This is a genomic window from Isoptericola sp. BMS4, from assembly GCF_011634835.1.
In the GTDB taxonomy this organism is placed as follows: domain Bacteria; phylum Actinomycetota; class Actinomycetes; order Actinomycetales; family Cellulomonadaceae; genus Isoptericola.
Genome location: NZ_SIRP01000001.1, coordinates 1,579,643 through 1,636,251, shown reverse-complemented (window position 1 = coordinate 1,636,251; position 56,609 = coordinate 1,579,643). Strand labels below are relative to the sequence as shown.

The 56,609-nt window shown below is 73.2% G+C and carries 52 protein-coding genes (1 of these 52 cut by a window edge); 18 read left to right on the top strand and 34 right to left on the bottom strand.

Translation table 11 applies throughout. The annotated features are described in order from the left end of the window. A protein-coding gene (gene aceB / locus EYB28_RS07250) for a malate synthase A (protein ID WP_166846089.1) crosses the window boundary here: on the top strand, positions 1–1,340 show its 3' portion. It extends 370 nt beyond the left edge of the window; 1,340 of the gene's 1,710 nt are visible here — the last part of the coding sequence; the start codon falls outside the window, past its left edge; the stop codon is at positions 1,338–1,340. 33 nt (positions 1,341–1,373) lie between these two features. On the opposite strand, the gene EYB28_RS07245 is transcribed toward aceB, so the two are convergent. Together EYB28_RS07245 and EYB28_RS07240 are read right to left on the bottom strand one after the other, a co-directional pair. Further along, complete coding sequence (locus EYB28_RS07245; RefSeq protein ID WP_166846085.1) at positions 1,374–2,462, bottom strand: aromatic acid exporter family protein; 1,089 nt, start codon at positions 2,460–2,462, stop codon at positions 1,374–1,376. Positions 2,463–2,556: 94 nt separating this feature from the next. Further along, positions 2,557–5,841: a type I restriction endonuclease subunit R gene (locus tag EYB28_RS07240; RefSeq protein WP_166846082.1), complete on the bottom strand. Its 3,285-nt coding sequence runs from the start codon at positions 5,839–5,841 to the stop codon at positions 2,557–2,559. Positions 5,842–6,065: 224 nt separating this feature from the next. Between EYB28_RS07240 and EYB28_RS07235 the strand changes: the two genes are divergently transcribed. After that, positions 6,066–8,444, top strand: a complete 2,379-nt coding sequence (locus tag EYB28_RS07235; protein WP_166846079.1) for an AAA family ATPase — start codon at positions 6,066–6,068, stop codon at positions 8,442–8,444. A 19-nt stretch (positions 8,445–8,463) separates the two neighbouring features. On the opposite strand, the gene EYB28_RS07230 is transcribed toward EYB28_RS07235, so the two are convergent. The 8 genes from EYB28_RS07230 to EYB28_RS07195 form a co-directional block, all read right to left on the bottom strand. Further along, positions 8,464–9,654 (bottom strand): Fic family protein, encoded by a 1,191-nt coding sequence (locus EYB28_RS07230; RefSeq protein WP_166846076.1) that lies wholly within the window; start codon positions 9,652–9,654, stop codon positions 8,464–8,466. A gap of 288 nt (positions 9,655–9,942) precedes the next feature. Beyond that, complete coding sequence (locus tag EYB28_RS07225; protein WP_166846074.1) at positions 9,943–10,449, bottom strand: hypothetical protein; 507 nt, start codon at positions 10,447–10,449, stop codon at positions 9,943–9,945. Positions 10,450–10,774: 325 nt separating this feature from the next. Next, the gene (locus tag EYB28_RS07220; RefSeq protein ID WP_166846072.1) at positions 10,775–11,374 is read right to left on the bottom strand and encodes a DUF4276 family protein; all 600 of its coding nucleotides are present in this window, start codon (positions 11,372–11,374) and stop codon (positions 10,775–10,777) included. Beyond that, positions 11,371–12,561: an AAA family ATPase gene (locus EYB28_RS07215; RefSeq protein ID WP_166846070.1), complete on the bottom strand. Its 1,191-nt coding sequence runs from the start codon at positions 12,559–12,561 to the stop codon at positions 11,371–11,373. Before EYB28_RS07215 ends, EYB28_RS07220 begins: the two co-directional genes overlap by 4 nt. A 67-nt stretch (positions 12,562–12,628) precedes the next feature. Beyond that, on the bottom strand, positions 12,629–13,648 hold the full coding sequence (locus tag EYB28_RS07210) for an Abi family protein (RefSeq protein WP_166846067.1): 1,020 nt from the start codon (positions 13,646–13,648) through the stop codon (positions 12,629–12,631). Positions 13,649–13,820: 172 nt separating this feature from the next. Then, the gene (locus tag EYB28_RS07205) at positions 13,821–14,978 is read right to left on the bottom strand and encodes a restriction endonuclease subunit S (RefSeq protein ID WP_166846065.1); all 1,158 of its coding nucleotides are present in this window, start codon (positions 14,976–14,978) and stop codon (positions 13,821–13,823) included. Continuing rightward, positions 14,971–16,596: a type I restriction-modification system subunit M gene (locus EYB28_RS07200; RefSeq protein WP_370459450.1), complete on the bottom strand. Its 1,626-nt coding sequence runs from the start codon at positions 16,594–16,596 to the stop codon at positions 14,971–14,973. Before EYB28_RS07200 ends, EYB28_RS07205 begins: the two co-directional genes overlap by 8 nt. Positions 16,597–16,610: 14 nt before the next feature. Further along, complete coding sequence (locus EYB28_RS07195) at positions 16,611–18,677, bottom strand: hypothetical protein (RefSeq protein WP_166846063.1); 2,067 nt, start codon at positions 18,675–18,677, stop codon at positions 16,611–16,613. A gap of 141 nt (positions 18,678–18,818) precedes the next feature. Between EYB28_RS07195 and EYB28_RS07190 the strand changes: the two genes are divergently transcribed. The 4 genes from EYB28_RS07190 to EYB28_RS07175 all read left to right on the top strand — a co-directional run bounded on the left by EYB28_RS07190 (position 18,819) and on the right by EYB28_RS07175 (position 22,845). Continuing rightward, entirely contained in the window at positions 18,819–20,249 is a 1,431-nt protein-coding gene (locus EYB28_RS07190) for a Fis family transcriptional regulator (protein WP_166846061.1), read from the top strand. Beyond that, on the top strand, positions 20,249–20,884 hold the full coding sequence (locus tag EYB28_RS07185; protein WP_166846059.1) for a hypothetical protein: 636 nt from the start codon (positions 20,249–20,251) through the stop codon (positions 20,882–20,884). The genes EYB28_RS07190 and EYB28_RS07185 overlap by 1 nt, the downstream gene beginning before the upstream one ends. Positions 20,885–20,937: 53 nt before the next feature. Beyond that, entirely contained in the window at positions 20,938–21,807 is an 870-nt protein-coding gene (locus EYB28_RS07180) for a DUF4190 domain-containing protein (protein ID WP_166846057.1), read from the top strand. Positions 21,808–22,368: 561 nt separating this feature from the next. Beyond that, positions 22,369–22,845, top strand: coding sequence for an HNH endonuclease (locus EYB28_RS07175; protein ID WP_166846055.1), 477 nt, complete (start codon positions 22,369–22,371; stop codon positions 22,843–22,845). A 36-nt stretch (positions 22,846–22,881) separates the two neighbouring features. Here the strand turns inward: EYB28_RS07175 and EYB28_RS07170 are convergent, their stop codons facing one another. Continuing rightward, positions 22,882–23,892, bottom strand: a complete 1,011-nt coding sequence (locus EYB28_RS07170) for a hypothetical protein (RefSeq protein ID WP_205710863.1) — start codon at positions 23,890–23,892, stop codon at positions 22,882–22,884. 115 nt (positions 23,893–24,007) lie between these two features. On the opposite strand from EYB28_RS07170, the gene EYB28_RS07165 reads away from it, so the two are divergent. Next, complete coding sequence (locus EYB28_RS07165) at positions 24,008–24,370, top strand: DoxX family protein (protein ID WP_166846054.1); 363 nt, start codon at positions 24,008–24,010, stop codon at positions 24,368–24,370. Positions 24,371–24,391: 21 nt separating this feature from the next. Here EYB28_RS07165 and EYB28_RS07160 read toward each other — a convergent pair whose 3' ends face one another. Together EYB28_RS07160 and EYB28_RS07155 are read right to left on the bottom strand one after the other, a co-directional pair. Beyond that, the gene (locus tag EYB28_RS07160) at positions 24,392–24,793 is read right to left on the bottom strand and encodes a DUF779 domain-containing protein (protein WP_166846052.1); all 402 of its coding nucleotides are present in this window, start codon (positions 24,791–24,793) and stop codon (positions 24,392–24,394) included. A 4-nt stretch (positions 24,794–24,797) separates the two neighbouring features. Then, positions 24,798–26,321, bottom strand: a complete 1,524-nt coding sequence (locus EYB28_RS07155; RefSeq protein ID WP_166846050.1) for an aldehyde dehydrogenase family protein — start codon at positions 26,319–26,321, stop codon at positions 24,798–24,800. 178 nt (positions 26,322–26,499) lie between these two features. Between EYB28_RS07155 and EYB28_RS07150 the strand changes: the two genes are divergently transcribed. After that, the gene (locus tag EYB28_RS07150; protein WP_166846048.1) at positions 26,500–26,889 is read left to right on the top strand and encodes a hypothetical protein; all 390 of its coding nucleotides are present in this window, start codon (positions 26,500–26,502) and stop codon (positions 26,887–26,889) included. Between the two features lie 12 nt (positions 26,890–26,901). On the opposite strand, the gene EYB28_RS07145 is transcribed toward EYB28_RS07150, so the two are convergent. Continuing rightward, on the bottom strand, positions 26,902–28,194 hold the full coding sequence (locus EYB28_RS07145; RefSeq protein WP_240930422.1) for a helix-turn-helix domain-containing protein: 1,293 nt from the start codon (positions 28,192–28,194) through the stop codon (positions 26,902–26,904). Positions 28,195–28,235: 41 nt separating this feature from the next. Continuing rightward, complete coding sequence (locus EYB28_RS07140) at positions 28,236–29,084, bottom strand: helix-turn-helix transcriptional regulator (RefSeq protein ID WP_166846046.1); 849 nt, start codon at positions 29,082–29,084, stop codon at positions 28,236–28,238. Between the two features lie 138 nt (positions 29,085–29,222). Here EYB28_RS07140 and EYB28_RS07135 point away from each other — a divergent pair, with 138 nt between their 5' ends. Further along, positions 29,223–30,161: an SDR family oxidoreductase gene (locus tag EYB28_RS07135; RefSeq protein ID WP_166846044.1), complete on the top strand. Its 939-nt coding sequence runs from the start codon at positions 29,223–29,225 to the stop codon at positions 30,159–30,161. A gap of 33 nt (positions 30,162–30,194) precedes the next feature. On the opposite strand, the gene EYB28_RS07130 is transcribed toward EYB28_RS07135, so the two are convergent. The 3 genes from EYB28_RS07130 to EYB28_RS07120 form a co-directional block, all read right to left on the bottom strand. Further along, the gene (locus EYB28_RS07130) at positions 30,195–30,491 is read right to left on the bottom strand and encodes a DUF3175 domain-containing protein (protein ID WP_166846042.1); all 297 of its coding nucleotides are present in this window, start codon (positions 30,489–30,491) and stop codon (positions 30,195–30,197) included. A 75-nt stretch (positions 30,492–30,566) separates the two neighbouring features. After that, positions 30,567–31,553, bottom strand: a complete 987-nt coding sequence (locus EYB28_RS07125; protein WP_166846040.1) for a bile acid:sodium symporter family protein — start codon at positions 31,551–31,553, stop codon at positions 30,567–30,569. An 84-nt stretch (positions 31,554–31,637) separates the two neighbouring features. Continuing rightward, entirely contained in the window at positions 31,638–32,498 is an 861-nt protein-coding gene (locus EYB28_RS07120) for an SDR family oxidoreductase (protein WP_166846038.1), read from the bottom strand. 125 nt (positions 32,499–32,623) lie between these two features. On the opposite strand from EYB28_RS07120, the gene EYB28_RS07115 reads away from it, so the two are divergent. Further along, the gene (locus EYB28_RS07115) at positions 32,624–33,055 is read left to right on the top strand and encodes a helix-turn-helix domain-containing protein (protein WP_240930421.1); all 432 of its coding nucleotides are present in this window, start codon (positions 32,624–32,626) and stop codon (positions 33,053–33,055) included. Further along, complete coding sequence (locus EYB28_RS07110) at positions 33,052–33,696, top strand: NTP transferase domain-containing protein (protein ID WP_240930420.1); 645 nt, start codon at positions 33,052–33,054, stop codon at positions 33,694–33,696. Before EYB28_RS07115 ends, EYB28_RS07110 begins: the two co-directional genes overlap by 4 nt. 122 nt (positions 33,697–33,818) lie before the next feature. On the opposite strand, the gene EYB28_RS07105 is transcribed toward EYB28_RS07110, so the two are convergent. From EYB28_RS07105 to EYB28_RS07085, 5 genes are all read right to left on the bottom strand, one after another. Next, a complete protein-coding gene (locus tag EYB28_RS07105; RefSeq protein ID WP_166846036.1) occupies positions 33,819–36,737 on the bottom strand; it encodes a molybdopterin cofactor-binding domain-containing protein in 2,919 nt (972 codons plus the stop codon). Beyond that, the gene (locus EYB28_RS07100) at positions 36,734–37,591 is read right to left on the bottom strand and encodes a xanthine dehydrogenase family protein subunit M (protein WP_166846034.1); all 858 of its coding nucleotides are present in this window, start codon (positions 37,589–37,591) and stop codon (positions 36,734–36,736) included. Before EYB28_RS07100 ends, EYB28_RS07105 begins: the two co-directional genes overlap by 4 nt. After that, positions 37,582–38,802, bottom strand: coding sequence for an XdhC family protein (locus EYB28_RS07095; RefSeq protein WP_166846032.1), 1,221 nt, complete (start codon positions 38,800–38,802; stop codon positions 37,582–37,584). Before EYB28_RS07095 ends, EYB28_RS07100 begins: the two co-directional genes overlap by 10 nt. 62 nt (positions 38,803–38,864) lie before the next feature. After that, on the bottom strand, positions 38,865–40,355 hold the full coding sequence (locus tag EYB28_RS07090; protein ID WP_370459449.1) for an NCS2 family permease: 1,491 nt from the start codon (positions 40,353–40,355) through the stop codon (positions 38,865–38,867). Between the two features lie 32 nt (positions 40,356–40,387). Continuing rightward, positions 40,388–40,921: a nucleoside deaminase gene (locus EYB28_RS07085; RefSeq protein ID WP_166846030.1), complete on the bottom strand. Its 534-nt coding sequence runs from the start codon at positions 40,919–40,921 to the stop codon at positions 40,388–40,390. Between the two features lie 415 nt (positions 40,922–41,336). Between EYB28_RS07085 and EYB28_RS07080 the strand changes: the two genes are divergently transcribed. Continuing rightward, positions 41,337–42,275 (top strand): sulfurtransferase, encoded by a 939-nt coding sequence (locus EYB28_RS07080; RefSeq protein WP_166846028.1) that lies wholly within the window; start codon positions 41,337–41,339, stop codon positions 42,273–42,275. Between the two features lie 112 nt (positions 42,276–42,387). Beyond that, positions 42,388–42,831: a SufE family protein gene (locus EYB28_RS07075; protein WP_166846026.1), complete on the top strand. Its 444-nt coding sequence runs from the start codon at positions 42,388–42,390 to the stop codon at positions 42,829–42,831. 27 nt (positions 42,832–42,858) lie between these two features. Here EYB28_RS07075 and EYB28_RS07070 read toward each other — a convergent pair whose 3' ends face one another. Continuing rightward, positions 42,859–43,170 (bottom strand): zf-TFIIB domain-containing protein, encoded by a 312-nt coding sequence (locus EYB28_RS07070; RefSeq protein WP_166846024.1) that lies wholly within the window; start codon positions 43,168–43,170, stop codon positions 42,859–42,861. Positions 43,171–43,251: 81 nt separating this feature from the next. On the opposite strand from EYB28_RS07070, the gene EYB28_RS07065 reads away from it, so the two are divergent. Next, on the top strand, positions 43,252–43,638 hold the full coding sequence (locus tag EYB28_RS07065; RefSeq protein WP_166846022.1) for a universal stress protein: 387 nt from the start codon (positions 43,252–43,254) through the stop codon (positions 43,636–43,638). 90 nt (positions 43,639–43,728) lie between these two features. On the opposite strand, the gene EYB28_RS07060 is transcribed toward EYB28_RS07065, so the two are convergent. The 4 genes from EYB28_RS07060 to EYB28_RS07045 form a co-directional block, all read right to left on the bottom strand. Further along, positions 43,729–44,508, bottom strand: a complete 780-nt coding sequence (locus EYB28_RS07060) for an ABC transporter permease (protein ID WP_304599237.1) — start codon at positions 44,506–44,508, stop codon at positions 43,729–43,731. A gap of 1 nt (position 44,509) precedes the next feature. Beyond that, positions 44,510–45,316 (bottom strand): ABC transporter ATP-binding protein, encoded by an 807-nt coding sequence (locus EYB28_RS07055; protein WP_370459448.1) that lies wholly within the window; start codon positions 45,314–45,316, stop codon positions 44,510–44,512. A 9-nt stretch (positions 45,317–45,325) separates the two neighbouring features. Continuing rightward, positions 45,326–46,168 carry a DUF4097 family beta strand repeat-containing protein gene (locus tag EYB28_RS07050; protein ID WP_166846020.1) on the bottom strand — a complete coding sequence of 281 codons (843 nt, stop codon included), beginning with the start codon at positions 46,166–46,168 and terminating at the stop codon, positions 45,326–45,328. A gap of 71 nt (positions 46,169–46,239) precedes the next feature. Beyond that, a complete protein-coding gene (locus EYB28_RS07045; protein ID WP_166846018.1) occupies positions 46,240–46,809 on the bottom strand; it encodes a toxin-antitoxin system HicB family antitoxin in 570 nt (189 codons plus the stop codon). Between the two features lie 135 nt (positions 46,810–46,944). On the opposite strand from EYB28_RS07045, the gene EYB28_RS07040 reads away from it, so the two are divergent. Continuing rightward, positions 46,945–48,348: a sodium:alanine symporter family protein gene (locus tag EYB28_RS07040; RefSeq protein WP_166846016.1), complete on the top strand. Its 1,404-nt coding sequence runs from the start codon at positions 46,945–46,947 to the stop codon at positions 48,346–48,348. A 78-nt stretch (positions 48,349–48,426) separates the two neighbouring features. On the opposite strand, the gene EYB28_RS07035 is transcribed toward EYB28_RS07040, so the two are convergent. Further along, positions 48,427–49,326, bottom strand: coding sequence for an NAD(P)-dependent oxidoreductase (locus EYB28_RS07035; RefSeq protein ID WP_166846014.1), 900 nt, complete (start codon positions 49,324–49,326; stop codon positions 48,427–48,429). A gap of 110 nt (positions 49,327–49,436) precedes the next feature. Continuing rightward, entirely contained in the window at positions 49,437–50,012 is a 576-nt protein-coding gene (locus tag EYB28_RS07030; protein ID WP_166846012.1) for an ABATE domain-containing protein, read from the bottom strand. Between the two features lie 159 nt (positions 50,013–50,171). Here EYB28_RS07030 and EYB28_RS07025 point away from each other — a divergent pair, with 159 nt between their 5' ends. Then, positions 50,172–51,356 carry an epoxide hydrolase family protein gene (locus tag EYB28_RS07025; RefSeq protein ID WP_166846010.1) on the top strand — a complete coding sequence of 395 codons (1,185 nt, stop codon included), beginning with the start codon at positions 50,172–50,174 and terminating at the stop codon, positions 51,354–51,356. A gap of 15 nt (positions 51,357–51,371) precedes the next feature. Here the strand turns inward: EYB28_RS07025 and EYB28_RS07020 are convergent, their stop codons facing one another. From EYB28_RS07020 to EYB28_RS07010, 3 genes are read right to left on the bottom strand one after another with little or no spacing between them, the layout of a single operon-like run. Further along, on the bottom strand, positions 51,372–52,157 hold the full coding sequence (locus EYB28_RS07020) for an amino acid ABC transporter ATP-binding protein (protein WP_166846008.1): 786 nt from the start codon (positions 52,155–52,157) through the stop codon (positions 51,372–51,374). Then, positions 52,154–53,032 carry an amino acid ABC transporter permease gene (locus tag EYB28_RS07015; RefSeq protein WP_166846006.1) on the bottom strand — a complete coding sequence of 293 codons (879 nt, stop codon included), beginning with the start codon at positions 53,030–53,032 and terminating at the stop codon, positions 52,154–52,156. The genes EYB28_RS07020 and EYB28_RS07015 overlap by 4 nt, the downstream gene beginning before the upstream one ends. A gap of 22 nt (positions 53,033–53,054) precedes the next feature. After that, a complete protein-coding gene (locus EYB28_RS07010; RefSeq protein ID WP_166846004.1) occupies positions 53,055–53,915 on the bottom strand; it encodes an ABC transporter substrate-binding protein in 861 nt (286 codons plus the stop codon). A 165-nt stretch (positions 53,916–54,080) separates the two neighbouring features. Between EYB28_RS07010 and EYB28_RS07005 the strand changes: the two genes are divergently transcribed. Then, on the top strand, positions 54,081–54,467 hold the full coding sequence (locus EYB28_RS07005; RefSeq protein ID WP_166846002.1) for a YciI family protein: 387 nt from the start codon (positions 54,081–54,083) through the stop codon (positions 54,465–54,467). Between the two features lie 43 nt (positions 54,468–54,510). Further along, positions 54,511–55,767, top strand: a complete 1,257-nt coding sequence (locus tag EYB28_RS07000; RefSeq protein ID WP_240930419.1) for an RNA polymerase sigma factor — start codon at positions 54,511–54,513, stop codon at positions 55,765–55,767. Between the two features lie 5 nt (positions 55,768–55,772). Here EYB28_RS07000 and EYB28_RS06995 read toward each other — a convergent pair whose 3' ends face one another. After that, positions 55,773–56,285 (bottom strand): dsRBD fold-containing protein, encoded by a 513-nt coding sequence (locus tag EYB28_RS06995; protein WP_166846001.1) that lies wholly within the window; start codon positions 56,283–56,285, stop codon positions 55,773–55,775. Positions 56,286–56,609 lie beyond the last annotated feature (324 nt).

Here is a 56,609-nt window from a genome sequence, read left to right as displayed (position 1 = left end):
ACCCGAAGATGACGATCAACGCGCTCAACTCCGGTGCCCGCTGCTGGCTTGCGGACGCCGAGGACGCGCAGTCCCCGACGTGGCGCAACGTCGTGGACGGCCAGCTCGCCCTCCACGACGCGATCCGCGGCACCCTGACGTTCACCAACGAGGCCGGCAAGCGGTACGCGCTGCGCTCGAGCACGCTCACCGACCTGCCGACGATCGTCTTCCGGCCGCGCGGGTGGCACCTGTTCGAGTCGCACCTGGCCTACACCGGACCGGACGGCGCCACGCAGCCCACGTCGGGCACCCTCGTCGACTTCGGGCTGTACCTGTTCCACAACGCGGCCGAGCTCATCGCCCGCGGGCGGGGGCCGTACTTCTACCTGCCGAAGCTGGAGGGGCACCGCGAGGCCAGGCTGTGGAACGAGGTGTTCGAGGTCGCGCAGGACGCGCTCGGCATCCCGCGCGGCACCGTCCGGGCGACCGTGCTCATCGAGACGCTGCCGGCCGCGTTCGAGATGGAGGAGATCCTCTACGAGCTGCGCGACCACTGCGCCGGGCTCAACGCGGGCCGCTGGGACTACCTGTTCAGCGTCATCAAGTGCTTCCGCACCCGCGGCGACTCGTACGTGCTGCCCGACCGCGGACAGGTGACGATGACGGCGCCGTTCATGCGCGCGTACACCGAGCTGCTGGTCGCCACCTGCCACCGGCGCGGGGCGCACGCCATCGGCGGGATGAGCGCCTTCATCCCCGACCGCCGCTCCCCCGAGGTCACCGAGCGCGCGATCGAACAGGTCTGGGCCGACAAGACCCGCGAGGCCGGCGACGGCTTCGACGGCACCTGGGTGGCGCACCCCGACCTCATCGAGGTGGCGCGCGGGGCCTTCGACGAGGTGCTCGGCGACGCCGAGAACCAGGTGGGCCGGCAGCGCGACGACGTCGCCGTCGGGCAGGCGGAGCTGCTCGACGTCGCCTCCGCCCGCCGCGCCGGCGCCACCGTCACCGAGGCCGGGCTGCGCACCAACGTCTCGGTGGGCGTGCGCTACCTCGAGTCGTGGCTGCGCGGCCAGGGCGCCGCCGCGATCGACCACCTCATGGAGGACGCCGCGACGGCGGAGATCTCCCGGTCGCAGGTGTGGCAGTGGATCGCCGCGGGCACGACGACGGACGACGGCGCGCCGATCACCCGGGCCCGGTGCGAGGCCGTGCTGCGCGACGTCGTCCGCGGCCTCGACCGGTTCCCCGGCGACCGCTTCGCCGACGCCGCGGCGATCTTCCGCGAGGTGGCGCTGGGCGACGAGTTCCCGCCGTTCCTCACGACGAGCGCGTACGCCCGTCACCTCTCGGCGTGACGTCGGGCCGGGGCCCCACGCCGGTCCGTGCCGTCAGGTGCGGACCGGCCGGGCCGTGGCCACGTCGTCCACCACGTCGACGATCATCTGCAGGTTCGCGATGAGCGCGCCGTAGAGGGGCCACAGCTTGCCCGAGAGGTCTTCCGTCGACAGGTCGTCCGCGAGGTCCCGCAGGTCGTCCCGGAGGGCGGCGAGCTCCGGTTCCGGCTGGGCCACGCGGCGCCCCGCCTCCGCGAGGAGATCGGTGTACCGGTCGCGGAACGCCTCGTCCCACGTCTGGGCGTCGCGGTCGGACTCCCGTACCAGGCGGGCGATGCTGCGCGTGGACGACACTCCCTCCTCGAGTCGGACGAGGACCTGCGGGTAGCTCTCGAGCTCTTTCCCGGGATGCCGTCGGCGACGAGGGTTCCACGACCCGCTCTCGCGCGCCGTGCGCACGAGGGACCAGGCGTGGTCGACGTCGGCCGAAATCTCGCGGGTGCGCTCGACCCAGTCCTGCTCCTGCTGCGCCTCGGACGGTGACCGCAGCTGGGTGGCGATGTCCCCGAGCAGCGCCCCGAGCCGACGGTCGACCGCGTCGATCTGCTGCTGCGCGCTCCGGTCGTTGAGCGGGGGCCAGACCGACACGTTGACGACGAGGGCGACGAGCACGCCGATCGCGGTGGCGAGGAGCCGGTCCGGCAACAGCTCGATCGTCTGGTCCGTCGAGGCGTCGTACCCGACGGTGGTGACGAACAGCGTGGTCGTCGCGATGGTGACGCCCTCGTCGCGGTACACCGGCGCACGAGCGAGCACCAGCGCCACCACCAGCGCCAGCCCGAACGACAGGACGGTCGTGCCGAACGCCTGCACGACCACCAGGGAGACCAGGATGCCCGTGCCCACCGCGAGCACCGTCTGGGTCCCCCGCCAGAACGTGCGGTACACCGTGGCATGCACCGTGAGGAGAGCCACCCAGGGAGCGAGGAAGGCCTGCTCGAGGCCGAGCACCATCTCCGCGAGCCCCCAGGCGGCCATCGCGGCGACGGCCGCCTTGGCGGTCTGCAGCAGGTCGACCTGGTTCGACGGCGACCTCAACCATGCGCCGGTCCTGGCGCGGACTGTGTCGTGATCGGTGACCATCCTCCCAGTCAACGCGATGTCGCACCGCACGGGCACGCCGAGTCGCTCCGACCGTGCCCGACCGGTGCCTGGCGCGCCACGACGCCATCCCCCGTCAGGCCGCCCTCCGCGGGGCGAGCAGCTCCATCTGCTCCATGACCAGCCGGATGGCCTCGGGCTGCTTGTCCGGCGGGTACTTGTGCTTGATCAGCAGCCGCTTGATCGACGACCGCATCTTGGCCCGGACGTCGTCGCGGACGCTCCAGTCGACGAGGGCGTCGTTGCGCATGATCCGTACGAGGTCACGGGCGATCTCGGCGAGCTTGTCGTCGCCCTGGATCAGTACGGCCGAGTCGTTCGTGGAGACCGCGTCGAAGAATGCGAGCTCGTCGTGAGCGAGCGGCGGGTGGAAGTGCTCGCCGCGCGTGTGCTCTGCCGCGACGTCACGGGCCATCTCCACGAGCTCGGTGATGACCTCGGCCGACGTCAGGTTCGAGTTCGTGTAGCGGTTCATCAGCTCGGCGAGCCGCTGGGAGAACATCGTCCGACGCACAAGGTTCCCCGCCGTCGCCGCCCGGGACTCCGCCATGATGAGGTCGCGCAGCGCCTCGATGGCGACCTGGGGGTTCTCCGACGCCTTTGCCCGGGCAAGAAACTCGTCGTCGAGCTCGTCGAGCCGTGGCCGCGTCAATCCTGCCGCGGCGTAGATGTCGACGACGTCGTGGGCGTCCACCGCGGTGGCCGTCAGCTGGTTGAGCAGGCGCTGCACGTCCTCGGGGATCGGCTCACCCGACGCCTGTCGCTCGGCGGCGTCGAGCTTGCCCATCCATGTGCGCACCTCCTCGTAGAAGCGCACGTCGTCGGCGAGCCCGGCGAGCGACTCCTGCCTCCCCGCGAGCGCCCACGACCGACGGAGCGCGGGGGCGAGGCGGCGGAACCGGTCGTCGATCCGCTCGCTCTCGCCGGCGTCCCGGTTGCCGGGTGTGCGCGGGTTGCGCAGCCAGCCGACGGTGTGCATCACGGTGTCGATGGCCGCCCGCCTCTCGCCGCGCGCCTTCTTGGCGGCGTAGATGTCGCGCCACCCGCTCGGGTCGACGACAGCGGCCACCCGCGCCACGTGCTCGCGCACCACGTCGGCCGCTTCGTCCAGCGGCTGACCGACCGGCTTCTCCTCCTGGTCGCGCACGGTGTACTCGGCGAGCGCGGCGGCGAGGTTCTCCGCCACCGGCGCGTATGCGACGAGCACGCCGGAGTCCTTGCCGCGGAACGTGCGGTTCACGCGGGCGAGCGTCTGCATCAGGAGCGCACCACGCATCGGGCGGTCGAGGTACAGCGTGTGCAGCGACGGCGAGTCGTAGCCGGTCAGCAGCATGTCCTTGACGATGACGATCTCGAGCTCGTCGCCCGGGTCGCGGAGGCGCTTCTTGATCGCGGCGTTCTGGCTGTCGCGTCGTACGTGCCTGGCGATCGGGTCGGTGTCGGTCGCGTCCCCGGAGTAGACGACCTTGATCCGCCCCTTGGCGGTGTCGTCGGAGTGCCAGGCGGGACGCAGGTCCACGATCTGCTCGTACAGCCGCGCGCAGATCTCCCGCGTCGAGCACACGACGAGCGCCTTGCCCGGTGCGCCCTCCTGGGCGTCCGACGTCGGGCGCACGCTCTCCGCGACGGCGTCGCGGCGCGCCTCCCAGTGCGTGAGCAGGTCCTCGGCGAGCGTGCGCAGGCGGGCCGGCGCCCCGTAGACGGCGTTGACGACGGCGACGGACTTCTCGATGCGGTCGCGCTCCGTGTCGTCGAGGCCGACGGTCGCCTCGTCGGCCGCCGCGTCGATGGCGGCGGCGTCGACTTCCTCAGGGAACCCGACCTTCACCAGCCGCGACTCGAAGTACACGGGCACGGTGGCGCCGTCGGCCACAGCCCGGGTGAGGTCGTAGACGTCGATGACGTCGCCGAACACCTCCTGTGTGTCCCGCTCCCCCGTGATCGGGGTACCGGTGAAGGCGATGAGCGTCGCGTTCGGCAGGGCGTTCTTCAGGTGCCAGGCGTAGCCGTCGAGGTCGCCGTAGTGGCTGCGGTGCGCCTCGTCCACGACGAGCACGATGTTGCTGCGCTCGGACAGCACGGGGTGGCGGCGACCGGCATCCTTCTCCGCCTTGGTGAGGCCGAACTTCTGCAGTGTGGTGAAGTAGATCCCGCCGGTGGTCCGGCTCGCGAGCTCGTCACGCAGCTCGGCGCGGCGGGTGACCTGGCGCGGCTGCTCGGGCAGCAGCTGGGACCGCAGGAACGTCTCGTAGAGCTGGTCGTCGAGGTCGGTGCGGTCGGTGATGACGACGATCGTCGGGTTGAGCAGCTCGGGGCGCCGGGCGACGGCGGCCGCGTAGAGCTCCATCTCCATCGACTTGCCGGAACCCTGTGTGTGCCAGACGACGCCCGCCCGGCCGTCGCCCTCGACCGCACGGACGGTCTCCGCCACGGCCTTCGTCACCGCGAAGTACTGGTGTGGCTTGGCGACGCGCTTGGCCAGGCCGTCCGCGCCGTCGTCGAACGCCACGAAGCCGCGCAGCAGCTGGCCGAAACGCTCCAGGTTGAACAGTCCGTCCAGGGTGACCTGCAGGGGCGTCCGAGGCTCCGCGGCGCCGGGCAATCCGTCGTCGCGCACCAGGTGGAGGTCGGTCTCGACGTGGCCGTCCGGCCCGACGACGCGGCCGTCGTCGTCGACATTCCATGGCGCGTAGTGGTTCAGCGGCGTGAACGGCGTGCCGTACTTGGCGACGAGGCCGTCACTGACCACGGTCACGACGCAGAATCGGAACGCCATCGGCAGCTCGCGCAGGTACGTGCCGAGCTGCGCATGGGCGTCGGCGACGCCGACCCGCTCGTTGCCGGCGTTCTTCAGCTCCACGACCACGACAGGCATGCCGTTGAGGTAGAGCACCAGGTCGAAGCGGCGCTCGACATCGCCGTCGACCACGGTGACCTGGTTCGCGACGAGCCAGTCGTTCTCGTACTCGTGTCGCGACACGAGGCGGAGCGTCGGGTGGTGCTCACGGCCCTCGGCGGTGTACGTGATGCGGTAGCCGCCGGTCAGGACGTCGTGGATCCGCTTGTTCTCGGTGATCGCGTCCTGCGACGTCGGCCGCAGGATCTCCCCCAGCGCCTGGTCGACGAACTCGCGCGGCACGTCCGGGTTGAGCCGCCGCAGCGCCGACCGCATCCGCGACGGGATCGCCAGCTCCGACCAGCTCTCGCGCTGCGCCTGCTCACCGAGAGCCGCGTAGGCCGGATGCCCCCTGTCGTTCGTCGCGCCCGGCGCGATCTCCTTGCCGTGGACCGGCAGCCACCCCAGCTCGCCCAGGTGGTCGAGAGCCAGGTGCTCCCAGTCGGCCTCGCTCGGGTGGTGCATCGTGTCTCCTTGACGACGGTCGACGTGGTCTGCGGCCATGGTGGCGGACTCGGACGTCCGGTGCGCAACGATGCTCTGATAAGCCGGCTATCAATTCTTCAGAACCCCGCCCGCATTGCTGCTCCCGCTCGTTTCGGCCGCAATCTCACCCGCTCTCGTCGCTTCTCGAAGACTCCGCTGCCACTACTCTCCCAGGACCGGCCCCGCATTCCACGAGGAGCGCAGTGATCCCCGACCTGGTGCTCACCGACGAGTTCAAGCACGCCCTGGGCATCCTGGACGCCGGGGGCGGTCTCTTCCTCACCGGCCGGGCAGGCACAGGTAAGTCCACGCTGATCCGGCGCTTCATGGCGACCACCGATCGTCGGCTCGTCGTCGCGGCCCCGACCGGGATTGCGGCGCTCAACGTCGACGGGTACACGATCCACCGCCTCTTCGGCTTCACGACGACGACCGGCCTCGATGACGTCCGGCACGGGAGCTACAAGCCCGGCCGGTTCGCCCGGACGCTGGCGACTCTCGAGACCCTGATCATCGACGAGGCCTCCATGGTCCGCGCCGACCAGCTCGACATGGTCGCCGCCGCGCTCGAACGCTTCGGCCCCGCTCCCGGGACGCCGTTCGGCGGGGTCCAGGTGGTGCTCGTGGGCGACCTCTACCAGCTCCCGCCCGTCGTGCCCGACGGCGAGGCGGCGTTTCTCGCCGCCCGGTACGACTCGCCGTACTTCTTCTCCGCGGATGCTTTCGACCCCGGTCGCTTCCCGACGGTCTCGCTGACGACGGTGTTCCGGCAGCTGGGCGACGACCGCCTGACGTCCACGCTCAACGCGATCCGCGAGGGTGTGCTGCTCGAGCACACCCGCGCCGAGCTGAACGAGCGCGCCGACGCGGGCTTCGTTCCGCCGGAGGACGAGTTCTGGCTGACCGTGGCACCGACCAACCGGATCGTCACCTCCCGCAACCGGCAGCGCCTGGAGCAGCTACCGGGCGAGGAGCATGCCTCGCTCGCCCGCGAGTCAGGTGACCTGTCGCTCTTCGACCCGCCGGTCGAACGCCGGGTGACGTACAAGGTCGGTGCGCAGGTCATGCTGCTGACCAACGACCCCGCGGACCGCTGGGCCAACGGGAGTCTCGGCCGTATCACCGCCGTCGCGCCGGGCTCCGCCGACGTCGTCAGCGTCGAGCTGCGGGACGGCACCACGGTCGACGTCGGGCCGCACACATGGGAGGCGACGAGGCCGGTCGTCGAGGGCGGGTCGTTGCGCCATGAGGTCGTCGGCACGTACACCCAGCTGCCGTTCAAGCTCGCCTGGGCGACCACCATTCACAAGAGCCAGGGGCAGACGCTCGACCGGCTGGTCGTGGACCTGTCCGGTGGGACGTTCGACTACGGACAGGTGTACGTGGCGCTCAGCCGTTGCACGTCCCTGGAGGGCCTGGTCCTGACCCGGCCGCTGCTCGCGAAGGACCTCAAGACCGACCGCCGTGTCGCGCGGTTCCTGCACGCCGCGACGGCACAGCAGCGCGAGTGGCGCTACTGCGCCGTCAGCGTGCTGACTGTCGGCGACGAGGGACGGATGTCCCGGCCGCGGCCGGTCGAGATCGGGGTGGCGTTCGACGACGGCACGTCGCTGAGCACACTGGTCAACCCGCAGCGGGACCTCGGCAGCGCCCGGACGGACTTCGGGATCTCCGTGCACGACGTGGTGCTCGCCCCGACGCTGGACGAGGCATGGTCGGTGATCGCCCCGCTGGTCGCCGGATGCACACCCGTCGGCGTGGGCACGGACGAGGCGCTGGGACTCGTCGACTTCGAGCTCAAGCGGCTGGGGCGCGTCGAGCCGCTGCCGCTGGGCGTCGAGCTGGAGTCGGCGGACCTGAGGCCCGCCGAGCGGGACGCGATGTCGACCGGCACGGCGGCCGCCCGGGCGCGGGCTTCGCTGCGCGCCCACGAACGCCTGGCGATGCACGACACGAGCGCGACGGCCTTCGCCATGTGCGACGACGCGCCGTCGACGAGCTACCTGCTGACCCGTGAGCCGGCGACGGAGGTTCCCCGGCCGGCCGACTCGCCGCAGCTGTCGGCGCTCCTGGACGTCAGCCGCACCCTCAGCGCCGTCGTCCTGGGCACGGTCGCGACAGAAGCCCAGGAGACGGTCACCGGGGAGGGCTCCGTCGCCCTGCGGGGCGCCGTCGTCGACCGCCTTGGCGCGGCCGCCGAGCGCTCGGCCGGGCTCCCTCCCGGGATCATCGAGCGGCTGCGCAGGCTCGAGACGGTGCTGGGAACGGCGTTCGTAGACGACGTCGTCGCCGGCGCGGACGGGGCAGGCTCAGCTCGCGAGCACTTCACGCCCGGCGCACGCGTCTGCTTCACGGGCCAGGCGCACGCCCCGGACGGTACCGTGTGGTCCCGCACGGAGATGAATGACCTTGCACAGCGACTCGGCCTGGAGCCTGTCGCGTCGGTCACCAAGAAGCGCTGCGACGTCCTCATCGTCGCGGAACCAGGCACGATGTCGGGCAAGGCGCGCAAGGCCGCCGAGCTCGGCAAGCCCGTGCTGGCGGCGGAGGAGTTCTTCGCGTGGGCGGCCTCGGACGGATAGGTCACGGCCTCGGGCAGCGTCAGACGACCCGGTGATGCGCACGGTCCGCGAATCGCTCCATCGCCTCGATGACCTCGACCGCCTGCCAGACGCGGTCGCGGGCGCCGTGACCGATCTGGTCGAGCACGCCGTCCTCGACCAGCCGGTCGATCGCTGCTTGAGCGTTCGCCGTCGTGACACCGAGGAGCTCTGCCGCGAGACGTGAGTCGATCACCGGCCTCTCCAGGAGGACATCGAGGAGTCGCCAGGCCGCGGCGCCACGCCGCGCGCGGACACTCCCGATCCACCGCTCACGAGCCTCGGAGACGTCGGTCATGAGCTGACGAGCGTTCTGCAGAGCCGGGAAGACTGCCTCGCACACCTCGGCGACGATCGGGACGGGATCACCGGAACGGTACGCGGTCAAAGCAGCGAAGTACCGTCCGGTGTCCCCGAGCAGGCCGGCGGAGATCGGCACGATGACGTGGCGGGTCAGGCCCACGTGGCGGAGCTGAGCATGCATCAGGGCGCGACCGGTGCGACCGTTGCCGTCCGGGAACGGATGGATGTTCTCGAACTGCGCGTGTGCCACGGCCGCCTGGGCGAGCGCCGGCACGTCGTCCCGCACGATGAACTCGGCAAGGTCGTCCATGGCTTTCGGCACCAGCTCGCTCCGTGGCGCGACGTAGTCGGCCCCGTGGGGGCTCCACGCCGAACCTCCGATCCACACCGCCGAGTCTCGCCACGCCCCGGCGGTGCGCGGCATGTGGTCACGCATCAGCACGCGATGCATGGCCAGGATCGCGGCGGCGTCGAGCCTGTCGGCGACCTCGAGCGCCCGCGTCATGGCCCCGACGTTGGCCACGATCTCGTCCGCGTTGGCTCGCCCCCGGCGACCGAGCTCCGCCAGCGCGATGGCCTTGGGGGACGACGTCAGGTTCTCGATCTGCGAGGAGCTCGCCGCTTCCGTCCGGAGCAGGAGCGAGGCGAACGACATCAACGAACCGAGCGACTCCCCGTCGAGTCGAGCGATCTCGGCACTCGCCTCGGCGACCAGCGCCGCCGTCACCCCGTCGAGGCGCAGCTCCGCATGAGCGATGCGCGCGGGAAGTGCCGCCTCGTACGCCCCCCGACGGCGGCTGCGACCGGCACGCGGGCCGTACTCGGCGTCCGACGACTCCCAAGCGAGCGTCTCGGCGCCGAAGACGGGCCAGGTGCGATCCGATGCCACGGCACCACGTTAACACTGGATAGCAAAACATCCGATACTAACAACCGATCGTTGGTGTCGGATCCAATCCACCGCCGTCCGGACCAGGCAAAAGGCGAGCGCCCGTGAAACCAGCGGGGAACTGATACCGGTACAGCACACCGATAGTGTCACGAGGTATGAGCGCGCCGCCGAAGTCTTTCCCGAGGTGATGGAGCAGGTCGAGGTGTCCACCGTTGGCCCGACGATGGGCCCGGACGCAGCGCGCCCGCGATGGCCCACGCGCAGGTCCGAGTCCCAGCACCGTCGTCACCGTCGGAGATATGCCCTCCGACGCGGCGAGCGGGCGCTGGCATCGCCCTCGTCCTCGTCGAGGTCAGCGTAGCCGTCGCTCGCCTCAGTCCGGGACTCCATCCCCGTAATCTCCGCGATCAGGCCCTCTACCTCCTCGATGAGCGCCTCGTGCTCATCGACACTGGTGGTGGAGCAGGCATCGCTGCGTACACCCTCGTCGCTTGTGGCGGCGTCCTTTCGCTTGGACTGAATCCGATGCCAGATCTTGCTTGCCCCGTAGCCGGCCGCAGCAACCAGAGCGATCACTCCCACGGCCGCAAGCCCCCTGACCACATCCGGCTCGCCGGAGTCGCTATCAGTCGATGACTCGTCACCTTCGCGGATGACCGCCTGAGTCACGAGCAGGTTCGTCTCGTCGTCACGCAGCAGTGGGCTAGAACCTCCTGCGGAGAAGTGAGTACCTCGCGGGCGGCCAACGAGTAGCCGCTCCCAGACGAGGTCGGTGGTGTCATCCGCAGTCATGGCCTGATCTTAGAAGCGAGGCAGCAGATCCACATCACTGTGCGGAACGTCGTCGCCGCGACTCCTCCAGCCCGTCCAGGAGTCGACGCGCCGCGGACTCGGTCACGTGCCACGTGTGGATCTCGCCGGGCCGTATCCCGTCGAGCTCGCCGAGCGCCTCGAGGTGCGCGACGGACTCGGCCTCAACGACCGCGGCCGGCACTTCGTGCCGGGACGCCCATTCGGCGACCCACGCGTGGAGCGGACGGGTAGGGATACTCGTGGTTCCTCCAACCGCATTGGATCTCAGAGCCGACGACACTTCGATCGGCACGACTCCACCCGACTACGTCCCCTCACCGCGGACGAGGGACCCGAGGGACTCCACGAACCGGGCGAACGACGGCGAACGTTCGGCGGCGCGGTCGAGGTCGAGCAGCATGTTGAAAGCGACCTGGTGCCGCACGGAGCCGTACGACTCGTACATCAGTTCCTCAAGACGCAGCTTCGGATTGCGGGGGCGTTCCGGATCGCCGTCGTAGGCTGCGCTGTCGCGTACCGCCCCATGGCTTCGCAGAGACTCGATGCCCGCGAGGAACCACGCTTCGTACTCCCGCACGGCCACGGTCGCCACGACCGGCCGGGAAGCGCCGGCAGCATCGACAGACTCCTGCAACACGCGGCAGAGATCGTCGGCATCGTCGTCGTCACTGTCGGCGAGGACGACGACACCGCCGGGCCCGTCAAACCGTGCCGCCTGAAACCGGACTGCCTTCTGCAGCTCCTCGGGGCGGTGAACCATGGTGGCCCTGGGGACACGATGGGGCTTGGGAGCGTCGACGTACGTCGCGCACTTCTCCTGAGCGATCCTCTGGATCATGCGCGGCAGGCCCTGCACCTCGCCATGCCCCTCCACGACCGAAGCGATACGGATCAGCCCGTTCACCCGAACAGCTCCGGCTGCGTGTAGTCCGCCGCAGGCTGGAGCTGGTCGACCTTCAGCAGTTCGCCGGCCGTGTAGATGCCTTCCCGGAGAGCGTCAGCGGTCGCCTCCTCGACGGGCGCGATCGTGGTCACGCCGTTCGAGGCCCGCACCGCGAGGAGGTTCTCGGGTCGCAGCTCGACCGAGTCGAGGAGCTCGGGACTGTGGCTCGTCGCGATGACCTGTCGTTCTCGGCTGGCGGAAAGCAGCGCTTCGAGCAGCACGCCGGCGGCTGCCGGGTGCAGCGCTGTCTCGGGCTCCTCGATGCCGATCGGGCTGTAGCCGGTGTTCCCGGGAGCGAACAGCGCGACCAGGATGCCGAGCGTGCGGAGTGTGCCGTCGCTGATCGACGTCGCAGGGAAGGTCCACGCGTCCTTGCGGCCCTCGACACGCTGGCGGAACTCGACGCTCTCGTAGGCACCGTAGCTCGCGCGGTCCGCGGAGACCGTGTCCGGGACGACGAGCCGCAGGTACTCCTCGACCTTGGACTTGATCTCCGGCGCGCTCCGCTTGAGGTGCTCGAGCACGGACGCAATGTTGGACCCGTCGCGGCGCAGCAGGTCGCCGGCGTCGGGTCGTTGAGGCTCACGGATGACGCCGGGGTTGAGGTTGTACACGTTGACGTCGCTCAGGCCCGCAAAGACGGGCCGGAAGTCCGGAATGGCCGAGGCGTGGACGAGGTAGAGGCGATCGTCCGCGGCCGGCGGGAGCGTGGTCTCGAAGGAGGCGTCGACGACGGCGCCGTCGCGCACCTCGTAGAACACGTCCTCGTGGGCGAGGGCACCGCGATACCGCACCACGCACTTCTCGTGAGTGACCCGGTAGTCTCCGCCCTTCACCGCGCCGACCTTGAACATGTACGAGCCCTCGACGTCCTCGACGGCGAACTCGAGCTCGATCGTGAAGTGGGTGGGATGGCCCGCCGAGCGCCGGCGCACCTCCGCCACGCCGCCGCGCTCGCGCAGCGCGTTGTCGAGGTTCTCGCTCAGCGCCTGGCTCACGAACCGCAGGCTGTCGACGAAGTTCGACTTGCCGGAACCGTTCGGGCCGACGAGCAGCGTCAGGTCGTCGAGCCGTACGTCGGCCTTCTTGATGCTGCGGAAGTGCTGCAGGCGGACACGCGTGATGTCGAACCGTCGCGGCGCACTCATGCCCTCGAGACTACGGGCGCGTTGCTCGGTGAGCAGCATGGATACTCCGATCGGCGGTCGTGGATGGCTACGGGGCGCTCGGGCGCTTCTCGGCGAGTATTTCCGCCCAGAACGGGTCCTCCCGCCAAGTGGCAGGAATGCCCATGCCACGGAACGGGACCTCCGGGTGCCCGTCGAGCAGGTCGCTCAGGCGTTGCGCCCAGGACGACCGTGGCGACACCACGGCCAGGACGGACTGCAGCGAGACGAGGACGGGATACAGGCGCCGACGGCGGTCGGGAGTGTCCGCCAGGATGTCGGGCGCGTCGAGCCAGGTCACGGTGGTTCCGGTCGGGATGGCCGGGTATACCCCGAGGCCGACGTTCCACAACCGCCCGTGGTGCGCGCACACGTTGCGCACCCGCACGTAGGTGCGGAGCCAGGACGTCAGGATCGGCGCCGAAAGCCCGAGAGGACGGGCGATGCGCTTCACGTCGGAGATCCGGCGAAGGTTGGCGATCACGCTCTCCAGCTGGCCGAGCGTGAGGCTCTCGACCATCAGCCACGACGGCGGGAGCTCAGGCTCCCCGTAGGACGTCAGGTAGTGCTCCAGCGCCGAGGCGTGCGCCAGCTCCCCGGGAGGGGTTTCCTCGTCGTTGCGCAGCTGGTCGCGGCAGATCTTCCTCACGAGACCCAGGAACTTGGCGTGCTGCGCCTGGTCCCGGAAGTGGTGGCCGTCGACGTACCAGAACGGGCCGCCGTGCCGGAGCGACATGGTGTCCGTCAGGGCGGCCCGAACGGCGACCTCGACGCGCTCGATCGCGTCCGTCACGAGGAGGCGGAGCTTCCGGTCGAAGACGTACAGATCGAGCACCTGGTCGAACGTGGTCCCGTCGCGCAGCGTCTCGCCGGCAGGCATCGTACGGAACGGGATCAGGTACGGCGAGAAGCGGTAGTAACCGATGTGCCGCAGGTAGCGCCTGGTGCGGTCGCGGTCGAGGACGACCAGGCCGCGGCCGACCATCCGGTCGACCAGGTCGTCGTGGGCGAGCGCGGGCTTGTCGTAGCGTCGCGGGCCCCGGGCGCGAGCCTGCGTCGACGCGCTCATCCGGCGTGCTCCGGGCAGAGAAAATCCCCCGATTTGCGCATCATGGAGAGGCGTGGGGGATCTGGTGCCTCGAATCTACAGGCCCGGGCTGGGCGCGGCAAGGCGGCGCGGCCCCGCAGTCCCGCAGACGAGGTCACATTCGCCTGCCGGACCACGGGCACCGCGCTGCAGGTCACAGTCCCGCCACCTCCGCGGCCTCCTCGACCCGGAGTTTTCCCGACATGAGCGCCGGCAGCATGGCATCACGAGTCGCAGTCAGGTCGGCGTTCTCCATGACCGAGGACCTGATCCGTCCCTCGAGCCCAGCAAGGCGGCCCTCGATCTCGTCAGCGACATCGTTTCGGACGGCCGGAATTTCGAGTGCGTGCAGTTGGGCTCGGTTAATGGAGCCGAAGACCGTCCCCTCTGCTTCGAACGGCAGCCAGACGTCGGGGGCGTGCAGAAGAAGGTGATACAGCGTTGCCTGCCTGTCGTCGCGGGCACGCACCGCAGCGAGCCCTCGGCCCACACACAGCCGCTCCGGAGCCAGGTTTACCTTCCCGACAGGTGCCCGCACGCTCACCAGGAGGTCACCCGCCTCGGCCCAGCGGGTGGGCCCTGTCGTCCACACCCGCCGCGAGGGAAAGCGAGGACCGAAATCACGCACACCCTGGTAGAACGGCACACCGTCGCCCTGCTCGTTGAACGTCTCTCCTGCAGGAGACGAGCCCATCGTGATCTCGGCCACGCCTGCGAGTGCGACAACCCTGCCGGGATCGATAGCCGCACGTACGAGCGCACCCGCAAGTTCGTCGGCGGTGGTGGCGAGTTTGGCGTTGGCCGCGATCTTGTCGTCGAGGGCGCCCAGGACGTCGGCGATCGCCCGCTGCTCACCCAACTCCGGCACACACACCGGCCAAGAATCCATAAGCTTCAGCGGGATTCGGTCGACCGTTGCACCATGAACCGCATTCTGGCTGATGGTTTGTTGAAACTGCGGTCCAAGATAGAGGTAGAGCAGGAACCGCGGGTCCACCATTGATCGGTTCGGACGAAGTAGGGCCATCCGCCGACCAAGGCACGCGTCAACGCCCGCTGGCATCAGTGCAGCGTCCCCGAGGCGGGTCTCATAGGAGAACAACAGGTCACCCTCGGCGGGTGTCACCCGACGTGTCCACCGCACGAAGTCCTCGTCCGAGACGTGGTCGGACTCACCGAGGTTGAGGTGCCCGCTCTGCAGGCTGGAGATGTTGAGGAAGTATGGGCCCTCGTCTCGACGAGTGGGAGTGGCGTGCGGCCCATCGAAGATCTCGCCCAATTCGCCAAGCGCTACGTTCCGCCACTCAGCCACGAATCCTCCCGAGCTGCTCGCGGACGACCTTCTCCAGTCGCGCGGACTCGTCGAACTGCGCGAACAACTCACCAGTCAGGCGCTCGATCTTCTCGTCGAGGGGCTCGCCGTCGTCCTCGACCTCGGGCACGCCGACGTACCGACCCGGTGTCAGGGCATAGCCAGCGTCCTTGATCTCCCCCAGCGAGGCGGAGTAGCAGAAGCCCGCTTCATCCTCGTACGACAGCCCGGCCTCGACGGCCGACGGTGACCCGAGCCACGCGTGGTACGTCCCGGCGATCTTCTGGATGTCGTCGTCGGACAGCGCGCGCTCGGCGCGGTCGATCATGTGCCCGAGGTTGCGGGCGTCGATGAACAGCACCTCGCCGGCGCGCTCGCCCTTCGCGCGCGCAAAGAACCACACGCACACGGGGATCCCGGTGGAGCGGAACAGCTGGGTCGGCAGGGCCACCATGCAGGAGACGAGGTCAGCCTCGACGAGCTGGGCGCGGATCTCGCCCTCTCCCCCGGAGTTCGACGACATGGACCCGTTGGCCATCACCACGCCCGCGGACCCACCGGGCGCCAGCTTGGACAGGATGTGCTGGATCCACGCGTAGTTGGCGTTGCCCTTCGGCGGCACGCCGTACGTCCAGCGGGGGTCGTCGGTGGACCGCGCCCAGTCCTTGATGTTGAACGGCGGGTTGGCCAGCACGTAGTCAGCCTGCAGCTCCGGGTGCAGGTCGCGGGCGAACGTGTCGCCCCACCGCGGGCCCAGCTGCCCGGTGAGCCCGTGCACGGCGAGGTTCATCTTCGCCATGCGCCACGTGCGCTCGTTCAGCTCCTGCCCGTACACGCTGATGGCCTGCGGGTTCGCGCCGTGCCGCTCCAGGAACTTCTCCGCCTGCACGAACATGCCGCCCGACCCGCAGCACGGGTCGTACACCCGCCCCGAGTACGGCTCCAGCATCTCGACCAGCACCCGCACCACGCCGGGCGGCGTGTAGAACTCCCCGCCCCGCTTGCCCTCGGCGGCGGCGAACTTGCCGAGGAAGTACTCGTACACCTCGCCGAGCACGTCGCGCGCCTTGGAGACCTTCGCGCCGTCGAGCCCGACCCCCGTGAACCGCGCGGAGGAGAACAGGTCCACCAGCTCGCCGAGCCGACGCTGGTCCACGTTGTCCTTGTTGAACATCACCGGAAGTGTCCCCTTCAACGGCGGGTTCGCGCCCATGACCTGCTCCATCGCATCGTCGACGAGCTGCCCGATCGACGCGTCCGGCTCATCCAGCGAGGCGACCCGGCCCTTGGCATGCGGCGCGAGGTACCCCCACCGCGCCCGCTCCGGCACCCAGAACACGCCGGCACCGCGGTACTCGTCCATGTCCTCCAGCAGCGGCTCGGCGTCCGCGGCGTCCAGCCCGTCGGCCACGCACTCGGCCAGGATCGCCTCACGCCGCTCCGCGAACGCGTCGGAGACGTACTTGAGGAAGACGAGCCCCAGGATCACGTCCTTGTACTGGCTCGCGTCCATCGAGCCGCGCAGCTTGTCAGCGGCCTTCCAGAGCGTGTCCTTGAGCTCCTTCATCGTGGTCGCGGTCGCGACCGACGGCTCGGCCTTCTTGGTCCTCGGGGGCACTCGGTGGTCCTTCCTCACGGTGTGGCCTCATTGAATCGCACGTGTACGACACCGCCGGTCGCGCCGTCGCACAGGACGACGGCCAGGGTGTCCAGGTCAGCCAGCTCGCGCCGCGCCGCAGCGGCGCGCGCGTCCACGGCGCGCAACGCCTGCCCGACGGCGTCCGCCTGCTCGGCCGGCACGAGCCGCACCTCCCACGACCGCCACCACTTGGCGCCCGCGGGCTGTGCGGCGACGTCGCGCGCGAGCACCTCCGGCACGACGGCGTCACTGCGCCCACCGGAACCGCCCGCGCCGGAGCGCCCGCGCGCGGTGACGCGCAGCACGCGCGCCGGGTACTCGACGACGGAGAACCCGGCATCGTCGACGACGGCGGCCGGGACCGGCGTCGTCGTCACGATCACGTCGCCCGGCTCGGTGAGCCGCCCGGCCGGGTAGTTCTCCGCGAAGCGGAGCGTCGCGACACCGCGCGAGCCCCACGGCCGCTCCCCGACCAGCTCGGGCACGCCCACGACGCGGGTGAGTGACGGGTCCCGATCTCCGGCCGCGACGACGTCGGACCGGTCGACCCGGTTGCCGGGGATCAGCCGCACCAGGCCGGCCTCGGCCAGGGCTCCCAGCGGCGCGCGGCGCACCGGCACGGCGTCCCCGCGCTCGACCCGCACGCCCAGCGGCGGCCGGGTCACGCCGTCGAGCGACGCCGTCAGCTCCGCGACCCGCACGGCCGCGGCCCCGCCGTCGTCCCACACCCCCTGCTCCAGCGGCCGGCCCGAGGCGAGCAGGCCCCCGCCGCGGGCGAGGACGTCGCTGACGAGCGTGAACTTCGCGAACCGGAAGGAGTGCGCCACGACGGCGTCCCGCCCCGCGAGGGACGCGGTGACATCGGTCAGCAGGTCCTCGACGACGGCGTCCTCGAACCGCGCCCCGAACTGCCGGTCCGACAGGTCGGCGACCATCGTCCAGCGCTCCGGGATCGGCACGCCGGCGGGGGCGTCGCCGAGCACCCAGACCGCCAGCCGCTGCCGGGCACGCTCCGGCACCAGGCCGGGCGGCAGGACGACGACGGCGCGCAGCCGGTCCGTGCGCAGCAGCGCGGCGCGCAACGACTCGGCGCGCGCGTCGGCCGGCCTGTCCGCCAGGGCACTCGCCGGGCCGATCACGACCGCGCGCTGGTCCAGGTGCAGGCCGAGGACGAGCCGGTCCAGGCGCTCGAGCACCTCGACGTCGTCGAGCTCGGGAGTACCCGCCGATGGCACCTGGGTGACGACCAGCGCGTGCGGGTCGAGAGCCGGCGTGCCGGCATCGTCGAACAGGTCGGCCAGCTGTCGGCCGTGCACGGTTAGCCGGCGTCGCGCGAGACGGTGCCCCGCGGGCAGGTGCGCGGCGGGGGCGTCGAGTCGCTCGACGGCGAGCGCCGCGTGCAGCAGGTCCCCGTAGCCCGGCCACGGGTCCGCGACGGCGACGTCCCCACCGATCTCGGCCGCGACCCGCGCCACCAGGTCGAGCGCCGCCGGGGCGAGGGCCGACATCGTCAGGTCGCGCCGTCCGGCTCGGAACCGGTCGGCGAGCAGCGCCTCGAACGCCGCCCCGGGCGTGTACGCGGCGTCGGCGGCGAGGTCGGCGAGCTCCCCCACCCGGCCGAGGTCGTCACCGAGCGCGACCACCTCCGCGTACAGGGCGGCGTCGTCGGGGTCGACCTCGTCGGCGAGGTCCTCGACCTCGCCGCGCGAGAGCCCGGCGAGCGGCTCGCCCGCCGGCTCCCGCAGGCAGAGCAGGGCTTCCAACCCCTCCCGCAGGCGCCGGGCGCGTGCCGGGTCGTCCTCGTCCAGGGTGGCGCGCATCGCGACGTCGGCGCGAAAGCTCCGGTTGTTGCCGAGCCCGGTGGCCTCGACCCAGTCCACGACGTCGGTCGCGCGGAAACGGGGCGAACCCCCATGCGCCGTCACCGCCGCCGGGAACGGGTGCGGGCCGACGGCGTGGCGACGGCGCCACGTCGAGACGACCGGTCGTTTTACGCCGGCGAGCTCCGCGATGTCCGGGAGGGACAGGCGGAGGTCGGCGAGGACGGTCGACGGGCTCATCGGAAGCGATGCTACGCCCAGGGTTCCGTCGTCTCGTTTCGTCGCCCGATAACCCCTCTTATCGATCAATGGGTAACTCACCTGCGCACGTCAAGGACATCGTGGAGAAGGTCACAAGCACAGCACCGAAGGAGTCCTCCCATGAGCATCCACGAGCACCCGGCCGCCACGTTCGGGCCCACCGGCGACGCGATCGAGATCACCCGACTCGTCATCGACGACCCGGACGTCATCACCGAGGCGCGCCGCTGGACCAGCGGCGAGCGCGGACCCGCCGTCGACGACGTCGAGGCGCTCCGCGGCGCCGACATGACCCGGTTCGTCACCGAGGCCGTCGGACTCGGCGCCCGCGCCATCGCCGCCACCGGACAGACCCAGGAGGCGCAGGAGCTGGGCCGGCTCATCCACGACGTCGGCGAACGAGCCGCCGGCGCCAGCGACACGGCCGCGAAGGCCACGGCAAGGGCCGCCAAGGAGGCGACCGAGACCATCGCCAAGGCCGCGGACGCCGCGCGGCAGGCCGTCACGGACGCCGAGACCGCCCGGCGCAAGGAGTTCGGGGAGGCCGTGACCAAGGCCGCCGCCGAGCTGAACGACCTCGTGACGCGCGTCGTCGGCGGCGAGAACCCGGAGCTGCTCGAGAAGCTGCGGCCCCTGCTCGCCACGTTCGGCGCCGACCTCGACGCGAAGGTCACCCGGCAGACGGGCGAGCTGCTCGAGAAGGCCGCCCGCCAGTTCGACCCGAGCGACCCCACCTCGCCCATGGCCAAGCACGCCGCCGCCCTCAAGGAGCAGTACGAGGGGCTCACCAAGTCGTTCGCCGAGAGCCTCTCGGCGGTGAGCACCAAGCTCGACGCCCTGGAGAAGGCCGTCGCCGTCGACCAGGCGACCGGGCACCTCGCCCAGGCGACGCCGCTGAAGGGCGACACGTTCGAGCAGGCCGTCCACCGGCAGATGGCGCAGATCGCCACCGGTCTCGCCGACGAGTACGCCGAGACCGGCGACCGTGCCGGCGCCCTGCCGTACAACAAGAAGGGCGACGGGGTGCTCCACGTCGACGGCGGCACGGCCCGCGTGGTCGTCGAGACGACCGACTCGGCGCGGCGCCACTGGGGCCCTTACCTGGAGGAGGCCGAGCGCAACCGCGACGCCGCCGCCGCGCTCGGCGTCGTCCGCACCCCCGAGCAGAACGACGGCCACGTGATCCGCCTCATCGGCGCGCGGAGGTTCGTCATCGCGTTCGACCCCGAGAACGGCGACGTCGGCCTGCTGCGCACCGTCGTCCAGCTGCTGCGGACCGCGGCGCTCGCCGCCACCAGGAGCACCGGCGACCAGGAGATCGACACGGCGAACGAGAAGGTCACGTCCGCCGTCGCACGGCTCGGCGCGCTCGACACCATCAAGTCGACCGCCGAGCAGATCGGCACGAAGGCCGCGAAGATCGAGCGGGGCTGCGACAAGATCCAGACCGAGATCCGCCGCGACCTCGAGGCCGCCCTCACCGCCCTCGCCGGTGCCCAGGACGCGGAGCAGGCGACCGTCACCGCCCTGCCCGGCACGGGGGTGGCCTGATGTCCGGCGTCACACCCGCGCAAGACCCCGGTGGCACGTCGCCACCGAGCCCCGACCGCGTGTCCCGTCGCTGGCGCACGGTCACCGTCGTGCTCGGTGCCCTGCTGGCGCTCGCCGCCGCCGGCTGCGTGGCCGCCGGGCTGACGGCCGTCGAGGCGCAGGACCGCGCGGACGCCCTCGCCGCGGAGCTCTCCGACGCCGCGGACGACCGGGACGCGGCGCAGGGGCGTGCCGAGGCGGCCGAGGGCCGGATCGCCGGGGCCGAGGCACGCGCGGACGAGGCCGAGCAGGCCGCCGCCGACCGGGAGGCCGAGCTCGACGAGCGCGAGTCCGGGCTGGACGAGCGCGAGAAGGAGCTGGACGGCCGCGAGAAGGCCGTCGGCAAGGCCGAACAGCGCCAGGCCGAGACCCGGATCACCGAGGGCACCTGGACCGTCGGCGACGACGTCGAGCCCGGTACGTACCGCACCACCGAGTCCGTCTCCGGCGACTGCTACTGGGCGATCTACCGCTCCGGCACCAACCAGGGCGACATCGTCCAGAACGACATCGTCACCGGCGGCCACCCGACGGTCTCGCTCAGCGATGGCCAGGACTTCGAGACCAACCGCTGCGGCACGTGGGACAAGCAGTGACACCCCAAGGACCGCACCTCTACCACTCCCCCGACACCACCGAAGGAGCCCCCATGTCCACCACCCCGACCGGCCCGACGTTCGAGCCGATGCCCGTCCCGCCGGCTCCCGGCACCCCGCCCGCACCGCGAGGCAACGGCCTCGCCGTCGCCGGCTTCGTCGTCGCCCTCGTCGCGCTGGCGCTGTCCCTGGTCCCGATCGTCAACAACGGCGCGTTCGTGCTCGCGCTCGTCGGGCTGGTCCTGGCGATCGTCGGCCTGGTCAAGGCGCGCCGCAGGGCGCCCCGGCAGGGCCTCGCGGTCGCCGGCATCGTGCTCGCCGTGCTCGCCGGCGCCGCGGTGCTCGCGTCACAGGCCTTCTACGGCTCCGTGCTCGACGACGTCGCCGACTCGCTCGACGACACCCCCGTGAGCACCGGCGACGACGCCCCGGACGAGAAGGCCGCCGACACCGCTGAGCCCGCGACCACCGACGAGGACGTCGCCGCCGACCCGGAGCCGGCCGAGCAGGGCACCCGCGACAACCCGTTCACGTTCGCCGACACCGTCGGCAACGACGACTGGACCGTCGATCTCGGCAAGCCCACCGAGGCGTGGGACACCGTCCGAGCCGAGAACGAGTTCAACGAGGCTCCGCCCGCGGGGATGGAGTACTGGATCGTCCCCGTCGACGCGACGTACACGGGCGCCGAGTCCGGCACCCCGTGGGTGGACCTCACCGTCCAGTTCGTCGGCGACGACAACGTCACGTACAGCGACTCGTGCGGAGTGATCCCCGACGACCTCATGGACGTCGGCGAGCTGTACGAGGGCGGCTCCGCGAGCGGGAACGTGTGCGTCACCGTGCCCGCCGGCGCGAAGGGCGAGTGGACCCTCACCGCCGGCTGGATCGCCGACCCGGTCTTCTTCCGCGCCCAGGGGTGACCGGATCCCTGCGCTGTCCTCTGCCGAACATGTGGTTGGTCCGGGACCCGGGTGCTGGGCCCCGGACCAACCACATGTTCGGCAGAGGACACGATGATCCGGTAGACGTCCACCGGGCCGAGGTCGTGCAGGGAGTGGCGCGGCGTGCGCTGCCGTGCACCTGCAGCTCGCCGGGCACCGCCAGCTCGAGGACGACGATCTCCCCGGCCAGGCCGGCGGACTCTTTCGAGTCTGTCGGGTCGCCGACGACGGTGCCGTCCCACCCGGGGTCGGTGAGCGTCGACGAGGCGACGTAGCGCGGGCCCGTGTCGATGGTGGTAGCGACGAGGTCGTCCGGGTCGGTCACGCGGGGCCCTGCACCCGCCGTCGAGCGAGCAGAACATGTGCCCGCTGAGCACGGTCGATCGCGCCGTCTCGGGCCAAAGTCCTGGACTTCCGCCGCGGGACGGCATATTTTCACCTCGGGCGGGTCTGTGACCCGCTTCACAGCCGATGCCGTACCACCGACGAGGAGCCGCCCCCGCGCCGCACGGCGCACCGCACCCAGGAAGGAGCCGGACCGTGGCCGACGTGCTCGTCCTCAACGCCGGCTACGAGCCGTTGCACCGCGTGTCGGTCAAGCACGCGATCACGATGCTCGTGCGCGGGGTGGCCGTGGTGGAGGAGTCCGTCGAGGGCCACACCTTCGGCCCCTACCCGTTGCCCCGCGTGCTGCGCCTCGTGCGCTACGTGGCGATGCGCTGGCGCTACCGCGCCACCGGCCGTCCCGCCGTCACGAAAGAGGGCGTGAAGCGCCGCGACGGCGCGTGCGCCTACTGCGGCGGGCCCGCGGAGACGATCGACCACGTGATCCCGCGCTCGCGGGGTGGCGACTCGTCGTGGCTCAACCTGGTGGCGGCGTGCGAGCCGTGCAACCACCGCAAGGCCGACCGCACGCCGCTGGAGGCCGGCATGCCCCTGCGGCTCGCCCCGTACGTCCCGCCCGCGGAGCACGCGCTGGCGCGCCGCCGGCGGCGCCCGCTGTCCGCCGCGGCCTGAGCCGGGCGGACGGCGGGCGGACGCCGGGCGAGCCCGTCAGAGGACCGGCTCGTCCCGGGGCGCGTCCTCCATCGGCGTCGCGCCGGTCACGACCGGCTCCGGGGCCGGCGCCGGAGCGACGGCCTCGGCGGTGCTCGCGGTCAGCGCCCGCGAGGCGATCACCGAGCTGGCGAAGTTCGCGTGGCACGCCGTGCAGTACCACTCGGGCGTGGGCACGGGCACCTCGAAGCCGCCGTAGACGACGTCCGGCTCGGCGTTCATCACGTCGTCCTGGAAGGTCATGCCCCACACGACGCGCTTCGTGCGCCCGCGCACGCCGCACCCGGGGCACTGCGGGCGCATGCGCGAGCGCTGCGCCGCCACGGTGTGCGCGTGCATGAGGTCGTGGCACGGGCCGCACAGCAGGTGCACGTCGCGCACCACCTGCTCCAGGGTGCGCCCGCCCGCCGTGGTGGTCTGCAGCCGCACCGCGCCGTCGTCGTGCGCCTGCATCTCGTGCACGTCGACGAAGCGCTCGCAGGAGGCGCAGCGCTCCTCGCGGCGCATGGCCCACCCCGTGACGGCGCGGTGCCCCAGGATGCGCAGCGCGTGCACGTCCGGCGCCGCGGCCCCGGCCCCGCAGTCCCCCGGGTCGAGGGTGTGCACGGGGCCGCCGCGGAACTGCTCGGCCACGCCGTCGAGCACCCGCCGCGCGTGCTCGGCGGGCAGCCAGCCCGACGAGCCGGTGTACGTCTCGGCGCCCTCGAAGAGGTCGGCCCACACGATCGGGCGGTCCGGGCCGAAGAGGTCGTCCGCGACCCAGTTCTCCCCGTCGCTGGAGCCCATGAGCTCGACGGCGGCCACGATGCCCGCGTCCCCCAGCACCGTCACGACCACGTCCCCGCGCTGCGGCCCGTCCGGACCGCCCGGCAGGTGGTGGTCGGGCGACCGGGTCGCGATCGCCACCGACTCGCGCAGCCAGTCGCGCGACCAGTGCAGGTACACCGACGGCACCAGCCACGCGGGCAGGGAGGACAAGGACGGCAGGGGCTCGTTGTCTCGGGTCACGCAGGAGAAGATATCGGGCCGACGGCGCGGGGCGACACCACGCCGCCGCGGTCGTTCCCCCGGCGGCCGGCCCGGGGTAGGTTCGCGGGCAGGCACGACGGTGTGGAGGGGACCGATGGAGATCGCGCTGTGGATCGTCTCGGGCCTGCTGGCCGCCCTGTACCTCCTGGTCGGCGCGGTGAAGTTCGCTCGCGGGCGGGCCCTGCGCGCACGGATGGGGTGGGTCGAGGACTTCCCCGACCCCGCCGTGCGGTTCATCGGTCTGGCGGAGTCCGCGGGCGCGATCGGCGTGGTCGCGCCGTGGGCCGCCGACGTCGCACCGGTCCTCACCCCGGTCGCCGCCGCGGGCCTCGTGCTGCTGCAGCTCCTCGCGATCCGCGTGCACGTGCGCCGCGGCGAGACGTCGCAGCTCGGGATCAACGTGCTGCTGCTCCTCATGGCCGCGTTCGTGGCGGTCGGGCGCTTCGCCGGCTGGTGAGCGCCCCGACGCCGGCCCGGCTCACTCCCGCAGCGCCACCCACTCGTCGTCGGTGAGCAGCCGCGAACGGACGAGGAACCTCACCCCTTCGGGCGCCTCGACGCTGAACCCCGACCCGCGCCCCGGCACGACGTCGATCGTCAGGTGGGTGTGCTTCCAGTACTCGAACTGGGCGCGGCTCATCCAGACCGGCACGGTGAACTCCTCGGAGCCGTCGCCCTCGCCGAGGCGCAGGTCGCCCAGGTGCACGTCCGCGTCCCCGAGCAGGAGGTCGCCGACCGGGTAGCACATGGGGCTGGACCCGTCGCAGCACCCGCCCGACTGGTGGAACATCAGGTCGCCGTGCCGGCGCCGCAGCCGGGCGAGGAGCCCGGCCGCGGCGTCGGTGACGGCGACGCGGCCGCCCGCGTCGTCGTGTCCCATCGGCCTAGAAGAACCCGAGCTTCTGCCCGGAGTAGCTCACCAGCAGGTTCTTGGTCTGCTGGTAGTGGTCGAGCATCATCTTGTGGTTCTCGCGGCCGACGCCGGAGCCCTTGTACCCGCCGAACGCCGCCGCCGCGGGGTACGCGTGGTAGCAGTTCGTCCAGACGCGCCCGGCCTCGATGGTGCGCCCGGCGCGGTACGCCGTCTCCCCCTGGCGGGACCAGACGCCGGCGCCCAGCCCGTACAGGGTGTCGTTCGCGATCGACATCGCGTCGTCGAAGTCCGCGAAGTCCGTGACGGACACGACCGGTCCGAAGATCTCCTCCTGGAAGATCCGCATGGAGTTCTTGCCCTCGAAGACGGTGGGCTCCACGTAGTAGCCGCCCGCGAGGTCACCGGGCAGCTCGGCGCGGTGCCCGCCCGTGAGGACCTTCGCCCCCTCGGCCTTGCCGATGTCGATGTACGACAGGATCTTCTCGAGCTGGTCGTTGCTCGCCTGGGCACCGATCATCGTCTCGGTGTCCAGCGGGTTGCCCTGCGTCACGGCCTTCGTCCGCTCCAGCGCGTCGCCGAGGAACTGGTCGTAGATGTCGGACTGGATCAGCGCGCGCGACGGGCAGGTGCACACCTCGCCCTGGTTGAGGGCGAACATCGTGAACCCCTCGAGCGCCTTGTCGTAGAAGTCGTCCCGCCGCGCCGCGACGTCGGAGAAGAAGATGTTCGGGCTCTTGCCGCCCAGCTCCAGCGTCACCGGGATGATGTTCTGCGACGCGTACTGCATGATCAGCCGGCCGGTCGTCGTCTCGCCGGTGAAGGCGATCTTGCGGATGCGCGGGCTGGACGCGAGCGGCTTGCCCGCCTCGACGCCGAACCCGTTGACGACGTTGACGACGCCCGGCGGCAGCAGGTCCCCGACGACGTCCATGAGGCACAGGATCGACGCGGGCGTCTGCTCGGCCGGCTTGAGGACGACGGTGTTGCCCGCCGCGAGCGCCGGGGCGAGCTTCCACGTGGCCATGAGGATCGGGAAGTTCCACGGGATGATCTGCCCGACGACGCCGAGCGGCTCGTGGAAGTGGTAGGCGACCGTGTCGGCGTCGATCTCGGAGATCGAGCCCTCCTGGGCGCGGATGGCGCCGGCGAAGTAGCGGAAGTGGTCGATGGCGAGGGGGATGTCGGCGGCGAGCGTCTCGCGGACGGGCTTGCCGTTCTCCCACGTCTCGGCGACGGCGAGCTTCTCGAGGTTCGCCTCCATGCGGTCCGCGATGCGGTTCAGGACGTTGGCCCGCTCGGTGACGGACGTGCGGCCCCAGGCGGGGGCCGCGGCGTGGGCGGCGTCGAGGGCGCGCTCGACGTCGTCGGCGTTGCCCCGCGCCACCTCGGTGAAGGTCTGCCCGGTGACCGGGCTCGGGTTCTCGAAGTACTCGCCGCTCGACGGCGGCACGTACTCGCCGCCGATCCAGTGGTCGTAGCGGGAGCGGTACTCGACGAAGGCCCCGGGCTGGCCGGGGGCTGAGTAGACGGTCATGCTGCCTGCCTCCTCGCAGATGCCCGCGGCACCTCGTCGCGCCGCGATACCGCCGACGCTAGGGCGCGCAGGGTTGCAGTCTCGTTGCAGGACGGCGGGAGCACGGCCAGACGGTGGACGCCTGCCTGCCCGACCTCCGATAATCCCCGTACCGGACGGTCGGGACCAAGGAGGTCGTGTGGGCAGCAACGGGCGTCTGCTCGTCGGCGTGGGAGTGGTCGTGGCGCTGGTGGCGGGGCTCTTCCTGCTCACCCCGAGCGGCATCACCCACGCGTGGTTCGTGCTGCGCGAGCGCCTCCCGTCGTGCGGGGTCGTGGAGCACGGCGTCCGGGGTGGCGGCATCCCCGACGACGCGCGCGCGTGCCTCGACGACGCCTGGGGCTCCGGGGCCGAGCTGACCGTGACGACGCCGACCGTCGAGGGCGACCCGACGACGACGTACTACCGCGTCGGCGGAGGAGGTCTGGAGATCTTCCGGGACACGACCGCGGACACCTACGGCGCCGGAGCATGGCGCAGGAAGACGTGCCCCGGTGCGGACCTCGAGGACGCCCGCGCGCACTGCTGAGCGCCCGCGCGCCTACGTCAGGTCGGCGTCGAGGAACGCGACGTGCGCGCGGGCCCGGACGGCCACGGGGCTGCCGGGCGGGGAGACGGCGAGCAGGCGTGTCCAGGCGACGTGGTCGTCGGCGCCGTCGGCGCCGCGCACCCACGCGTCGAGGGCGTCGGCGTCGCGGGAGGCGAGGACGGCGGCGCGCACCTCGGCCGCGAGCTCGGCACGCAGCCGCTCCACCCCCGGGGCGGCCGACCGCGGCAGGAGCGGGGCGTAGGCCTGCGCGGCGGCGCGCACGTCCCCGGCGGCGAGGGCGGCCCGCACGTCTTCCGCGTCGGTGCGCAGCGGCCGGGCGAGCCGGTAGGGCCGCGACCCGGCGAGCAGGGGCCCGACGGCGCGGCGCAGCCGGGAGACCTCGGCGCGGACGGTGACGTCGGACAGCTCGCCGGGGTGCAGCAGCACCGCGAGCTCCTCGGCGCCGAGGCCGCGGGGGTGCTCGGCGAGCAGCAGGAGGATCTCGGCGTGCCGGAGCGACAGCGGCCGGTCGCCCCCGGGTCCGCGCAGCGTCGGGCGGCCGAGGACCCGCAGCTCGGCCGCCGCGGCCAGACCGCCCGCCGGGGCGCCCGCCGGGGCGGAGGCCGCGGCGCGCGCCGCGAGCTCCCGCTCGACCGTGGCGACGGTGGCCCGCACGAGCGAGAGCACGACGTGGGTCGCCGCGGCGCGTCGGCCGGTGACGTCGAGGACGCCGAGCACCCGCCCGGTGCCGGGCTCGCGGATCGGGGCGGCGGCGCAGCTGAGCTCCTGCACGGGGCGGGAGAAGTGCTCGGCGCCGATGACCTGGACGGGTCGCCGGGTGGCGAGGGCGGTGCCCGGGGCGTTCGTGCCGACGCTCTCCTCGCGCCACACGGCGCCCTCGACGAACCCGACCCGGTCGACGGCGCCGCGCACGCGGCGGTCGCCCTCGACCCAGAGCAGCCGCCCCACGTCGTCGCCGACGGCGACGACCAGGCCGTCGTCGGCCGCGCCGTCGACGACGAGCTCGCGCACCACGGGCATCACGGGCGACAGCGGGTGGGCCGCCCGGTAGGCGGCGAGCTCGCGGTCCGCGAGGGAGATCTCGGGGTGCGGGGTGTCCGGGTCGACGCCGCTGCGCAGCGACCGACGCCAGGAGTCCGCGACGACGGGGTCGATGCCGCCGGGCGCCTCGCCGGTGCCGAGGAAGCGCTCGTACGCGGCGCGGACGGTGCGGGGGTCCCGGCGCGCAGCGGAGGCGCGGGTGTGCTGGCTCCCCTGCCCCACCGGGGCGGCCGACCGCTCCACCGCGACCTCCCGACGTCGTCGTCCGGTGCGTGACGGCCAGTCTAGGGGGCGGTCGGTGCCGGGAGGTCCCCGACGACGGACAGCAGCCGCAGCTTCTCGTGGCTCTCGCTGCCCGGGACGGCGGTGTAGACGAGCAGCGCGTGGGACTGCTCGGGGTCGAGCATGGTCTGGCAGTGCAGCTCCAGCAGCCCTACCTCGGGGTGCAGGAAGCGCTTGACCTGCCGCGGCAGGACGCCGATCTCGTGCTCCTTCCACAGGGCACGGAACTCGGCGTCGCGGGCGGCGAGCAGCTCGGCGAGGTGCTCCGCGCGCGACCCGGGCCCGCGCAGGGTGAGCACCCGGCGCAGCCCGGAGACGTACATGCGCGAGTAGAAGTCGTGGTCCTCGGGCGGGTACAGCGCCCGGGTCGCGGGGTCGGTGAACCACCGGTAGCCGATGCTCCGGGACGGCCCCGTGTACCGGGTCAGGTCCCCCACCAGCGCGACGCCGAGCCGGGTCTGGCGCAGCGTCTCCCCCAGCTCGGTGACGACCTCCGCCGGGGTGTCGTCCAATCGGTCGACGATGCGCAGGACGCCGGGGCTGAGGTGGTCGCCGCCGGCTCCGGGCACGGGCGGCTCGTGGCCGGCCAGCCGGAACAGGTGGTCGCGCTCGGCCCGCGTCAGGTGCAGCCCCTGCGCGATGGAGGCGACCATCTGGGGCGACGGGTGCGGTCCGCGCTGCCTCTCGAGGCGCGCGTAGTAGTCGGCGGACATGTGGCACAGCGCGGCGACCTCCTCGCGGCGCAGCCCGCTCGTCCGGCGCCGGCTGCCCCGCGGCAGGCCGACGTCCTCCGGCTGCAGCGCCTCGCGGCGGGTGCGCAGGAAGCCGGCGAGCCCGGCTCGATCGATCATGCCCGTCATCCTCCCGCCCCACGGCCGGCTCAGCCACGGATCGTCAGGCCGTGGATAGCCCGCCCGCGGTGGGGGACGCTCGTCGTGCCGGTGCCGACCGACGACCCGGCGGTGCCACCACGAGACGGGAGCGGGACCATGCCACGCAGGGAGCACGACCTCACGATCCGGGACCTCACCGGGTCGAGGGCGCTCGTCACGGGCGCGAGCGACGGCGTCGGGCTGCGGATCGCGACCCGGCTCGCGGGCGCGGGCGCCGAGGTGCTCATGCCGGTGCGCAACCCGGCGAAGGGCGCGGCGGCGGCCACGCGGATCCGCGAGCGCCACCCCGGCGCGCGGCTGACGCTGCTGGACCTCGACCTGGCCTCCCTCGCGTCGGTCGCGGCGCTCGGGGAGACGCTGACGGCCGAGGGCACGCCGATCCACCTGCTCGTCAACAACGCGGGCCTCATGACACCGCCCGAGCGGCGCACCACCGCCGACGGCTTCGAGGTGCAACTCGGCACGAACCATCTGGGCCACTTCGCGCTCACCGCCCGGCTGCTGCCCCTGCTGCGGGCCGGGCGCGCGCGGGTGGTCTCCCAGACGAGCGTGGCGGCACGGCGCGGCCGCATGCTCTGGGACGACATGGACGCCGAGCGCTCCTACGACGCGATGCGCTCCTACCGGCAGTCCAAGCTCGCCTGCGGGCTGTTCGGTTTCGAGCTGAGCCGCCGCAGCCAGGCCGGAGGCTGGGGTGTCACGAGCGCCGTGTCGCACCCGGGCGTGGCGCCGACGAGCCTGCTGGCGGCGCGTCCGGAGGTGAACCGCGCGGCCGACACCCGCGAGGTGCGGCTCATCCGCTGGCTCTCGGCGCGCGGCCTCGTCGTGGGGACGGTCGAGACGGCGGCGTTGCCCGCGCTGATGGCCGCGGCCTCGCCCGAGGCGCGGGACGGCGGCTTCTACGGCCCCGGGTGGCCGGGGCACATGGGCGGCCCTCCTGGCGAGGCGATGCCGTGGGCGCCGCTGCGCAGCACCGCCGACGCGGCGCGGCTGTGGACGGTGTCCGAGGAGCTGACGGGCGTCGCGTTCGCGTGACCGGGCCGGCGGCCCGTCGCCTCGGTCCCGGCCTCAGTCCCGGCCGAACGCCTTGCGCAGCTCGTCCTTCGCCTGCTCGAGGACGTCGCGCTGCGACGCGGGGAGGTTCTGCCCCGCGCGGTTCACGTAGAACGTCAGCATCGACATCGCGGACTGGTACGGCGTGCCCTTGCGCCGCCCGCTGACCTCGGCGGACCGTTTGAGGGACGCCGCGATGCGCGCCGGGTCGTCCCACGTGAAGACGTCGTCCTCCAGGTCGAGCGCGTCGGAGTGCTCGGTCACGTCCTGCGACCACCGCTCCCCCGCGCCGTCGTCGTCCTTCGTCGCCATGCTCCCGACGCTAGGCCGGGGACGTCCGGCTCGCAGCGCCCGGGGCGTGCCCGGAGCCCGGGCGGGCGCGGGCGCTCAGTCGCGCAGCGCGAGCCGGCGCGCGAGCACGGCGCAGACGATCAGCTGGAGCTGGTGGAAGAGGATCACCGGGACGGCGATCACGCCCGCCGCGGCAACCGGGAAGAGCACGCTCGCCATGGGCAGGCCGGTCGCGAGCGACTTCTTGGACCCGCACATGAGCAGCGCGATGCGGTCCTCGGGGGGCAGCCGCAGGGCGGCGCCGCCCCACCACGTGAGGCCGAGCATGATCGCGAGGAGCGCCGCGCTCACGGCGAGGAGCACCGCGACCGCCCAGCCCGAGATGCCGGCCCACACACCGGCCGACGACGCCGCGGCGACGGCCGAGAACACCACGACGAGGATGGTGCCGCGGTCCACGGCGAGCGTGAGCCGTCGGCGGGCGCGCACCCAGCCGCCGACCCACGGCTGGAGCAGCTGGCCGACGACGAACGGCAGCAGGAGCTGCAGGAGGACCGCCTGCAGCCCGTCGAGCCCGTGCCCGGCGGTCGCGCCGTCGCCGCCCGTCGCGCCCGCGCCGCTCATGAGCCACAGCACCAGCAGGGGCGTGAGCACCATCCCGAGCACGTTGGACACGGTGGCCCCGCAGATCGCCCCTGCCACGTTGCCGCGCGCCACGGACGTGAACGCGACCGACGACTGCACGGTGGACGGCAGCAGCGACAGGTACAGCACCCCGGCGGCGAGCGGCGACCCGACGAGGGGCGCGACCGCCCACGCGATCACGAGGCCGAGCACCGGGAACACGACGTAGGTGGCGGCGAGGATGCCGCCCTGCAGCCGCCAGTTGCGCAGCCCGGCCCAGACCTCGCGGGTCGACAGGCGCATCCCGTACACGGCGAAGAGGGTCGTGACGGCGACGTCGGCGGCCGCGTCGACGACGCGCTGCGCGGCGGGCGCGACCGGCACCACAAGGCCCAGCACGAGGACGACGACCAGGACCACGACGAACGGGTCCACCCACCGGCTCAGCACGCGACGCACCCGCCGAGTGTAGGGACCCGGGGCGCGGCGTCCCGTCAGGCGTCCGCTCGCCGGGCGCGGTGACGGGACGCCGCCGCGCCGGCGTCAGGCGTCCAGCGCGCGGCGCAGGCCCTCGGCCAGCGGGGTCGTCGGGCGGCCGATCAGGCGGGCGAGGTCGCCCGAGGTCTCGGCGAGCAGCCCGTCGCGGGTGTTGCCGTCGAGGGCGACGACGAAGTCCGCGGTCCCCTCGTCGAGCCCGGCGCCGAGCAGGATCTCGCGGTGCTCGGCCGGGCTGAGGCGGCGGTACGTCACGGGGCGGCCGAGCAGGTCTGCGGCGACGGCGGCGAGGGTGTCGAAGTCCCAGGCGACGTCGCCGGACAGCTCGTGCACGGCCCCGGCGTAGGCGTCGTCGAGCGCCACGACGGCGGCGGCCTCGGCGTAGTCGGCCCGGCTCGCGCTGGCGACGCGGCCGTCGCCCGTGCTGTGCGCGATCTCGCCGGTCTCGCGCGCCTGCTCGACGTCGCCGGCGTAGTTCTCGGTGTACCAGCCGTTGCGCAGGATCGTCGTCGTCAGACCGGAGGCGGCGAGCAGCTCCTCCGTGGCCTTGTGCTCGGGCGCGAGCACGAGGGGCGACGTGTCGGCGTGCGGGGCGCTCGTGTAGACGATCCTGTCGACGCCCGCGGTCTTCGCCGCGTCGACGACCGCGCCGTGCTGGCCGACCCGCTGCCCGACCTCGGAGCCGGAGACCAGGACGAGGACGTCCACGCCGTCCAGGGCGGGCGCGAGGGTCTCGGGCCGGTCGTAGTCGGCCTCGCGGACGACGACGCCGCGCTCAGCGAGGTCCGCGACCTTGCTCGTGGTGCGGGCGAGGGCCACGACGTCCGCGGGCGCGGCGCCCCGGGCGAGCAGGGAGTCGACGACGAGGCGGCCGAGGTGGCCGCTGGTTCCGGTGACGGCGACGGTCATGGTGGTGCCTTTCCTGGGCGGGTCTGGAGCCTCCAGGATGCACTTTCATATCGTTAGTGCCAACTATATCTCTGTGCGATCCATGTCACGGCGCGCCCCGGAGGGGCGCGCCGTATCCTGAACGGGTGAGCACCCCCACCACGCCGGCCGTGCCGGCGGAGACGCAGGGACCGTCGGACGAGATGATCGCCGACGTCTTCTCCCGCGCGTGCACGTCGCGGCACGCCCTGGAGGCCGTCACCGGGCGCTGGGGCGTCCTCACGGTGGCCGGTCTGCGCGACGGCGCCGTGCGCTTCAACGCGCTGCGGCGCCGGATCGACGGCGTGAGCGAGAAGATGCTCGCCCAGACGCTGCAGACGCTCGAGCGCGACGGCATGGTGACGCGGGAGGTGCGCACCACCATCCCGCCGCACGTCGAGTACTCCCTCACCGACCTGGGCCGCCGCGTGGCCGACCGCCTGGTCGGCCTCATCGACGTGCTCGAGGACGCCGTCGACGAGGTGACCGCCGCGCAGGAGTCCTACGACGCGCGCCGCGGAGCCGGCGGTCCCCCGTGACGACGACCCTGCCCACGGCGGCCATCCTCCTGGCGGCCGGCGCCGGCACCCGCCTGGGCCGCGGCCCCAAGGCCCTGCTGCCCTACGGGCCCCGCGGCGGCCGGCCCCTCATCGAGCAGCTGACGGCCGTGCTGCTCGACGCCGGCTGCGACCGGGTCGTCGTCGTCCTCGGAGCCGAGGCCGACCGGGTCCGCGCCGAGGCCCGGCTGGACGGGGACGCCCGCGTCACGACCGTCGTCAACGACAGCTGGGCGACCGGGATGGCGTCCTCGTTCCGCGCCGGCGTCGCCGCGGCGCTGGACACCGACGGGACGCGGGAGCCGACCGCGCGCGTCGTCGTCGCCCACGTGGACCAGCCCGGCGTGCGGCCCGGCGACGTCGCGCTGCTGCTGGCCGAGCACCGGCCGGGCCGGGTCACGGCCTCGGCCTGGACGGGCGCGACCGTGGACGGCTCCCTGCCGCGGTGGTCCCACCCGCTGGTGCTGGCCCCCGGCCTCGCCCGCCTCGCCGCGGCGAGCGCCGCCGGCGACTCCGGCGCCCGGTCGTTCCTGCGCGCCCACACCGACCTCATCGACGTCGTCACCCACCCGGGCGACGGGCGCGACGTCGACACCCCAGCAGACCTCGACCTGCTGACCTGACGCCGAGGTCGTGGGCTCGAGGGTCGCGTCGAGAGGCTGGATGGGCCTGGCGGGAGGTCGCGAGGGACGAGCGACCGAGTGGACGCCTCGCGACGCGACCCTCGAGCCCACGACCTCCCGTGTCAGGACGCAGCGGCCTTCATCCCCAGGTAGACCCTGTCCCGGGCCAGCGGCAGCTCGGTGAACCGCACGCCCGTCGCCGCCCGCACCGCGTTGGCGAGCGCCGGCGCCACGGGGTTGAACGGGCTCTCGCTCATCGACTTCGCGCCCAGCGGGCCGGTCGTGTCGCTGGTGCGCGCGAAGTAGACCTCGCTGCGGGGCACGTCGGCGAACGTGGGCAGGTGGTACTGGCGGAAGATGTCGGTCGTGACGCGCCCGGCGTCGTCGACCACCACGTCCTCGTACAGGGCCGCGCCGAGAGCCTGGGCGATGCCGCCCTCCACCTGCCCGCGGCACTGGCGCGGGTTGACGACCTCGCCCGCGTCGGCGGCCTGCACGCTCTGCAGGATGCGGATCTCCCCGGTGCCGCGGCGCACGGCGACGCGAAAGCCGTGCACGTTGAACGCCACGGACCGCGGGGTGCCGCCCCAGCGACCCTCCGCCTCCAGCCGCACCCCGGCGGCGTCGGCGTGCCGGGCCACCTCGGCCAGCGGCACGAGCCGGCCCGCGCACTCGACGCCGCCCGGCACCGGCCGGCAGTCGGCGGGCGGCGCCCCGGTCAGCGACGACGCTACCACCCGGAGCCGCTCGGCGAGCTCCGTGGCCGCCGCGAGCGACGCCTTGCCCGCCACGACGGTCCCGGTGGAGCCGAACGCGCCGGTGTCGTGGTCCACGAGGTCGGTGTCGGACTGCCGCACGACGACGTCCGCCGCCCGCTGTCCCGTCGCGCTCGCGACGAGCTGCGCGTGCACGGTCGTGGTGCCGTTGCCGAACTCGGCGGTGCCGACCTCGGCCTCCACGACGCCGTCGGCCCGCAGCCGGGCCCGCACGTGCGCGAGGTGCCCGCGCGGGGGCACGGTGTCGATCATCGACACGGCGGTGCCCTCGCCGACGCCCCACTCCTCGCCCAGCCACGGCAGCGCCGGGTCGCGCGGGTCGGCGCCGTACGCGGCGACGTCGCGGGCGCGCCCGCGGGCCAGGGCGTCGTCGGTGAGCTCGAGGCACTGGTCCAGCCCGTAGCTGCCGTACAGCACGTCCTCCTCCGGCTCGGGCGCCGTCGACAGCATCGGGGTGCCGGGGCGCACGACGTTGCGGCGACGCAGCTCGAGGGGGTCCATCCCGAGCTGCCGGGCGAGCTCGTCCATGGCGGACTCGACGGCGAAGATCATCTGGCTGAGCCCGTACCCGCGGAAGGCGCCGGCGGGCGGCGTGTGGGTGTAGACGCAGTGCGCGTCGACCTTCTTGTTGGCGCACGTGTAGACGGCGATCGACTCGCCGCAGCCGTGGAACATCACGCCCGGGCCGTGGTTGCCGTACGCGCCGGTGTTGCTCAGCACGTCCAGGTGCAGCGCGGTCAGCGTGCCGTCGGACCGGGCACCCGCCCGGACGTGGATCCGGAACGGGTGGCGCGTGGTCGTGCCGACGAACGTGTCGGTGCGGGTGAGCTCGAGCTGCACGGGGCGCCCCAGCCTGAGGGCGGCCAGGGCGGTGACGTCCTCGACCAGCACCTCCTGCTTGCCGCCGAACCCGCCACCCACGCGCGCGCAGTAGACCCGCACCCGGTCGTCGGGCAGGTCGAGGACGCGCGCCAGGTGCCGGCGCGCCAGGTACGGCACCTGGGTGGAGGTGCGCACGACGAGCCGGCCGTCGTCGTCGAACGACGCGATGGCGGCGTGCGTCTCCAGGGCCGCGTTCTGCACGCGCTGGGTGCGGTAGGTGGCCTCGTGCACGACGGCGGCCTCCGCCAGGCCGGCCTCGACGTCGCCGAGCTCGGAGTGCACCTCGGCGACGACGTTGGCCTCCGGTCGCGAGACCCGCGCGGCGGCGGCGTCCAGCTCGGGGTGCACGAGCGGCGCGCCGGGCGCCATCGCCTCCTCGGGGTCGACGACGGCGGGCAGCACCTCGTAGTCGATCCGCAGGGCGCGCACGCCCGCCTCGGCGGCGGCCACGGAGTCCGCCACGACGGCGGCCACGCGCTGCCCCACGTACCGCACGACGTCGTCGAGGATGCGCGTGTCGTCCGGGTCGTCGGTCCACAGCTCGTGCTGGGCGGTCGAGAACCGGGCGGCGGGCGCGTCGGCGTGCGTGAGCACGGCCCGCACCCCGGGGACCGCGAGTGCCGCCGTGTCGTCGACCGCGACGACGCGGGCGTGCGCGTGCGGCGAGCGGGCGAGCCTGAGGTGCAGCAGCCCGGAGTAGGCGTCCGGGTCGACGTCGAGGGTGTAGCGCGCCTGCCCGGTGACGACGGCGCGGCTCGCGGGGGCGGGCTCGCTGGTCCCGAAAGCCGTGCTCGACGGCGGCGCGCCGGCCACGCCGCCGGCCTCGCCGCGGGCGTGCGCCGCCGTCCAGCCGTCGTGGGCGGCGTCGCAGGGCGCCGCCCCGGCCGGGTGGTCGGTCCCGCAGGCGTCGTCGCCGAGGACGGCGTCCGCGATCGCCCGGTAGCCGGTGCAGCGGCACAAGTTGCCCTTGAGGCTGCGGGGCAGGTTCGCACGGTCGGCGTCGTCGAACGTCGCGGCGGTCATGATCATCCCGGCGGTGCAGAAGCCGCACTGGAACCCCTGCGCGTCGGCGAACCGCTGCTGCACCGGATGCAGCTCCCCGTCCTCGCCTGCCAGCCCGCCGATCGTCGTCACCTCGTGGCCCGCGGCCCGGCGTGCCGGGTAGAGGCAGGAGTGCACGGGGACGCCGTCGACGTGCACGGTGCAGGCGCCGCAGTCGCCGCCGTCGCAGCCCTTCTTCACCCCGAGGGCGCCCTGCTCGCGCAGGAACGTGCGCAGGCACTGGCCGGGCCGCGGCTCGGCGGCGACCTCGCGGCCGTCGACGCGCAGCACGGGTGCCGCGCCCGGGGTGGCGGCGGACGGGCGGGTGGTCGTGTCGGTCATGGCCGGCCTCCGTCGGTCGTCGCGAGCTCGCGGCGGATCTCCTCGGCGAGCCGGTAGGTCATGTCGCGGCGCCACGCGGGCAGCCCGTGGATGTCGTCGTGGTACAGGTCGGCGGGGATCGCGGCGTCGATCGCGCCCGCGAGCCCGGCAGCATCGGGGTGGGCGCCGGCGGCGAACCGGAGCTGCACCGGGCGGCGCGTGGACGCCGTGACGGTGACGACGAGCGCACCGCCGTCGTCGGGCCGGTCGAGGCGCCCGACGACCAGGACGCCGGAGCGGCCCAGGTTGGACAGCGACAGCCGCCGGATCGCGGTGCGGGCACACAGCGCCGCTGCGGGGAGGCGGATCGCGCGCAGCAGCTCGCCGGGCGCGAGCGTGTTGCGCCGGTCGCCGGTGACGAGCTCGGCGACGGGCTGGGTGCGCCGGGCGCCGCCGGGCCCCCAGACCTCGGCCGTGCCGTCGAGCGCGGCGGTCAGCGAGATCATCGGGCCGGCGGGCAGCGACGTGGCGATGTTGCCGCCGACGGTCGAGGCGTTCCAGACCTTGAACGAGGCGACGAACGAGTCGGCGCACCGGCGCACGAGGTCCAGGGCGGGCCACGCCTGCCGCACGGCCGGGTCCACGGTGCCGGGCAGCGCGTACAGCTCGGCGATCGTGCAGGTGGCGGCGATCTCCAGGCCCTCGTCGGTCACGGTGAGCGCGGGCCAGCCGGCGCTCGTGAGGTCGAGCAGTCGGCGCAGGGTCTGGCTGCCGTAGGAGAACAGCACGGTGCCGCCGGCCAGCCAGGCGTCGCCCTCGCGCCAGTCGGCGGGGTCGGCCGTGGGGACCAGGTCGGTCACGGTGTTCAGGTCCACGGGGCGAGCTCCTTCCCGTGCGGGGCGCCGAGCGGGGTGTCGGCGGGAGTGTCGGGGGTGAGGTGCAACGGCCCGTCGGTGACGCTCAGCGGGGCGGCGACGGTGCGCCCGTAGCGCACGGCGACCAGCTCGGAGACCACCGAGACCGCGACCTCCTCGGGGGTGACGGCGCCCAGGTCGAGGCCGATGGGCGAGCGCAGGCGGGCCAGCGCCTCGGGCGGGACGCCGTCGTCGCGCAGGGCCTGCATGCGCTGGGCGTGGGCGCGGCGCGAGCCCATCGCCCCGACGTAGGCGAGCGGCAGGCCGAGCGCCGTGCGCAGCGTCGGGACGTCGAACTTCGCGTCGTGGGTGAGCACGGCGACGGCGGTGCGGGCGTCGAGCCGCCCGGCGGCGGCCTCGGCGGCGAGGTAGCGGTCGGGCCAGTCCACGACGACGTCCGCCTGCGGGAACCGGCGCGGGGCGGCGAACACCTCGCGGGCGTCGACGAGCGTGACGCGGTACCCCAGCAGGTGGACCGCCCGGATCAGCGCGCCCGCGAAGTCGTTCGCGCCGACGGCGACGAACCGCGGCGCCGCTCGCCGCGTCTCGACGAGCAGCGTCACCGGCTCCTCCTCGCAGGCGCCGCCGGCGATCCCCGGCGCGGCGTGGACGGTCGCGGTCCGCCCGGACCGCACGACCGCCGCGACCTGGGCCGTGACCGCCGGCAGCGCGACCAGCCTCCTGAGCGAGTTGTCAGACCCGGCGCGGTGTATACCTCGCGCTGGGCCTGACACGTCGGTGGGGGTGAGGACGACGGCGGTGCGGCGCGCGACGTCAAGGCGGCGCACGAGCACGCTCGGCCGCTCCTCGGCGGCCGCCCCGCGCAGGGCGGCGACGGCCGGATCGCCGTCGTCGGCGGGATCCACGGGCTGCACGTGCACCTCCAGGGTGCCGCCGCAGGTGAGGCCGACGGCGAACGCGTCGTCGTCGGAGTACCCGAAGGACTCGCGGTGGCACTCGCCGACGGCGATCGCGTCGAGGCACGCGGCGTGCACGGCGGACTCGACGCAGCCGCCGGACAGGCTGCCGAGCACGGCGCCGTCGGCGCGCACCGCCATCGCGGTGCCGACGGGGCGGGGTACGGAGCCGGTGGCCGCGACCACGGTGGCCACGGCGAACGGCGGCGCGCCCGGGGCGAGCCAGCCGGCGAGCCGGTCTGCGAGGGTGAGCATCTTCTGTCCTCCCCCGGCGCCGGGGCGGGCGGGCCGTGCCGCCCGCCCCGGCACCGTGCGGATCAGGCGCCGATGGCCGCCGACAGCGGCCCGCGGACGAAGTACACGAGGAAGCCGGCGGCGACCACCCACAGCAGCGGGTGCACGTCGCGCACCCGGCCGCAGGCGAAGCGCAGCAGGACCCACGTGATGAAGCCGATCCCGATGCCGTTGGCGATGGAGTACGTCAGCGGCATCGTCACGACGGTGAGGAACACCGGCAGGGCGACGGAGAAGTCGCCCAGGTCGATCTCCTTGATCTCCCTCATCATCATTGCCCCGACGACCACGAGGGCGCCGCTGGCGACCTCGATCGGGACGACGGCCGTCAGGGGCGTGAGGAACATCGCCACGAGGAACAGCCCGCCCGTGACGACGGACGCCAGCCCGGTGCGGGCCCCTTCGCCGACGCCCGCCGCCGAGTCCACGAACACGGTGTTCGACGACGACGACGTGCCGCCCCCGACCACCGCGCCCACGCCCTCGACGACGAGCGCCGACTTGATGCGCGGGAAGTTCCCGTCGGCGTCGGCCAGCCCGCCCTGCTTCGCCAGGCCCGTCATCGTGCCCATCGCGTCGAAGAAGTTCGTGAAGAACAGCGTGAACACGAGCATCGTCGCCGCGAGCGCCCCGATCCGGTCGAACGCACCCAGGCTGAACTGCCCGAGCAGGGAGAGGTCCGGCACCGACACGAGCTGGTCGGGCAGGGCGGGGACGGACAGGTGCCAGCCTCCCGGGTTCTCCTCGCCGGCGGGCCCGAGCCGCAGCACCGCCTCGGCCACGATCGCGACGACGGTCGTGGCGACGAGCCCGATGAGCAGGCCGCCCTTGACCTTCCGGGCCACGAGCACGCCCATCGTGACCAGCCCGAGCACGAACACGAGGGTCGGCACGGAGGAGATGGAGCCCGCGTCGCCGAGCTGCACCGGGGGCCCGCCGTCGGTCGCGGTGACGAACCCGGCGTCGACGAACCCGATGAAGGCGATGAACAGGCCGATGCCGACGGTGATCGCGGCCTTGAGCTGCCGGGGCACGGCGTTGAAGATCGCCGAGCGCGCCCCGGTGACCGCGAGCACCACGATGAGCACGCCGTTGATCAGCACGAGGCCCATCGCCTCGGGCCAGGTGACGTCGCCGACGACGGCCACGGCGAGGAACGAGTTGATCCCGAGCCCCGCGGCGAGCGCGAACGGCAGGTTCGCGACCAGCCCGAACAGGATGGTCATGACGCCCGCGGCGAGGCCGGTGACGGCGCCGACCTGCGCGGTGGCGAGCCACCCGCCGGCGACGTCGGTGGGGGCGTTCTCGGCGCTGGTGCCGCCGAGGATCAGCGGGTTGAGGATGACGATGTACGCCATCGCGAAGAAGGTCACCAGGCCGCCGCGGACCTCGCGGCCAGGGGTGGAGCCGCGCTCGGTGATCTTGAACAGCCGGTCCAGCGCGCCGCGCCGGGTGCCGGTGGTGGGGGTGTCGTCGTTCTCGGCGGTGTCCCGCCGCGTTCCCAGGATGGTCACGTCCTTGTGTCCTTTCCTCCGGCCGGCGGGCGTCAGTAGGTGATGCGGGACTCGAGCACGCGCCAGGCGTCGAACGGCGCGACGGCGGAGGGGGTGCGCTCGTGGCGCACGGTCATGATCTCGGCCCCGGTCCCAGGCGCGTTCCCGAGCCGGGCGGCGAAGAAGTCGTAGAACGCCGCGTCGTCGAACCCGGCGTCGGCCGCGTCGTACCGGTCGGCGGCGAAGTACACGGCCTCGACGCGTGCCCACAGGGCCGAGGCGAGGCACATGGGGCAGGGTTCGCAGCTGGAGTACAGCACGGCGCCCGACAGGTCGAACGTGCCGAGCTCGGCGCACGCGCGCCGGATCGCGGTCACCTCGGCGTGGGCGGTGGGGTCGTGGTCCTGGGTGACGCGGTTGTTCCCCTCGACGACGCGACCGTCACGGGTGACGATCACGGCGCCGAAGGGACCGCCGGCGTTCGCGACGCTGTCGACGGCGAGGGTGACGGCCTTCTCGAGGTGTGCTGCGTCCACGGGAATGGCCGCGCTGGGTGACACGGACGTGTCCACGGCGATGCGTTCCATGGTGAGTCTCCACGGTTCGGGCAGCGACCGCCGGGGCGTACCGGTCCGAGGCTCCACCGGGCCGGGAGGACCGGGCGCTCGGCGGGCCGCTGCAGGCGAGTTGTCCTTCATGCCGCCTGGTAGATAGCTGCCGGTGTCGGATCGATCTCGTCGACCACCGGACCGGCGTCGACATCGACGCCGGCTCGGCCCGGGCCCGCCGTAGGCATGCTCGACGCTAGCAGCCGACGACCGGAACCACAAGCATTTTGGAATACTAATTCCGCATCACGAAGGTTTGATCGGGTGCGACCATCATCTCGCATCGTGGTCCCACATCATGGACACGGGGTGTCCCCGCTGGTGGCGCCCTTCCTACAGTGGCTCGTACGCACCGGCACCCATGCCGACGGCCGACGCCACCGATGGAGGACCCATGCCCGCTCCCACCGACCCGACGCCCCGTCTCGCCGAGTACGCGCACCCCGAGCGCCTCGTGACGACGCAGTGGCTCGCCGACCGGCTCGCCGCCCAGGACACGGACGGGTTCGTCGTCGTGGAGTCCGACGAGGACGTGCTGCTGTACGAGACCGGGCACATCCCCGGCGCGGTGAAGATCGACTGGCACACGGACCTGCTGCAGCCGGTGGAGCGCGACTACCTCGACGGCGCCGGCTTCGCCGACCTGCTGGCGAGCCGCGGCATCTCGCGGGACACGACGATCATCCTGTACGGCGACAAGAACAACTGGTGGGCCGCGTACACCGCCTGGGTCTTCACCCTGTTCGGCCACGAGGACGTGCGCCTGCTCGACGGCGGCCGCAACCTGTGGGTCGCCGAGGAGCGCGAGCTCACCACCGAGGTCCCGGCGCCCGCCCGCGGCGACTACCCCGTGGTGGAGCGCGACGACACCACGTTCCGGGCCTTCAAGGAGGACGTCCTCGCGCACCTGGGCCGCGGCCCGCTCGTGGACATCCGCTCCCCGCAGGAGTACACGGGCGAGCGCCTGCACATCCCGGACTACCCAGAGGAGGGCGTGCTGCGCGGCGGCCACATCCCCACGGCCCGCAGCGTCCCGTGGGCCACCGCCGTGTCCGAGGACGGCACCTACAAGACCCGCGCCGAGCTCGAGGCCATCTACCGCGACGGCGGTCTCGGCATCCAGCTCGACGACTCGGTGATCACCTACTGCCGCATCGGCGAGCGCTCCAGCCACACGTGGTTCGCGCTGCGCTACCTGCTCGGCATCGACGACGTGCGCAACTACGACGGCTCCTGGACCGAGTGGGGCAACGCCGTGCGCGTGCCGATCGTCGCGGGCGACGCGCCCGGCGAGGTGCCGGCGGGGCCGGCGCAGAAGGTCGCGGTGGCCTGACCCGCCCGACCGCCACGACCACGGCGGCGGCCCGGGACCCGGTCGGCGCGACTGCCGACCGGATCCCGGGCCGCCGTCCCGGTCCACCATCCACCTGCGACAGACTGGACCCATGAACGACGCCGCCCCCGCGCTGCCCGAGTCGCTCGCCGAGATCCGCGAGGACTTCCTCGCCCTGCCCGAGCGCGAGCGCCTGCAGCTGCTGCTGGAGTTCTCCCGCGAGCTGCCCGCCCTGCCCGACCGCTACGCGAGCGCCCCCGGCCTGCTCGAGGCGGTCGAGGAGTGCCAGTCGCCGGTGCGCGCGTTCGCGGAGGTGGACGGCGACGTCGTGCGCTTCTTCGCGACGGCGCCCCAGGAGGCGCCCACGACGCGCGGGTTCGCCTCGATCCTCGCGCAGGGGTTGTCCGGGCTGACCGCCCAGCAGGTGCTGGACGTGCCGGACGACTTCCCGCTGATGATCGGGCTGACCCGCGCCGTCAGCCCGCTGCGCCTCAACGGCATGGCAGGGATGCTCACCCGCGCGAAGCGCCAGGTGCGCGAGCAGCTCGCCGCGTAGCGGCCGGGCGGGGCGTCGGGCCCGGGCTCAGAAGTCGAAGAGGTCCCCGAGCCAGGACTCCTTCTTCTTGCGACGGCGGTCGTCGCCGCCCCGCCGGTCGTACCCGGCGTAGCCTCCGTCGACGCGACGGTCGTCCTCGTACCGGGCCGGGGACGACGCCGGCGCGGGTCGGAGTGGACCGAGGGCCTCCGTCGCGATCTCGGCCTCCAGCGACCGGTCGATGATCTTGTCGAGCTCGCCCCGGTCGAGCCACACCCCGCGGCACCGCGGGCAGTAGTCGATCTCGACGCCCTTGCGCTCGGTCATCACCAGGACGGTCTGGTCGTGAGGACACTGCATCGCCGGCTGCTCCTTAGTCGGTTGTCCTCAAGAACGAGCGGAGCGTCACCGCGGTTCCGGTCGATGTGCGAGAGTGTGGCCATGACGGTGCTCGTGGCCTACAACCCGTCCCCGCACGGCGAGGCCGCCCTGACCACGGCCCTGGCCGAGGCGGCCCGGCGGCGGCTCCCCCTGCACGTGGTGAACCTCGCCCCGCCCGACGACGCGGCCGCGGGCGACGCCCTCGCCGCACGGTTGTCCGCCGCCCCGGAGGTGGTCGAGGTGCAGCCGGTGACCCGGCGCGACGCCGGGACGGAGCCCGCCGACGCGATCCTCGACGCCGCCGACGCGACCGGAGCCGCCCTCGTGGTGGTCGGTTCGCGCAAGCGGTCGAGCGCCGGCACCTTCCTCATGGGCACCACCACCCAGCGCGTGCTGCTCGACTCTCCCGCCCCCGTGCTGGTCGTCAAGGACGTCTACGACGCCTGACCCCACCCCGAGTGTTGTGGGCGTGATCTTGGCGCTATTCCGACCTGGAATAGCGCCAAGATCACGCCCACAACGCTCTGAGGGACGGGGTCAGACCGCCTTGCGGTACCGGCGGAGGGCGACGACGTACGCCACCGCCCCGATGCCGACGATCCAGGCCAGCGCCACCCAGATGTCGTTGCCGACCGGCGTGCCCTCGATGAGGGAGCGCAGGGTGTCGACGACGGAGGTGACGGGCTGGTTCTCGGCGAACCATCGGACCGGCCCGGGCATGGACGCCGTCGGGACGAACGCCGAGCTGAGGAACGGCAGGAAGATCAGCGGATACGAGAACGCCGTCGCTCCCTCCATGGTCTTCGCCGCCAGCCCGGGGATCACGGCGAGCCAGGTGAGGCTGAGCGTGAACAGCCCCAGGACCCCGGCGATGCCGAGCCAACCGCCGAGGCCGGCGTCCGGGCGGAAGCCCATCGCGAACCCGACGCCGATGATGACGGCGGCCGTGGCGAGGTTGGAGACCAGCGAGGTCACCACGTGCGACCACAGCACCGACGAGCGCGAGATCGGCATGGTCGCCAGGCGGGCGGTGATGCCCTTCTGCGTGTCGGTGAAGATCCGCAGCGCCGTGTACGCCACGGAGGACGCGATCGTGATGATGAGGATGCCGGGCAGCAGGTAGTTGGTGTAGTTCTCCTCCCCGGTCTCGATCGCCCCGCCGAAGACGTACCGGAAGAGCACGAAGATGGCGATCGGTGTGAGCGCGACGGTGATGATCGTGTCGGGGCTGCGCAGGATCGCCTTCATGAGGCGCCCGGTCAGCGCGTTGGTGTCGTGGATCATCGCGGGCAGGGTCGCGGGCTGGGTCACAGCCATGTCAGTTCGCCTCCTTGGCGCCGATGATGGCGAGGAAGATCTCCTCGAGGGTGGGCTGCTTCTCGACGTACTCGACCTTCGCGGGCGGGAACATGCGCTTGAGCTCGTCGAGCGTGCCGTCCGCGATGATGGTCCCGCCGTGCAGGATCGCGATGCGCTCCGCGAGCTGCTCGGCCTCGTCCAGGTACTGCGTGGTGAGCAGGATGGTCGTCCCGCCGTCCCGCAGCTCCTGGACCGTCTTCCAGACCTCGAGGCGGGCCTCGGGGTCGAGGCCCGTGGTCGGCTCGTCGAGGAAGATGATCGCGGGCGAGCCGATGAGGCTCATCGCGATGTCCAGCCGCCGCTTCATGCCGCCGGAGTAGGTGCTGGCGGGCCGGTCGGCGGCGTCGGTCAGCCCGAAGCGGGCGAGCAGGTCGTCCGCGACCTTCGCCGGGGCGTCGACGCGGCGGAGGCGGGCGATCAGCACGAGGTTCTCGCGTCCGGTGAGCACCTCGTCGACGGCGGCGAACTGGCCCGTCAGCGAGATGGACCGGCGCACCTCCTCGGGCGACTCGGCGACGTCGTGGCCGGCGACCCGCACCGAGCCGCCGTCGGCCGCGAGCAGCGTCGAGGCGATGTTGACCGTCGTAGTCTTGCCGGCCCCGTTGGAGCCGAGCAGGGCGAAGATCGTCCCGGGGCGGACCTCGAGGTCCACGCCCTTCAGCACGGCGTTGTCCCCGAAGGACTTGGTCAGGTTGCGGATCGAGATCGCGGCGTTCATTCCGGTGCCCCGTTCCTTCCGTGCGGTCGACGTGCGGTTCCTGGTCATGAGAACTCCTCAGGGTCGGCGGACGACGATGTCGCCGTAGCCGGTGCTGGCGTGGATCTCCGCCGTGGCCTCGTCCTCGACGGGGCCCTCGGTGGGGGTGAGCTGGTTGCGGACGCTGCCGTGCTCGGAGGCGACGTCGAGGTAGGCCGCGGTGCCCTCGGGCACGCCGACCTCGATCGCGCCGAAGGACGTCGTGAGCGTGGCGCTGCCGGACTCGAGGTTGCTCACCCGTACCCCGCCGTGGGCGGACTTCGCGGTGAGGGTGCCGCGCACCCGGCTCACCACGATCTCGCCGTTCGAGCCGTGCACGTCGAGGGAGCCGGACACCGAGCCGACGGTGGTGGTCCCGTTCGTGGCCCGGATCGCGCCGTCCGCGGCGATCTCGTCGATGCGGACGCCGCCGGCGCTCACCTTGACGTCGACCGTCCCGTCGACGCGGCGCGCGACGACGGACCCGGCCGCGACCTTGACGTCGAGCCGGGCGACGTCGTCGACCCGGGCGTCGCCCGCCGACAGCGTCATCTCGACGGAGTCGAGGAGGCCCTCCGCGAACAGGGAGCCGGTCTTGCCGCGCACGGAGGAGCCGGTCGGCACCTCGACGGTGATGGCCGCGGTCCCGGCGGCGAAGGGCAGGACCCACTGCTTCCAGGACCCGGGGTAGGTGACGGTGACGGCGTCGCCCTCACGGGAGACGAGCACGTCGCCGGCGGCGCGCACGCTGCCGGACTTGCCCGGTTCGGCGGGCAGCACGGTGACGACGACGTCGTCACGCTCGGAGGCGACGACGTGCAGGTGGGCGAACGGCACCTCCACGACGACGGGGACGGGGCCGGAGGCGGGGAACGTGGGCATGGCGGAGCTCCAGAAGTGGTGTCAGAGTGGTGTCGAGCGGTGTCGGGTGAGGCGGGCGGGGCGGTCGCGGCTCAGCGCACCCACCCGGTGACGCGGCCGGCGCCGCGCCGCGCGGTACCGGCCTGGGCGGCAGAGCCGGCGGACGGCGGGCCCGAGGGTCGCTCGAGCGCGGCGGCGACCGCGCGCACGAGCCACGTGTTCACCGAGACGCCGTCGCGGGCGGCGGCGACCTCGGCCTGCGCCTTGAGGTGGTCGGGCAGACGCAGGGTGGTGCGGGTGGTGGCGGGTGCGTCCTCGGGTCGCGCCGACGGGTCCGCGGGGGGCGGCTCACCGGCCTCGCCCGCCTCGCCCGGCCGGCCTGGCTCCGAGCCGTCGGCACGCCCCGGGCCCGCGGCGCCCGCGGGCGGGGCCACGACAAACTCGGGCGAGCCGCCGCGGAGCCGCACGTCCACCGACCCGGGGGCGAGCTCGGCGGAGATCTCGCCGGCCGCGTCCGAGAGCGCGTCGAGCAGGACGAGACGGGTCGCCGCGTCGAGCGGGGCGGTCAGCCGCACCGCCAGCTCACGGGCCTCGTCGCCGCTCGCGGCGGCCGCGGTGGTGAGCTGGTGCTGCAGCTGGTCGACGTATCTGCTCAGGTCCATGACACCACTATGACACCATCGTGACGTCACGGCAAGAGCGATGGTGTCATCCCGTGGGTCGCCGGCCTCTGGAGCGTCGAGAACCGATGAGGCGCAGGTCACATCCGCGTGCCCTCACGCTGCTAGCGTGCGCGCATGGACACGTTCGCAACGCTGGTCGGCGACATCGGCTCGTTCGTCTGGGGCCCGTGGCTGCTCATCCCGCTGCTGCTCGGCACCGGCCTGTTCATGACCGTCCGGCTGCGCGGCCTGCAGTTCCGCAAGCTCGGCGCAGCGCTGCGCCTGGGTCTGCTGAAGCGCAAGGAGCCCGGCGACGCGGAGGGCGACATCTCGCACTACCAGGCCCTGACGACGGCGCTCGCGGCGACCGTCGGCGTCGGCAACATCGCCGGGGTCGCGACCGCCATCGGCCTGGGCGGCCCGGGCGCCCTGTTCTGGATGTGGATCACCGGCCTGGTGGGCATGGCCACCAAGTACTCGGAGGCGTTCCTCGGCTCCCGCTTCCGCGTCGTCGACGAGCGCGGCGAGCAGCGCGGCGGCCCGCAGGAGTACCTGCGGCGCGGGATCCGCGGGCCGGTCGGCAAGGTCCTCGCCGGGGCGTTCGCCGTCTTCGCCGCCCTGGCCGCCTTCGGCATCGGCAACATGACCCAGACCAACACGATCGCCGGCTCGCTCGAGTCCGAGTTCGGCGTGCCGCCGGTCGTGTCCGGCGCCGTCGTCATGGTGGTCGTGGGGGTCGTCCTGCTGGGCGGCATCAAGCGCATCGGCGCGGTCACGGCGTCCTTCGTGCCGACGATGATCCTCGTCTACCTGGTCGCCGGCGTGCTCGTCCTGGGCGCCAACGCCGCTGCCATCCCGGACGCCTTCGCGATGGTCTTCACCGACGCGTTCACCGGCACCGCCGCCACGGGCGGCTTCGTCGGCTCCACGGTCGCCGCGGCGCTGCAGTTCGGCGTGGCGCGCGGCCTGTTCTCCAACGAGTCCGGCCTGGGGTCGGCCGCCATCGTCGCCGCGGCGGCCAAGAGCGTCCACCCGGTGCGCCAGGGCCTGGTGTCGATGACCCAGACCTTCATCGACACCATCGTCGTGGTCACCTTCACCGGCCTCGTCATCATCTCCTCCGGCGCGTGGACGAGCGGCGAGGAGGGCGCGGCGATGACGGCGGAGGGCATGTCGTCCGGCCCGCTGGCTTCCCTCGGCGGGGCGATCGTGGCGATCGTCGTCGTGTTCTTCGCCGTGTCGACCGTCATCGGCTGGTCGTACTACGGCGAGCGGTGCGCCGCGTCCCTCTTCGGCGTCCGCGCGACGTACCCCTACCGCGCCCTGTTCACCGTCGTGTGCTTCGTGGGCGCTGTGTGGGAGCTGGAGCTCGTCTGGGGCATCGCGGACATCCTCAACGGCCTCATGGCCCTGCCGAACCTCGTCGGCATCCTGGTCCTGTCCGGGCTCATCGTGCGCGAGACCCGGGCCTACCTGGCCCAGGACCCGGACCTCACCGACCCGCCCTCGGCACTGGCCGACTACACCCCGGCCCGCTGACACCGTTGTGGGCGCGAGATCGGCGCTTTCCCGGCGATCTTTCCACCGATCTCGCGCCCACAGCACCGAGGGGATGGATCAGGAGACGACGCGGACCACGGCACTGTGGTCGAGCTCGGCGTCGCCGCGCTCGACCATCCGCCGGTACCGGTCGCGTGCGACCTGCGTGACGGCCGTGTCCACGCCGAGCTCCTCGCCGGCGGCGATCCCGAACTCCAGGTCCTTGAGCTGGGTGCGGCACGCGGCCCCGTGGTCGTAGTCGCCCGCGAGGTAGCGGCGCGACTTGTCGGCCAGAAGCCGCGACCCGGCCAGCCCCGCCCCCAGGACGTCGAGGACCGCCTCGAGGTCCAGCCCGCCCGTGCGGGCGACGGCGACCGCCTCGGCCAGGGCGTTGAGCGTGCCGCCGACGACGATCTGGTTGCACGCCTTGGTCAGCGAGCCGGCGCCGACCGGGCCGAGCCGGCGCACCGTGCCGGCCATCGCGTCGAGCAGCGGCCGCACCCGGACGACGTCCTCCTCGGCGCCGCCGGCCATGACGCTCAGCGTCCCGGCCTCCGCGCCCTCCACGCCGCCGCTGACCGGCGCGTCGACGAGCCGCACGCCGTCGGCGGCGAGCTCGGACGCCCAGGCGGCGACCGCGACGGGGCTCACCGTCGACATGACCACGAGGACGGGGTCCGCGACGCCGGCGGCCGCCCACCCGGCCCGCAGCCCGTCGGCGCGGTCCACGACGTCGCGCACCTGCGGCAGGTCCGGCAGCATCGCCACGACGACCGGCCGCGCGGCGTCCGCCGGCGTCGCGGCCACCGTGGCGCGGGGCTCATCCTCGGCCACCGCCGCGGCCCGTGCCGTCGTGCGGTTCCACAGCGCGACGTCGAACCCCGCGGCCAGCAGGTGCCGCGCCATCGGCGCGCCCATGGGCCCGGTCCCGAGGAACCCTACCGGTCCGACCCGTCCCCCGTCCGTCGTCCCGCGCATGCCGCCACTCCCCGTCGTCGCCGTCGTCGTCGGCGCCGGGACCCTGGCGCCGCGGCGAGACTACCCCGTCCGGCGACGCACCACCCCGCATCGGACCGGTTCGGGCACGCCTACCGGCCCGGTCCTGAGCCCCTGCGCCGGGCGGCCTGGAAGCGCGCCTTCTTCTGACGGTTCCCGCACGTGTTCATGTCGCACCACCGGCGGGTCCGGCTCCGACTGGTGTCGAAGAAGGCCGCCCGGCAGGTCGGCGACGCGCACAGGGCCAGCCGCCCGTCACGCTCGCCGGAGACGACGGCGATCGCATCGGCGGCGACCACCCCGAGGGCGTCCTCCACGGACGACGTCGCGCCGAGGCGCCACCGCCGGTCGCCCTCGGGCGTCAGGACGGCCACGGCCCGGCCCCGGGCGCTGCGGTCGTTGACGACCGCGACGGCGGCCGCGGGCAGGGGCTCCCCGAGCGCGGCCGCCGTCGCGGTGGCGTGGATAGCCTCCCGCAGCTCCCGGGCGCGGTCGAGCTGCGCGGGGGTGCAGGACTCCACGGCGAGGCCGCTCACCGCCAGCCAGTCGGCGAGGCGGCCCGGGGTCGGGATGCGCTCCACGGCGTCCCCGCGGCGCTCCGTCAGGGTCGCCGTGAAGCTCGTCGCCAGGACCGTGCCGAGGCGGAAGTCGGGGTACCGGTCGGGCATAGAACCACCATAGCCGGTTGCGTGTCCGCGTCGACCAGGATAGAACCGTCTTAGTCGGTTCTTCGTTCGATGCTGGCCCGTCCACGACCAGGAGGCCCCCATGCCCGTGCACCGGAGCGTCACCGACGCCGCGACCGCACTCCCCGGCGGGGTCCGCCCGTGAGCCGCCCGGCGGGCGAGGTCCGGGCGTTCCACGCCCGCGCCACCGACGACGACCTCGACGACCTGCGCGCACGGCTGGCCGCCGCGCGGCTGCCGGAGCCCGAGACCGTCCGCGGCGCCCCGCCCGGCGCCGGCCGGTGGGCGCAGGGCGTGCCGCTGGACGACCTCGTGGACCTCGTGAAGTACTGGCGCACCGGGTACGACTGGCGCTCGTTCGAGGCCCGGCTCGACGAGATCGGCCAGTTCCGCACGACCGTCGAGGGCCTGGGGATCCACTTCCTGCACCGTCGGTCCCCACGCGCGGACGCCACCCCGCTGGTCCTGACCCACGGCTGGCCCGGCAGCGTCGCCGAGTTCGTCGACGTCGTCGACGAGCTGGCGGAGCCGGGCGACCCGGACGCGCCGGCGTTCCACGTCGTCGTCCCGTCGCTGCCGGGCTTCGGGCACAGCGACAAGCCCGCCACCACGGGGTGGGGGATCGAGCGGGTCGCGGACGCCTGGGTCGAGCTGATGGGGCGGCTCGGCTACGACGAGTTCCTCGCCCACGGCGGCGACTGGGGCGGCCCGATCACCACGATCCTCGGCGGCCGGCACCCGGAGCACGTGCTCGGCATCCACACCACGACCGCGCAGGCGCCCCCCGGGCTGCCGACGGACGGGCTCACGGCGACCGAGCGGGCGTGGGTCGCCGAGACCCGCGACTTCTGGGACGGCCCGCGCGGGGCGTTCTCGAAGCAGCAGGCGACCCGGCCGCAGACCGTCGGCTACTTCCTCGTCGACTCTCCGGTCGGGCTGCTGGCCTGGATCCTCGACAAGTTCGCGGAGTGGACGGACACCCGGGATAGCCCGTTCGAGACGGTCTCGCGGGACAGGTTCCTCGACAACGTCACCCTGTACTGGCTGACGCGGTCCGGCGCGTCGTCCGCCCGGATCTACGCCGAGAGCCACCTCTCGCTCGACCCCGAGCTGCGGGTCGACGTCCCGTCGGCGGTCGTCGTGTACCCGCACGACATCGAGAAGTGCCCGCGCCCCTGGGCGCAGGTGCGGTACCGGCGCCTGGTCCGGTGGCGAGCGGCCGAGACCGGGGGCCACTTCCCGTCGCTGGAGGTCCCCGACGACTTCGTCGAGGACCTGCGCAGCGGCCTCGCGGCGGTGCTGGACGCCCGCGACCGCGGGTCCTGAGTCCGCGACGGCTCCTCAGCGCAGGCGACGCAGGAACTCCCGGGTGCGCTCCTGCCGCGGGTCGCCGAGGACCTGCTCGGGCGTGCCGCGCTCGTGCACGCGCCCGGCGTGCAGGAAGACGACCTCGTCGGCGACCTCGCGGGCGAAGGCCATCTCGTGAGTGGCGACGAGCATGGTCGTGGCGCGGCCCGCGACGCCCTCCGTGCGCAGCGAGAGCAGCAGGTCGAGCACCTCCCCCACCAGCTCGGGGTCGAGCGCGGACGTCACCTCGTCGAGGAGCAGCAGCTCGGGCCCGTTCACCAGCGCCCGTGCGATGGCCGCCCGCTGCTGCTGGCCGCCGGAGAGCTGGTCCGGGTACGCCCGCGCGCGGTCGGCCAGGCCCACGCGCTCGAGCATCGCCATACCGGCGTCCTCGGCGTCCCGGCGGCGCACGCCGTGCACCACGCGGGGCGCGAGCGTCACGTTGTCCAGCACCCGCAGGTGCGGGAACAGGTTGTACTGCTGGAAGACCATGGCGAGCCGGGCCCGCACCGCGTCCGCGTCGACCCACGGGTCGGCGACGTCCTCGCCGTCGAGCAGCACCTGCCCGTCGTCGACCTCCTCCAGCAGGTCGACGACGCGCAGCAGCGTCGACTTGCCGGAGCCCGACGAGCCGACCACGACGACGCACGACCCTGCGGCCACGTCCAGGTCGACACCGTCGAGCACCAGGGTGCGCGAGGGGCTCCCCGGCGGGCCGGAGCCGAACGACTTGCGCACACCGCGCAGCGACAGCAGCGGCTCGGGACGATCGGCGGTCATCGCACCACCCCCGCCCCGGCGACGCCGTGCAGCTCCCGGCGCCAGCCCTGGCGCGCCGACCAGGCGTCCACCAGGCGCGTCAGCGGGATCGAGACCAGCAGGAACAGCACCCCAGCCACGACGTAGGGCGTGAAGTTGTAGTCGCCGGTGGTCGCGATCTGCGCGGCGCGGATCGCGTCGACGGCGCCGAGGATCGAGATGAGCCCGGAGTCCTTCTGCAGGGACACGAGCATGCTCGCCACGGGCGCGGCGACGTTGCGCACCGCCTGCGGCAGCACGACGCGCCGCACCGCCTGGCCGCGGGAGAGGCCGAGGGACCGCGCGGCCGCGACCTGCGACGGGTGCACGGACTCGATGCCGGCGCGGAAGATCTCCGCGAGGTAGGCCGTGTAGCACACGACGATCGACAGCCCGCCGAGGAACGCGGCGCTCACCGGCAGCCACGGCAGCCGCAGCGCCGGCAGCCCGAAGCCGACCAGCAGGAGCACCAGCAGCAGCGGCACCCCGCGGAACACGTCCACGTACACCAGGGCCAGCATCCGCAGCGGGAACAGGGCGGCGATCCGTGACGTCCGCACGACGGCGAGCAGCATACCCACCACCAGGCCGACGACGCTCGCCACCACCCACACGCGCAGGTTCAGCCACAGGCCCGCGGCGACGTCGGGCAGCACCTCCCACGCCCGCTCCGGGGAGAAGAACGCCTCGCGCGCCCGCTCCCAGCCGGGCGCGGTCGTGACGACGTACACCACGGCGGCGAGCACGACGGCGGTGGCGACGCCCGCCACGAGCGTCGCGCGCCGCCGCTGGGCGCGGCGGAACGTCGAGCGGGCGCGCGCCCGCTCGGACGGGACCCAGGTGCCGTCGCCGGTCATGTGCGGGTCTCGCCGGGCGTCGTCAGGACAGCTCGGGGACGTCGTCGGACTTCAGCCACTCGGTGCGCAGCTCGTCCAGCGTGCCGTCCTCGTCGAGCGTGTCGACGGCCTGCGACACGCAGTCGGTGAGCGCGGAGTCCTTGTCGAGCACGAGCCCGAGCTGCTCGGGCTCGCCGACCGGCGGCAGGCTGCCCACCACCTGCGTGTCGGGGAAGTAGACGGTAGAGGCCGCCACGCCCTGGTCGACGTCCATCACCATGGCGTCGATGGTCCCCGACGACAGGGCCGTCATGCCGTCGCCGGCCGCGTTGAACGGCCGGGTCTCGACGGCGTCGCCCCAGGCCGCCTCGACGGCGTCCAGGGAGGTCTGCGCCGCGGTCACGCCCACCGTGGCGCCCTCGAGGTCGGCGAGGCTCGACGCGTCCGCGTACTCGCCGTCGTCGGCGACGACGACGCCCTGGCGGCTGGTGAGGTACGGGCTGGAGAAGTCGACGGCCTCGCGCCGCTCGTCGGTGATGGTCGTCTGGTACGCGGCGACGTCGAACGGCTTGATGGCGGGGCTGATGATCTGCTCGAAGGTCACCGACGTCCACTCGACGTCGTCCTTCGCGTACCCCAGCTCGTCGGCGACGGCGTAGATCAGCGCCGACTCGAAGCCCTCGCCGCTGCTGGGCTCACCGACGTACCAGGGCTCGAACGGCTCGCTCGCGCCCACGGTGAGGGTCCCGGCGGTGAGCGTCTGCAGCTCCTCGGGGGTGCAGCCGGCGGACGCGCTCGGCGACCCCTCGCCGGTGGGCTCGCCGTCGCCGCCCGAGCAGGCGGCCGCGGCGAGCGCGACGGCGGGGAGCAGGACGGCGGCGAGGACGGGACGGGTGGTGCGCACGGCGGGCCTTCCGGCGGCGGGACGGGACGTCGTCGAGCCTATGCCCGTCGTCGCGGCGCGGGACATGGCGGCGGTCACACGTCACAGCGGCCGCGGTTGTCGATTCCCGCCCGACCCACCCGTCATCGAGGTGTCAGACCCACCTTCAGGAAGGACGATGGACCCATGACCACCTATGTCGTACTGCTCCCGGGCGCCGAGGACGCATGGGAGCGGTCCAGCCCCGAACGCCGCGCGGACGTCTACGCCCGGCACGAGGAGTTCGCCCGCGTGCTCGCCGAGCGCGGGCACCGCGTCACCGGAGGCGCCGAGCTCGCCCACTCCCGCGACGCGCGGCACGTGCGCCGCGACGCCCGTGGGCGGGTGGTCGTCACCGACGGCCCGTACGCGGAGACCACCGAGCAGCTCACCGGCTTCTACCTGGTGGAGTCGGACGACCTCGACGACCTGGCGCAGGTGTGCGGCCTCCTCGCCGCCGACCCCGCCTCCGACGATGCCGACGGCGGCGTCGAGATCCGCGCCGTCGTCGACCATGCGGCAGACGCGTCGTGAGTGTCGTCGTGCTGGTGGTCGAGGAGCGGCACTGCGTGGATGCGTGGCCGGTCGTCGAGCCGTGACCGACGGCGGCGGCGCGGCCCGCGCGCGGCTCGCCGGCCTGATGCGCGACGAGTGGGGCCGTCTCCTGGCCCTGCTCGTCGCGCGGTACCGACGACTCGACCTCGCCGAGGACGGCCTCGCCGACGCGTTCGAGGCCGCCGCCCGGTCGTGGACGGACGCGGAGCAGCCTGCCAACGGCGCCGCATGGCTGCTCACCGCGGCCCGGCGGCGGGTCCTCGACCGGCTGCGCTCCGAGCAGGTGCTCGCCCGCTCCATGCCGCTGCTGGCCGTCGAGGCCGACGTCGCGCAGGAGGCGCGGCGCGTCATGGCCGACGCCGGGGAGCGGCTGGTCGACGAGAGGCTGCGCCTCGTCCTGCTCTGTGCGCACCCCCGCCTGTCCCGCGAGGCGGCGGCCGCACTCACGCTGCGCCTCGTCCTCGGCGTCCCCACCGCCGAGATCGCCCGGCTGTTCCTGCTGTCCACCCCCACCGCGGCCGCCCGCCTCACCCGGGCGCGCAAGAGTCTCGCCGGGGAGCGGTTCGCCCTGCCCCGCGGCGACGAGCTCGCCGACCGGGTCGGGGTGGTCGCCGACGTCGCGTACCTCGCGTTCACCGCCGGCTACGCGCCGTCGTCGGGGGACGCCGTCGTGCGCACGGAGCTCGCCGGCGAGGCGATCCGCCTGGTGCGCGTGCTGCGGGACGTCGTCCCCGCCGGGTTCGACCACGCCGACCTCGACGCGCTGCTCGCCCTGATGCTGCTGCAGCACGCTCGCCGCGACGCCCGGGTGCGCGACGGCGACCTGGTGCTGCTGCCCGACCAGGACCGCTCCCGGTGGCACCACGACGAGATCGCCGAAGGCCTCACCCTCGTCCTGCCGCAGGCCACCGCCCCGGCGACGCCGACCCTGCTGCAGGCGCTCGTCGCGGCCGAGCACGCCGTCGCGCCCACCGCGCACGCGACGGCGTGGGACCGGATCCTCGCGCGCTACGACGAGCTCGTGGCCCTCACCGACAGCCCCGTCGTGCGGCTGAACCGTGCCGTCGCCGTCGCCGAGGTGCACGGCCCGCACGCGGGGCTCGACGCCCTCGCCGGCGTCGCGCTGCGGGGCCACCGTCTGCCCGCCGTGCGTGCGGAGCTCCTGGCCCGGGCCGGCGACCTGGCGGCGGCCCGCGCGTCGTTCGACGCGGCGATCGCGCTGTGCGACCACGACCTCGAGCGCGACCACCTGCGGCGGCGCCGCGACGCCGCCGGGTGACCGCCTCAGGGGTGCACGTGCGCCTGGTGCCCCGTCTGCGCGGAGATGTCCTGCTCCGCCTGCCCCAGCAGCGCGTCCGCGAGCCGGCGCAGCGCCCGTCCCGCGGCCACCTCGTCACCGATCAGCGGGACCTCGACGTCGTCCGGGTTCCTGCGCGTGTGCCCGACGGCGCGGAGCGTGCCGACGTCCGCCGGCCCGCCCGGCGTCGCCGAGGCCGCCGGCCCGGCCGCGAGCATCGCCTCCGCCGTCGTGGACCCTGCCGACTCCACGAGCGTCACCTGCACCTGCCACGTCACGGACCGGGCCCGCGTCGGCTCCTCGGCGCCCGGGCCGTCCTCGCGCTGCACCAGCGTGTCCGACCCCGGGAAGACCAGGGACTCCTCGTCCGTGTCCGACCATCGCACCTGGTAGGGCGGGGTGCCGTCACCGTGCGGGCACGCGACCACGACCCCCTCGCGCACGGCACCGCCGACCACCCCCGACGCGACCACGATCCGGTCTCCCACCGTCGCCCTCATCGTCGACCTCCTCGCCGCGTGGACGTCCCGTCCGTCCATCATGCGCCCGCTCGGCGGGACAGGCATGGGCGGACCGCCGGGAGCCGGAGGAGGTGCGCGACCGGGTCGGCCTGCCCGGGCGGCGGCCGTTCCCACCCGCCGGAGTCGTGGTCGCCAACGTCGACGGCGCTACCGGGATGCCGGCGGCGACCCGTGCGAGCGACATCCGGGCCCCCGGGACGCGAGGGACACCACGACCGAGAGCACGACCTCACGAGCGACGTCGGGTTAGCGGTCAAAATGTGTGTCCGCTGACGGGGTATCCGTGCAGGCCACGACAGGAGA

Excerpts from the sequence above, each read along its gene's own strand:
- EYB28_RS07245 (WP_166846085.1), bottom strand. The coding sequence starts at position 2,462 with ATGGTCACCGATCACGACACAGTCCGCGCCAGGACCGGCGCATGGTTG.
- EYB28_RS07240 (WP_166846082.1), bottom strand. The coding sequence starts at position 5,841 with ATGCACCACCCGAGCGAGGCCGACTGGGAGCACCTGGCTCTCGACCAC.
- EYB28_RS07225 (WP_166846074.1), bottom strand. The coding sequence starts at position 10,449 with ATGACTGCGGATGACACCACCGACCTCGTCTGGGAGCGGCTACTCGTT.
- EYB28_RS07215 (WP_166846070.1), bottom strand. The coding sequence starts at position 12,561 with ATGAGTGCGCCGCGACGGTTCGACATCACGCGTGTCCGCCTGCAGCAC.
- EYB28_RS07210 (WP_166846067.1), bottom strand. The coding sequence starts at position 13,648 with ATGAGCGCGTCGACGCAGGCTCGCGCCCGGGGCCCGCGACGCTACGAC.
- EYB28_RS07195 (WP_166846063.1), bottom strand. The coding sequence starts at position 18,677 with ATGAGCCCGTCGACCGTCCTCGCCGACCTCCGCCTGTCCCTCCCGGAC.
- EYB28_RS07190 (WP_166846061.1), top strand. The coding sequence starts at position 18,819 with ATGAGCATCCACGAGCACCCGGCCGCCACGTTCGGGCCCACCGGCGAC.
- EYB28_RS07185 (WP_166846059.1), top strand. The coding sequence starts at position 20,249 with ATGTCCGGCGTCACACCCGCGCAAGACCCCGGTGGCACGTCGCCACCG.
- EYB28_RS07180 (WP_166846057.1), top strand. The coding sequence starts at position 20,938 with ATGTCCACCACCCCGACCGGCCCGACGTTCGAGCCGATGCCCGTCCCG.
- EYB28_RS07165 (WP_166846054.1), top strand. The coding sequence starts at position 24,008 with ATGGAGATCGCGCTGTGGATCGTCTCGGGCCTGCTGGCCGCCCTGTAC.
- EYB28_RS07160 (WP_166846052.1), bottom strand. The coding sequence starts at position 24,793 with ATGGGACACGACGACGCGGGCGGCCGCGTCGCCGTCACCGACGCCGCG.
- EYB28_RS07155 (WP_166846050.1), bottom strand. The coding sequence starts at position 26,321 with ATGACCGTCTACTCAGCCCCCGGCCAGCCCGGGGCCTTCGTCGAGTAC.
- EYB28_RS07140 (WP_166846046.1), bottom strand. The coding sequence starts at position 29,084 with ATGATCGATCGAGCCGGGCTCGCCGGCTTCCTGCGCACCCGCCGCGAG.
- EYB28_RS07135 (WP_166846044.1), top strand. The coding sequence starts at position 29,223 with ATGCCACGCAGGGAGCACGACCTCACGATCCGGGACCTCACCGGGTCG.
- EYB28_RS07130 (WP_166846042.1), bottom strand. The coding sequence starts at position 30,491 with ATGGCGACGAAGGACGACGACGGCGCGGGGGAGCGGTGGTCGCAGGAC.
- EYB28_RS07120 (WP_166846038.1), bottom strand. The coding sequence starts at position 32,498 with ATGACCGTCGCCGTCACCGGAACCAGCGGCCACCTCGGCCGCCTCGTC.
- EYB28_RS07105 (WP_166846036.1), bottom strand. The coding sequence starts at position 36,737 with ATGACCGACACGACCACCCGCCCGTCCGCCGCCACCCCGGGCGCGGCA.
- EYB28_RS07095 (WP_166846032.1), bottom strand. The coding sequence starts at position 38,802 with ATGCTCACCCTCGCAGACCGGCTCGCCGGCTGGCTCGCCCCGGGCGCG.
- EYB28_RS07085 (WP_166846030.1), bottom strand. The coding sequence starts at position 40,921 with ATGGAACGCATCGCCGTGGACACGTCCGTGTCACCCAGCGCGGCCATT.
- EYB28_RS07080 (WP_166846028.1), top strand. The coding sequence starts at position 41,337 with ATGCCCGCTCCCACCGACCCGACGCCCCGTCTCGCCGAGTACGCGCAC.
- EYB28_RS07075 (WP_166846026.1), top strand. The coding sequence starts at position 42,388 with ATGAACGACGCCGCCCCCGCGCTGCCCGAGTCGCTCGCCGAGATCCGC.
- EYB28_RS07070 (WP_166846024.1), bottom strand. The coding sequence starts at position 43,170 with ATGCAGTGTCCTCACGACCAGACCGTCCTGGTGATGACCGAGCGCAAG.
- EYB28_RS07065 (WP_166846022.1), top strand. The coding sequence starts at position 43,252 with ATGACGGTGCTCGTGGCCTACAACCCGTCCCCGCACGGCGAGGCCGCC.
- EYB28_RS07060 (WP_304599237.1), bottom strand. The coding sequence starts at position 44,508 with ATGGCTGTGACCCAGCCCGCGACCCTGCCCGCGATGATCCACGACACC.
- EYB28_RS07055 (WP_370459448.1), bottom strand. The coding sequence starts at position 45,316 with ATGACCAGGAACCGCACGTCGACCGCACGGAAGGAACGGGGCACCGGA.
- EYB28_RS07050 (WP_166846020.1), bottom strand. The coding sequence starts at position 46,168 with ATGCCCACGTTCCCCGCCTCCGGCCCCGTCCCCGTCGTCGTGGAGGTG.
- EYB28_RS07045 (WP_166846018.1), bottom strand. The coding sequence starts at position 46,809 with ATGGACCTGAGCAGATACGTCGACCAGCTGCAGCACCAGCTCACCACC.
- EYB28_RS07040 (WP_166846016.1), top strand. The coding sequence starts at position 46,945 with ATGGACACGTTCGCAACGCTGGTCGGCGACATCGGCTCGTTCGTCTGG.
- EYB28_RS07035 (WP_166846014.1), bottom strand. The coding sequence starts at position 49,326 with ATGCGCGGGACGACGGACGGGGGACGGGTCGGACCGGTAGGGTTCCTC.
- EYB28_RS07030 (WP_166846012.1), bottom strand. The coding sequence starts at position 50,012 with ATGCCCGACCGGTACCCCGACTTCCGCCTCGGCACGGTCCTGGCGACG.
- EYB28_RS07020 (WP_166846008.1), bottom strand. The coding sequence starts at position 52,157 with ATGACCGCCGATCGTCCCGAGCCGCTGCTGTCGCTGCGCGGTGTGCGC.
- EYB28_RS07015 (WP_166846006.1), bottom strand. The coding sequence starts at position 53,032 with ATGACCGGCGACGGCACCTGGGTCCCGTCCGAGCGGGCGCGCGCCCGC.
- EYB28_RS07005 (WP_166846002.1), top strand. The coding sequence starts at position 54,081 with ATGACCACCTATGTCGTACTGCTCCCGGGCGCCGAGGACGCATGGGAG.
- EYB28_RS06995 (WP_166846001.1), bottom strand. The coding sequence starts at position 56,285 with ATGAGGGCGACGGTGGGAGACCGGATCGTGGTCGCGTCGGGGGTGGTC.